The organism is Streptomyces sp. NPDC102514 (genome assembly GCF_055584525.1).
This window is the reverse complement of the sequence record NZ_JBVJLW010000030.1, coordinates 1-57,671: the sequence shown is the minus strand read 5'-3', so window position 1 is coordinate 57,671 and position 57,671 is coordinate 1. Positions and strand designations below refer to the sequence as shown.

Annotated in this window: 42 protein-coding genes and 1 pseudogene (1 of these 43 running past the window's edge); 28 read left to right on the top strand and 15 right to left on the bottom strand. The window is 71.3% G+C overall.

Annotation, left to right across the window (positions count from 1 at the left end):
* Window positions 1-1,703, top strand: the 3' portion of a protein-coding gene (locus ACZ60E_RS42895; protein ID WP_469447736.1) for a glycoside hydrolase. Its footprint begins 352 nt before the window's first position; the window shows 1,703 of its 2,055 coding nt (coding positions 353-2,055); its start codon lies off the left edge, out of view; the stop codon is at window positions 1,701-1,703.
* 40 nt (window positions 1,704-1,743) lie between these two features.
* Entirely contained in the window at window positions 1,744-3,486 is a 1,743-nt protein-coding gene (locus tag ACZ60E_RS42890; protein WP_469447733.1) for a dolichyl-phosphate-mannose--protein mannosyltransferase, read from the top strand.
* A 123-nt stretch (window positions 3,487-3,609) separates the two neighbouring features.
* Here ACZ60E_RS42890 and ACZ60E_RS42885 read toward each other — a convergent pair whose 3' ends face one another.
* The gene (locus tag ACZ60E_RS42885; protein WP_210893339.1) at window positions 3,610-3,786 is read right to left on the bottom strand and encodes a hypothetical protein; all 177 of its coding nucleotides are present in this window, start codon (window positions 3,784-3,786) and stop codon (window positions 3,610-3,612) included.
* 287 nt (window positions 3,787-4,073) lie between these two features.
* Here ACZ60E_RS42885 and ACZ60E_RS42880 point away from each other — a divergent pair, with 287 nt between their 5' ends.
* Window positions 4,074-4,508, top strand: coding sequence for an ATP-binding protein (locus ACZ60E_RS42880; protein ID WP_453790736.1), 435 nt, complete (start codon window positions 4,074-4,076; stop codon window positions 4,506-4,508).
* Window positions 4,509-4,592: 84 nt separating this feature from the next.
* Here ACZ60E_RS42880 and ACZ60E_RS42875 read toward each other — a convergent pair whose 3' ends face one another.
* Together ACZ60E_RS42875 and ACZ60E_RS42870 are read right to left on the bottom strand one after the other, a co-directional pair.
* Window positions 4,593-5,159 (bottom strand): ATP-binding protein, encoded by a 567-nt coding sequence (locus tag ACZ60E_RS42875; RefSeq protein ID WP_469447728.1) that lies wholly within the window; start codon window positions 5,157-5,159, stop codon window positions 4,593-4,595.
* A gap of 233 nt (window positions 5,160-5,392) precedes the next feature.
* Window positions 5,393-5,764: a PRC-barrel domain containing protein gene (locus ACZ60E_RS42870; protein ID WP_384808302.1), complete on the bottom strand. Its 372-nt coding sequence runs from the start codon at window positions 5,762-5,764 to the stop codon at window positions 5,393-5,395.
* Between the two features lie 275 nt (window positions 5,765-6,039).
* Here ACZ60E_RS42870 and ACZ60E_RS42865 point away from each other — a divergent pair, with 275 nt between their 5' ends.
* Entirely contained in the window at window positions 6,040-6,207 is a 168-nt protein-coding gene (locus tag ACZ60E_RS42865; RefSeq protein WP_384808304.1) for a DUF5670 family protein, read from the top strand.
* A 75-nt stretch (window positions 6,208-6,282) separates the two neighbouring features.
* Window positions 6,283-6,855, top strand: coding sequence for a Dps family protein (locus ACZ60E_RS42860; RefSeq protein WP_469447723.1), 573 nt, complete (start codon window positions 6,283-6,285; stop codon window positions 6,853-6,855).
* A gap of 99 nt (window positions 6,856-6,954) precedes the next feature.
* On the opposite strand, the gene ACZ60E_RS42855 is transcribed toward ACZ60E_RS42860, so the two are convergent.
* From ACZ60E_RS42855 to ACZ60E_RS42845, 3 genes are all read right to left on the bottom strand, one after another.
* Window positions 6,955-7,899 carry an anti-sigma factor RsbA family regulatory protein gene (locus tag ACZ60E_RS42855; protein WP_469447720.1) on the bottom strand — a complete coding sequence of 315 codons (945 nt, stop codon included), beginning with the start codon at window positions 7,897-7,899 and terminating at the stop codon, window positions 6,955-6,957.
* A gap of 331 nt (window positions 7,900-8,230) precedes the next feature.
* Entirely contained in the window at window positions 8,231-8,608 is a 378-nt protein-coding gene (locus tag ACZ60E_RS42850; protein ID WP_469447717.1) for a DUF5133 domain-containing protein, read from the bottom strand.
* Window positions 8,605-9,468 (bottom strand): SigB/SigF/SigG family RNA polymerase sigma factor, encoded by an 864-nt coding sequence (locus tag ACZ60E_RS42845; RefSeq protein WP_384816143.1) that lies wholly within the window; start codon window positions 9,466-9,468, stop codon window positions 8,605-8,607. Before ACZ60E_RS42845 ends, ACZ60E_RS42850 begins: the two co-directional genes overlap by 4 nt.
* A 493-nt stretch (window positions 9,469-9,961) precedes the next feature.
* On the opposite strand from ACZ60E_RS42845, the gene ACZ60E_RS42840 reads away from it, so the two are divergent.
* The 6 genes from ACZ60E_RS42840 to ACZ60E_RS42815 all read left to right on the top strand — a co-directional run bounded on the left by ACZ60E_RS42840 (window position 9,962) and on the right by ACZ60E_RS42815 (window position 20,951).
* Window positions 9,962-10,840 (top strand): RNA polymerase sigma factor SigF, encoded by an 879-nt coding sequence (locus ACZ60E_RS42840; RefSeq protein WP_384816132.1) that lies wholly within the window; start codon window positions 9,962-9,964, stop codon window positions 10,838-10,840.
* A gap of 510 nt (window positions 10,841-11,350) precedes the next feature.
* A complete protein-coding gene (locus ACZ60E_RS42835; RefSeq protein ID WP_384816129.1) occupies window positions 11,351-15,628 on the top strand; it encodes a HAMP domain-containing protein in 4,278 nt (1,425 codons plus the stop codon).
* A gap of 91 nt (window positions 15,629-15,719) precedes the next feature.
* Window positions 15,720-18,263, top strand: a complete 2,544-nt coding sequence (locus ACZ60E_RS42830; protein WP_469447714.1) for a SpoIIE family protein phosphatase — start codon at window positions 15,720-15,722, stop codon at window positions 18,261-18,263.
* 245 nt (window positions 18,264-18,508) lie between these two features.
* On the top strand, window positions 18,509-18,892 hold the full coding sequence (locus ACZ60E_RS42825; RefSeq protein ID WP_384816126.1) for an STAS domain-containing protein: 384 nt from the start codon (window positions 18,509-18,511) through the stop codon (window positions 18,890-18,892).
* Window positions 18,893-18,981: 89 nt separating this feature from the next.
* Window positions 18,982-19,197 (top strand): hypothetical protein, encoded by a 216-nt coding sequence (locus tag ACZ60E_RS42820; protein WP_469447712.1) that lies wholly within the window; start codon window positions 18,982-18,984, stop codon window positions 19,195-19,197.
* Window positions 19,194-20,951, top strand: a complete 1,758-nt coding sequence (locus ACZ60E_RS42815; protein ID WP_469447711.1) for a PP2C family protein-serine/threonine phosphatase — start codon at window positions 19,194-19,196, stop codon at window positions 20,949-20,951. Before ACZ60E_RS42820 ends, ACZ60E_RS42815 begins: the two co-directional genes overlap by 4 nt.
* A 6-nt stretch (window positions 20,952-20,957) precedes the next feature.
* Here ACZ60E_RS42815 and ACZ60E_RS42810 read toward each other — a convergent pair whose 3' ends face one another.
* The gene (locus tag ACZ60E_RS42810) at window positions 20,958-21,449 is read right to left on the bottom strand and encodes a MarR family winged helix-turn-helix transcriptional regulator (protein WP_384816118.1); all 492 of its coding nucleotides are present in this window, start codon (window positions 21,447-21,449) and stop codon (window positions 20,958-20,960) included.
* A gap of 218 nt (window positions 21,450-21,667) precedes the next feature.
* Window positions 21,668-22,636 carry an alpha/beta hydrolase gene (locus tag ACZ60E_RS42805; RefSeq protein WP_469447707.1) on the bottom strand — a complete coding sequence of 323 codons (969 nt, stop codon included), beginning with the start codon at window positions 22,634-22,636 and terminating at the stop codon, window positions 21,668-21,670.
* 272 nt (window positions 22,637-22,908) lie between these two features.
* Here ACZ60E_RS42805 and ACZ60E_RS42800 point away from each other — a divergent pair, with 272 nt between their 5' ends.
* Both ACZ60E_RS42800 and ACZ60E_RS42795 read left to right on the top strand, forming a co-directional pair.
* Entirely contained in the window at window positions 22,909-23,325 is a 417-nt protein-coding gene (locus ACZ60E_RS42800) for a MarR family winged helix-turn-helix transcriptional regulator (protein WP_469447741.1), read from the top strand.
* A 194-nt stretch (window positions 23,326-23,519) separates the two neighbouring features.
* Entirely contained in the window at window positions 23,520-23,993 is a 474-nt protein-coding gene (locus ACZ60E_RS42795) for a carboxymuconolactone decarboxylase family protein (protein WP_384814313.1), read from the top strand.
* Window positions 23,994-24,038: 45 nt separating this feature from the next.
* On the opposite strand, the gene ACZ60E_RS42790 is transcribed toward ACZ60E_RS42795, so the two are convergent.
* Together ACZ60E_RS42790 and ACZ60E_RS42785 are read right to left on the bottom strand one after the other, a co-directional pair.
* Window positions 24,039-25,697, bottom strand: coding sequence for an amidohydrolase (locus tag ACZ60E_RS42790; RefSeq protein ID WP_469447705.1), 1,659 nt, complete (start codon window positions 25,695-25,697; stop codon window positions 24,039-24,041).
* Window positions 25,698-25,727: 30 nt separating this feature from the next.
* Window positions 25,728-27,254 carry an APC family permease gene (locus ACZ60E_RS42785; protein ID WP_469447703.1) on the bottom strand — a complete coding sequence of 509 codons (1,527 nt, stop codon included), beginning with the start codon at window positions 27,252-27,254 and terminating at the stop codon, window positions 25,728-25,730.
* Between the two features lie 203 nt (window positions 27,255-27,457).
* Between ACZ60E_RS42785 and ACZ60E_RS42780 the strand changes: the two genes are divergently transcribed.
* From ACZ60E_RS42780 to ACZ60E_RS42760, 5 genes are all read left to right on the top strand, one after another.
* Entirely contained in the window at window positions 27,458-28,162 is a 705-nt protein-coding gene (locus ACZ60E_RS42780; RefSeq protein WP_469447701.1) for a TetR/AcrR family transcriptional regulator, read from the top strand.
* 47 nt (window positions 28,163-28,209) lie between these two features.
* The gene (locus ACZ60E_RS42775; protein ID WP_469447699.1) at window positions 28,210-29,160 is read left to right on the top strand and encodes a TauD/TfdA dioxygenase family protein; all 951 of its coding nucleotides are present in this window, start codon (window positions 28,210-28,212) and stop codon (window positions 29,158-29,160) included.
* A gap of 145 nt (window positions 29,161-29,305) precedes the next feature.
* The gene (locus tag ACZ60E_RS42770; RefSeq protein ID WP_469447697.1) at window positions 29,306-33,130 is read left to right on the top strand and encodes a S8 family serine peptidase; all 3,825 of its coding nucleotides are present in this window, start codon (window positions 29,306-29,308) and stop codon (window positions 33,128-33,130) included.
* 120 nt (window positions 33,131-33,250) lie between these two features.
* Window positions 33,251-34,255 (top strand): helix-turn-helix domain-containing protein, encoded by a 1,005-nt coding sequence (locus tag ACZ60E_RS42765; protein ID WP_453795211.1) that lies wholly within the window; start codon window positions 33,251-33,253, stop codon window positions 34,253-34,255.
* Window positions 34,256-34,551: 296 nt separating this feature from the next.
* Window positions 34,552-36,918: a M4 family metallopeptidase gene (locus tag ACZ60E_RS42760; protein WP_469447694.1), complete on the top strand. Its 2,367-nt coding sequence runs from the start codon at window positions 34,552-34,554 to the stop codon at window positions 36,916-36,918.
* Between the two features lie 473 nt (window positions 36,919-37,391).
* On the opposite strand, the gene ACZ60E_RS42755 is transcribed toward ACZ60E_RS42760, so the two are convergent.
* Window positions 37,392-38,036 (bottom strand): DUF6629 family protein, encoded by a 645-nt coding sequence (locus ACZ60E_RS42755; protein ID WP_469447692.1) that lies wholly within the window; start codon window positions 38,034-38,036, stop codon window positions 37,392-37,394.
* Between the two features lie 198 nt (window positions 38,037-38,234).
* Here ACZ60E_RS42755 and ACZ60E_RS42750 point away from each other — a divergent pair, with 198 nt between their 5' ends.
* A complete protein-coding gene (locus ACZ60E_RS42750) occupies window positions 38,235-39,983 on the top strand; it encodes an acyltransferase (RefSeq protein WP_469447690.1) in 1,749 nt (582 codons plus the stop codon).
* Here ACZ60E_RS42750 and ACZ60E_RS42745 read toward each other — a convergent pair.
* Together ACZ60E_RS42745 and ACZ60E_RS42740 are read right to left on the bottom strand one after the other, a co-directional pair.
* The gene (locus ACZ60E_RS42745) at window positions 39,953-40,867 is read right to left on the bottom strand and encodes an endonuclease/exonuclease/phosphatase family protein (RefSeq protein ID WP_469447688.1); all 915 of its coding nucleotides are present in this window, start codon (window positions 40,865-40,867) and stop codon (window positions 39,953-39,955) included. The two genes, ACZ60E_RS42750 and ACZ60E_RS42745, sit on opposite strands and share 31 nt — an antisense overlap.
* A 109-nt stretch (window positions 40,868-40,976) precedes the next feature.
* A complete protein-coding gene (locus tag ACZ60E_RS42740; RefSeq protein WP_469447685.1) occupies window positions 40,977-42,773 on the bottom strand; it encodes a glycosyltransferase family 39 protein in 1,797 nt (598 codons plus the stop codon).
* A gap of 186 nt (window positions 42,774-42,959) precedes the next feature.
* On the opposite strand from ACZ60E_RS42740, the gene ACZ60E_RS42735 reads away from it, so the two are divergent.
* Window positions 42,960-43,754 (top strand): NPP1 family protein, encoded by a 795-nt coding sequence (locus ACZ60E_RS42735; RefSeq protein ID WP_469447683.1) that lies wholly within the window; start codon window positions 42,960-42,962, stop codon window positions 43,752-43,754.
* Window positions 43,755-43,806: 52 nt separating this feature from the next.
* Here ACZ60E_RS42735 and ACZ60E_RS42730 read toward each other — a convergent pair whose 3' ends face one another.
* Window positions 43,807-44,649: an alpha/beta fold hydrolase gene (locus ACZ60E_RS42730; protein ID WP_384814284.1), complete on the bottom strand. Its 843-nt coding sequence runs from the start codon at window positions 44,647-44,649 to the stop codon at window positions 43,807-43,809.
* 361 nt (window positions 44,650-45,010) lie between these two features.
* Here ACZ60E_RS42730 and ACZ60E_RS42725 point away from each other — a divergent pair, with 361 nt between their 5' ends.
* The 5 genes and pseudogenes from ACZ60E_RS42725 (at window position 45,011) to ACZ60E_RS42705 (ending at window position 53,985) form a co-directional block, all read left to right on the top strand.
* Window positions 45,011-47,206 carry an RICIN domain-containing protein gene (locus ACZ60E_RS42725; RefSeq protein WP_469447681.1) on the top strand — a complete coding sequence of 732 codons (2,196 nt, stop codon included), beginning with the start codon at window positions 45,011-45,013 and terminating at the stop codon, window positions 47,204-47,206.
* Window positions 47,207-47,250: 44 nt separating this feature from the next.
* Window positions 47,251-48,081 (top strand): annotated as a pseudogene (locus ACZ60E_RS42720) (ThuA domain-containing protein); the annotation flags it as partial.
* A gap of 129 nt (window positions 48,082-48,210) precedes the next feature.
* Complete coding sequence (locus ACZ60E_RS42715) at window positions 48,211-50,124, top strand: AMP-dependent synthetase/ligase (RefSeq protein WP_453795218.1); 1,914 nt, start codon at window positions 48,211-48,213, stop codon at window positions 50,122-50,124.
* A gap of 61 nt (window positions 50,125-50,185) precedes the next feature.
* Window positions 50,186-50,782 (top strand): hypothetical protein, encoded by a 597-nt coding sequence (locus ACZ60E_RS42710; RefSeq protein ID WP_469447679.1) that lies wholly within the window; start codon window positions 50,186-50,188, stop codon window positions 50,780-50,782.
* Window positions 50,783-50,958: 176 nt separating this feature from the next.
* On the top strand, window positions 50,959-53,985 hold the full coding sequence (locus ACZ60E_RS42705; RefSeq protein WP_469447677.1) for a glycosyl hydrolase: 3,027 nt from the start codon (window positions 50,959-50,961) through the stop codon (window positions 53,983-53,985).
* Between the two features lie 143 nt (window positions 53,986-54,128).
* Here ACZ60E_RS42705 and ACZ60E_RS42700 read toward each other — a convergent pair whose 3' ends face one another.
* Window positions 54,129-54,641, bottom strand: a complete 513-nt coding sequence (locus ACZ60E_RS42700; RefSeq protein ID WP_469447675.1) for a pep a2 — start codon at window positions 54,639-54,641, stop codon at window positions 54,129-54,131.
* Window positions 54,642-54,950: 309 nt separating this feature from the next.
* Between ACZ60E_RS42700 and ACZ60E_RS42695 the strand changes: the two genes are divergently transcribed.
* The 3 genes from ACZ60E_RS42695 to ACZ60E_RS42685 all read left to right on the top strand — a co-directional run.
* Window positions 54,951-55,241 (top strand): DUF5133 domain-containing protein, encoded by a 291-nt coding sequence (locus ACZ60E_RS42695; RefSeq protein ID WP_385835198.1) that lies wholly within the window; start codon window positions 54,951-54,953, stop codon window positions 55,239-55,241.
* A gap of 68 nt (window positions 55,242-55,309) precedes the next feature.
* Window positions 55,310-57,358, top strand: coding sequence for an alpha-1,4-glucan--maltose-1-phosphate maltosyltransferase (locus ACZ60E_RS42690; RefSeq protein WP_469447673.1), 2,049 nt, complete (start codon window positions 55,310-55,312; stop codon window positions 57,356-57,358).
* A partial coding sequence (locus tag ACZ60E_RS42685) for an alpha-amylase family glycosyl hydrolase (protein ID WP_469447671.1) occupies window positions 57,355-57,671 on the top strand: 317 nt, incomplete at its 3' end. The genes ACZ60E_RS42690 and ACZ60E_RS42685, both read left to right, overlap by 4 nt.

Here is a 57,671-nt window from a genome sequence, read left to right as displayed (position 1 = left end):
TGGAGGGCTGGTGGCAGGCTCCGGCGGGCACCACCCGGGAGGACACCGACTGGTGGAGCGCCGACGACCCGGCCGACTGGAACAAGGATGCCGACGCCACCCAGCGCTGGTGGGTCGACCGGATCAAGGACGACATCGACCACTGGGAGACGTTCAGCAACTCCCCGCCGTGGTTCATGACGAAGAGCGGCTATGTCTCGGGCGGCTTCAACGCCGCCGAGGACCAGCTCAGGACGGAGTCGGTCGACGACTTCGCCGCCTACCTCGCGGGCGCGACCAGGCGTCTTGAGAAGGCCGAGGGCATCAAGGTCGACACGATCGACCCGTTCAACGAGCCCAACACCACCTACTGGAGCACCCGGCTGGGCGCCGACGGCGAGCCCGTCGGCGGCCGTCAGGAAGGGGCGCACATCGGCCCCGAGCTCCAGCAGAAGGTGATCGCCGCCCTGGCCCCGGCGCTGAAGAAGGCGAAGGCCAAGGCGGAGATCTCGGCGATGGACGAGACCAACCCGTCCATCTTCGCGACGAACTGGAACACCTACCCGCAGGAAGTACGGGACCTGGTCGGCCAGCTGAACGTCCACACCTACGGCACCGGCCAGCGCACCACCGTACGGGACCTCGCGAAGGCGGCCGACAAGCCGCTGTGGCAGAGCGAGGTCGAGGGCGACTGGGGCGACGGGCAGAGCTTCACGGACATGCGGCCGGGCCTGGGCCTCGCCCAGCGCATCGTCGACGATCTGCGCGAACTGGAGCCCAAGGCCTGGGTGTTCTGGCAGCCCGTCGAGGACTACGACAACATGAAGCCGGGCGGCGAGTCCGCCAAGGGCGGCAACTGGGGCAGCATCCAGCTCTCGTTCGGCTGCACCTCCGCGGACACCCTGAAGTCGTGCCCCATCTACACGAACACGAAGTTCGACACGGCCCGCAACTTCACGCACTACATCAAGCCCGGTGACCGGCTGATCAAGACGGACGACACGTCGAGCGCCGCCGCCGTCTCCAAGAAGGGCGACGGAGCGACGGTCGTCCACGTCAACAGCACCACCGAGTCCCGTACGGTCACGGTCGACCTCTCCAAGTTCGGCAAGGTCGGCCGCAACGCCACCGTCACCCCCGTGGTGACCAGCGCCGACGGCAAGCTGGAGAAGCGCAGGGCCGTCGAGGTGAGCGACCGCAGGGCCACCGTCACCGTGCCCGCCCAGTCCGTGACCTCCTTCCTGGTCAAGGGCGTCTCGGGGGTCGCAAAGGACGCCGCCGAACTGCGCAGGGGCCACTCCTACGAGCTGACCGGCGTCCAGAGCGGCAAGGCCCTCACCGTCGCCGACAACGGCACGGGCCTCGTCATCAGGAGCGCGACGGCCGACGCGCCCGGTCAGCAGTGGAAGCTGCGCCAGATCTCCGGCGACACCGGCAACCGGCAGCGGTACGTGTTCAGCAACCCGGTGGAGGGCAAGCGGCTGGCCGTCCGTGACGGCGCCCCGGTGCTGGAGGCCGACACCGGCCCGCGCGACAGGGCCACCCAGTGGATCATGTCGTCGACCGGCGACGGCACCTGGACCCTCGTCAACGCCGCCACCGGGCGGCTCCTCGAAGTCGGCGGCCAGGCCACGAACGAGGGTGCGGCCGTGACGCTGTGGACACCCAACTCCGGCGCCAACCAGCGCTGGAAAGTCACGGAGGTGGCCAACCCGGCCGCCTAGCGGCCGCGTTGTCCGTGATCCCGTTCCCTACGATGACCCGGTGACCAGTGACACCGCGTCGGAGCCGGGCTTCGCAGCCGGCTCCGACGCCGACGCGCGTACGAAGACCGTGAAGCCGGAACCCGGCGCCTGGGCGGAGCGGTTGCGCCGCTTCGGGTTCGTGGCGCTCCCGCGCACCGACACCCGGGATCTCCTCGTACCGCCGTTCCCGGAGCCGGGCACCCGCTTCGGCGAAGCCCTCGGTCTCGGCCCGGTGGCGGCGCACCGGCTCGCCAGGGCGATGGGCTGGCTGGGCCCGCTCCTGGTGGCCGCCCTCGCGGGAGCGATCCGCTTCTGGCATCTGGGCCGACCCCGGAGCCTCGTCTTCGACGAGACGTACTACGCCAAGGACGCGTGGTCGCTGCTGCGGCTCGGTTACGAGGGCACCTGGCCGGACCGCAAGGTCGCCGACCCGAAGGTCCTCGCGGACCCCCAGGTGATCCCGCTCTCCGACGCCGGGGCCTTCGTCGCGCATCCGCCGCTGGGCAAGTGGGTGATCGCCGTCGGCGAGTGGATGTTCGGCCTCGATCCGTTCGGCTGGCGCTTCATGGTGGCGCTGCTCGGCACGCTGTCGGTGCTGATGCTGTGCCGGACGGGCCGCAGGCTGTTCCGTTCGACGACGCTGGGCTGTCTGGCCGGACTGCTGATGGCCCTGGACGGCCTGCACTTCGTGATGAGCCGCATGGCGCTGCTCGACCTCGTCGTCATGTTCTTCGTACTGGCGGCGTTCGGGGCCCTGCTCATCGACCGGGACCGGGCGCGGGCCCGGCTCGCGGCGGGTCTGCCCGTCGACGGGGACGGCTTCGCGGGCCCCGACGCGGACACGGCCCAGCGGATGGGCATGGGCGTACGGCCGTGGCGTGTCGCGGCCGGGCTCCTCCTCGGCCTCGCCGCCGCATGCAAGTGGAACGGCCTCTACTTCCTGGCGTTCTTCATGGTCATGACCCTGCTGTGGGACGTCGGCGCACGCCGCGTCGCCGGGGCCTGCCGGCCGTACCTCGCCGTTCTGCGCAAGGACGCCGGCTGGTCGGTGCTCTCCGTGGTGCCGGTGGCCGTGGCCGGCTATCTCGCCACCTGGACCGGCTGGTTCCTGTCCGACGGCGGCTGGGGACGGCACTGGGCGGAGGGCCGCGGTGGCCCGTGGTCGTGGATACCGGCCTCCCTGCGCAGCCTGTGGCACTACGAGAGCCGGGTCTACGACTTCAACGTGGGGCTGAGCTCGCCGCACCCGTACGAGTCGAATCCCTGGAGCTGGCTCGTGCAGGGCCGTCCGGTGGCCTACTCCTACGAGACGGACTTCGTGCAGGACGGCTGCCGCACGGCCTCGGGCTGTTCCCAGACGGTCCTCGCGCTGGGCACCCCGCTGCTGTGGTGGTCCGCGTGTCTCGCGCTGCTGTATCTGCTCTTCCGGTGGGCCCTGCGCCGCGACTGGCGGGCGGGGGCCGTCCTGTGCGCGGTGGCCGCCGGCCATCTGCCGTGGTTCCAGTACCAGGACCGTACGATCTTCGCCTTCTACGCGGTCGTCTTCGTGCCGTATCTGTGCCTGGCGGTCGCGATGGCGGCGGGCGCCCTCGTGGGGCCGCCGGGGGCGGGCGGCAGACGGCGCACGCTGGGGACGGTCGCCGCGGGGGCCGTGGTGCTGCTGATCGTCTGGAACTTCGTCTACTTCTTCCCCCTCTACACGGGTGCGACGATCCCGTACTCCGACTGGCACTCCAGGATGTGGTTCGACACCTGGATCTGACCGGTCGAACATTCAGGCGCTCAGGCGCTCAGGCGGTCCACGACGCGCGGACCGCACGGCGACAGGAGGTCACCATGCGGTCCGTTCTCATGCTGTGTGCGAGCCTTGGCGGTGACTCGCACCTCACCGCCTGCGGCTCCTGCTCCCCCACCCGGTGCCGACCCCGGCGACGTGGAGCGCCAGCACCGTCAGACCGATGAGCATCACGTTCGTCGAGGTGAAAGTGTCATTGGTCGCGATGTCCGCGGCGTTGATCAGGAACGCGATGAAGAACAGGACTGCAGCTGCTATGCCGAGCACGGATTCTCCTCTTTCCGGTTGCGGGACGGGAGCGGCTCCCGTCCCCGACCTCCTTGTGCCCCCACCTTGCCGAAACAGACCCGGGAATCAGCGGCGTACAAGCACCCATGAGTCCGTCCGATCGTGGTACTCGCCGATCACACAGGAATCATCAGAGACCACTGCGTTCCGGTTCACCCACCATCCCCGCCGGACCCGGACGAGTAGACCCCTCGCCCTCGGGAAGCAGCAGCAGTGGAAGCACAGGATCAGCACAGCCCTGTGGGGAACGGGCTGGGGAAGGCGCAATGGCGACCGAGCCGCGTTGGGACGACAAACTGCCTTCTGAGGAGATGTACACCCGGACGACCACCTTCCCGGGCGAGCTGCCCAATGTGACGGGCGCGCGACTCGCCGCGGAGGAGTTCCTCCTTGCGCTCACGCGCGTCGCGCCACCGGCCGCACCCGAGCACTGGGACGACATCCTGCTGGTCGTCACGGAGCTGGCGGCCAATGTGGTGCAGTACGCGCCGGGCCCCTTCGAGCTGCGGCTGCGGCGTACGTTCGACGGCGTGCACGTGACCATGCGCGACACCAGCACCACACCGCCCGCGCCGCGCCCGTTCCATCCCGGCCGGGGTGACGGCGGTGTCGGGTGGCATCTGATCCACACGCTGTGCGACCAGGTGAGCGTGGTGGTGACCGACAAGGGCAAGGACATCCACGTGTTCCTGCCGTGGTGAGGACCGCCGCTCGGCATCCGTCCCAGGACGTCCTCGGACCGGAATCGTCCGGGGCCGTCGGTGTGCCGGTGCCGTCCGCGTCCGTCAGACGAGCGGGACGAGCACGCTGACGGTCTTGCCGCCGCCCGGCCGCAGATCGACGGCGATGTCACACGCCAGCCGGATGATGACCGGCCAGCCGTAACCGTTGCCGTGGTGCTGCGTCGGCAGGCTTCCCGGGCCGAACGCGGCGGCCGGGACGACGTCACTGTTGTCGTGCACGGCCAGCCGTACGCCCTGACGTGTGGGCGTCACCTCGAAACCGGCCAGCCCTCCCCCGTGCCGGACGGCGTTCGCGGCCAGCTCCGAGACGACCAGCGAGAGATCGATGAGCGCCGCCTCCGTCGCCGTGCGGTCGGCGTTGTTCCACTGTTCGAGCACCACGCTCCGGGCGTACGCGCGGGCCATCGCGGCGGTTGTGATGGGGGCCGTACTGGGGGCCGGAGCGGGAGCCGGGGCCGTCGCCGCGGTCGTGGTCACCGCCGCGGTCGTGGCCGGTGCGGTCGTGGCCGGTGCGGTCGTGGCCGGTGCGCCGGCCGGGGCCGGGGCCCATGTCATCGCTTCGGGCGGACTGGCCCCGGCCGCGATGGCGGTCGTGTCGGTTCGGTCCATATGCGTCGTGTCCCTGCACTCCGGTTCTTCGATGCCCGGTGCCGGCCCGGAGCCGTCGAGCGGCTTCACGGACCGGTCACCGTCCCCGGCATCGCCATCACCTGCGCCTCGTCGCGGGGACGAGTGGCTACGCGGTCGTGATCGGCGTCATGGCTGTCTCCTCGCTCCGCGCCCCTACGGGGTCCGCCTTCCCGCTGAATCCCCATCCATTGCAGCGGACGCGTGGCGCCGGCTCAGGTCGTGGTCGCCTGCCGTGGGGGCAGGCTCCGGTAGTAGTGGCCGACACCGGCGAGATATTCGGGGTCCAGCGTCTCGCGGTCGGTCGTGAACCGGGGCGCGGCCCTGATCTCGTCCTCGGTGCACGCCACCTTGATCTCCTGGGCCTCCGGGTCGATGGAGGTGACCAGGCCCACGGGGACCAGGACGCTTCTGCCGAACAACCAGCCGCCGGTGTCGACGATCAGATGCCGCATCCCGGATTCGTCCACCTGCCGGTCCACGTGCCCGAAGGTCCCGTCGGACGCGGCGACCGTGAACCCCGTGAGCAGCAGTCCCTCCGCGTATCCGCTGGCCGGTGTGTACGACCAGATTCTGTCGGTGGTCACGTCGCTGCTTCCTTCCCATGGTCGAGTTGCGAACGGAGCACTGCGGCCGGTGTGCGCCGGCCGCCGTCCTCCTGGGGCAGCCAATACCCTGCTGCCCCGACCCCATTCCCAGCGGTTTCCGCCCAGCGGCCGGATCGGGCCCGCACCTGCCGTCCGCCGCACGGATCCGCGAACGTCCGTGCGAAGGCCTGCACAAGGAAAAGCGTGCCGCCTTCGAAAAGAGCAGGCGTACCCCCGGGAAAGCAGGGAACCAGAAGTCCTGGAGGTTGATAACAATGGTTCCCATCATTCTTGTTCTTCTGCTCGCCCTTCTTCTTTTCGGTGCGGGTTTCGCGCTCAAGGCGCTGTGGTGGATCGCGGTCATCGTGCTGGTCGTCTGGCTGCTCGGTTTCGTCGTGCGGCCCACTTCCGGTGGCCGCCGTGGACGCTGGTACCGCTGGTAGGAGGGCCGTGAGCCTTCGGGCTCCGGCTGTCGCACCCACCACCCCGCACCATGAATTCCCAGGGAGGAATGAGGAATGACGTCGTCTCGAACAGAGCCCAAGTACACCGTCCCCGGACTCAGCGTCCAGGACGGCGGGAGGGTTATCGAACTGCTCCGGCTGCGGCTGCACGCACTCAATGACCTCTCGCTCACACTGAAGCACATTCACTGGAATGTGGTCGGCCCGCATTTCATCGCCATTCACGAAATGCTCGATCCGCAGGTCGACCGGGTCCGGGTCATGGCCGACGACACCGCCGAGCGGGTCTCGGCGCTGGGCGGGGTGCCCCTGGGGACACCCGGCGCCCTCGTCGCCGAGCGGACCTGGGACGACTACGACGTCGGGCGCGCGGACGCGATCGCCCATCTCGGCGCCCTCGACCTGGTCTACACGGGCATCGTCGAGAGCCATCGCGCGGCGCTGGCCGAGGTCGGCAAGTTCGACCCGGTGACGGAGGACCTGCTCATCGAGCAGCTGCGCTCCCTCGAACAGTTCCAGTGGTTCGTGCGCGCGCACCTCGAAAGCTCCGGTGGTGACCTCGCCACGGCGGGCGCCCGCACCGAGACCGAGGCCGCGCGCTCGGCGCACGAGGACGGGCCCCGATAGCGGGGCCGGCTGACGCGCAAGCATGCGAAGGGGCCCGGATCCGTTGCGGATCCGGGCCCCTTCGCATGCTTGCGCGTGCTTGGGATGCTTGCCCGTGCTTCAGGCGCGTGAGACGTAGCTGCGGATCGTGGTGCCGGTGTCGTCGGTGTGCAGGCGCACCAGGTCCGAGAGGTAGTGCACGAGCAGGAGGCCCCGACCGCCGATCTGGCCGGGGTGCGCGGGACGACGGCCCGCGAGCGGGTCGGCCAGCCGGCCGAAGTCCTGTACCTGGCAGACGATCTGCTCGTTCTCCGTCCACAGGCGGAGCGTCCCCGTGCCACCCGCGTGCACCACGCTGTTCGTGGTCAGCTCGGCGACGACCAGGGCCAGATCCTGCAGCCGGTCCGCGCTCATCCCCCGCTTCCGCGCCTGAGCGAGTGCGAAGTCACGGGCGGCGGGCAGCGCTTCCGCGTCGTAGCGGAAGGTCGCCGCGCCGGGCCTCGGGGACAGCGGTTCGTTGCAGCGGGCGAGCACCTTTTCGGGGTCGTACGTCTCGCTGGGCCACTCACGTCCGCCGGTGATGAGGACGGGGTGGGTGGCGTGGGCGTCGTCGAGCACGTCCTGCGGCAGGGACCGGGCGTCGTACGGGCAGAGGATGGTGACTTCCCGGCCGCTGAACGCCTCGTTGATGAGGGCCTCGTGCTGGATGCAGGCGGGGTACTCCACGGGGGTGCGGCCGGGCCAGACCGGCTCGCCGATGATACGGACGCGGACGCCCGGCCGGGCGTCGGTGAAGGCTCGCAGGACCGAGGGGATGATCCGGCCGGGGTTGCGGCCGGCCAGGGTCATGTCGACGAGGTGCACGGTTTCCGCCGCCGGGCCCAGTGCCGCCGTGATCAGTTCGAGCCGCGCGGCGGGGGCGGCCACCGCCACGGGCTCCTTGGCCGCGAGCCCTTCCCGGATGAAGGGAACCGTGCCCGCCAGGTACTCCTGGTCGTCGCGGTAGAAGAGCGCGGGGTGCCCGAAGGGCGCGCCGGTCGTCGGCTCGGTGGCCGTCGTCGTCACGTCGGCGCTCCTGTCGGGGGCAGGGCGGCCCGGTCCTTCCGGCGGCTCGGCCGCGGGGTCCGGACGGGGTGGGCGGCGAGCGCCGGGTGTGCTGCCTGCCGGACGGTTCGCGTCGGCCGGACGGTTCGCGTCGGCCGGACGGTTCGCCTCGGTCGGCCGTCGTCCGACGGTCGCATCGACGACGAGCTGTCCGTGCTGTCCCTCAGGTCCACCGGTCTCACCCCGGGGCCCACCCTACGCCGTCGCACGGACGTTCCCTCGTCACTCGGGTGTTCCCCGGGCACAGGGCGGGCCGGCCGCACCCGTGTGCGACCGGCCCGAAGAAGAGGCGCTACGCGACGGCCTCGCCCGTGTCATGGGTCTCGGTGGCCCCGGGCCCGGTGGGCCGCAGGGGCGTCGGCGCCACGGGTCCCTGCGCGGCGGCGATGTGGCTGCGCGCTTTCTTCAGCGCCAGGTTCACCTCACGGGTGCCGGTCGAGACGCAGAGGGTGTAGGCGAGGTCCTGCGCCCGCCGGTCCGCCTTCACCGCGCCGCTCCCGGCCTGCTGCGCCACGAGTGCCTCGTACTCCCCCACGAGTCTGCGCAGGGTCGCGGGATCGGGCATCAGCATCCGGTTCGCTCCCTGATCACCCGGTCTCGGGTCCACCGCGGGTTCGGGACTGCCGGGCAGGGCGCCGCGTCCGTCGCCGTGGCCGTCGTGCCGCGTCACGCGGCTCCCGTCCTGCCGTCGGCGTTCCCGCGGCCGGGGCGGGCCTGGGCGCCCAACGCCTCGTCCCGCACCCGTGCGCAGCTGCGGGTGATGAGCCGTGAGACGTGCATCTGGGAGATGCCGAGCTGGTCGGCTATGCGGTTCTGCGTCATGTCCTCGAAGAAGCGCATGTACAGGATGTTCCGCTCGCGCTCCGGCAGCCGCCGCAGTCCTTCCTTAGCGGCCTCGCGGTCGACGACCATGTCGTACGAGGAGTCGAGATCGCCCAGGGTGTCCGCGAGGCTGTAGTTGTCGTCGGCGGACGACAGTTCGGCGTCCAGGGACAGGGTGCTGAAGCTCTCCATCGCCTCCATCCCCGCGCCGACCTCGTCCTCCGTCAGCCCGGCGTGCGCCGCGATCTCGGCCGTCGTCGGCTCGGGGGCACCGGGGTTCATCGTGAGATCGCGCCGGGCGACCCGCACCTTGTTGCGCAGCTCCTGGACCCGGCGCGGCACCCTCAGTGCCCACATGCGGTCCCGGAAGTGCCGCTTCACCTCACCGGTGATGGTGGGCACCGCGTAACTCTCGAAGGCCCCGCGGGAGGGGTCGAACCGGTCGATCGCCTTCACCAGGCCGACGGCCGCGACCTGGCGCAGGTCCTCTATGTTCTCGCCCCGGTCGCGGAACCGGCCGGCGATGCGGTGGGCCATGGGCAGCCAGGCCTTCGCCAACTCGTCGCGCACCGCGTCCCGCTCGGGTCCCTCCTCCAGGGCGGCCAGCCGGGCGAAGTCGGTCGCCGAGTCAGGAGCGTCGTCGTGCGGGTGCCTCGCGGCAGCGGTCCGGGCCGAGGGACCCGACGCGGTGGTCGCCGCTGTGGACATGGACCGCGCCTCGGCAGGTACGGACTCCTCCGGGCTGTTTATCGACAAGTCGATGCTCATGCGGATTCGCTCCTGAACAGGTGGCGTGCGAGGGATTGCCGCAGGGACGATGACTTCCGGGGATGCCGGAGGGCCACCGCAGTCGGCTCAGCCGTTCCTGCGGGCGTGCCTCCGGTCCGAAGCACGAAATTCCGCTTGCCCCTGCTTGCGGGGAAAAAACACCGGGTCTCGAAATCGACGGTGCCGTGAGGGCCCGTCACCGTGCCGTGGGAAACGCCGTTCCGCACACGGGACGGCCCACGGCCCACCCGTATGTACCGTCGAAGGCCGACCCGTGCGAGAGTTCTCCGACGAGGACCGACCACGTCGGAGCGTCGACTTCTGGCCAGATCCTCGGCGGTCCTGATCTCTTTCCACATGGGGTGGCATGAGCCGCGAGAAGCAGGGCACACGGCGTATGTCATCAACAGCGACGGTGAGTGGGGTGGGCGGCATGGCAGCCGTGACGGCAGGCGGGGCAACGGCCACGGCGCAGGGGACCCGGACGACGCACGAGGCGGAACTTCCTCTCATCGAGGACCCGTCGCGCGTCAGGCCGAAGGACGCCCGGGAGCTGTCGCGGCAGTTCTTCGACCGTCTGGCCGTCCTGGAGGAAGGCACCCAGGACTACCAGTACGCCCGCAACACCCTGATCGAGATGAACCTCTCCCTCGTCCGGTACGCGGCCTCCAGGTTCCGCGGCCGGGGCGACTCGATGGAGGACATCGTCCAGGTCGGCACCATCGGGCTGATCAAGGCCATCGACCGGTTCGAGCTGTCGCGCGAGGTGGAGTTCACCTCCTTCGCCGTTCCCTACATCGTCGGCGAGATCAAGCGCTTCTTCCGTGACACCAGCTGGGCCGTCCATGTGCCGCGGCGTCTGCAGGAGGCCCGGGTCGAGCTGGCGAAGGCCACGGAGGAACTGCGGACCCGGCTGGGCCGTGCCCCCACGACCGCCGAGCTGTCCCACCTCATGTCGCTGCCCGAGGCGGAGGTCATCGAGGCCCGCAAGGCGGCGAACTGCTACAACTCCTCGTCGCTCGACGCGGCGCTGACCTCCGACAGCGGCTCGCACGGCGAGTCCGTCCTGGCGGACTTCATCGGCGAGGACGACCGGTCGCTCGAACTGGTGGAGGACCTGCACTCGCTGGCGCCGCTGGTCGCCCAGCTCGACGAGCGTGAGCGCCGCATCATCCACCTGCGGTTCGTCGAGGAGCGCACCCAGGCCGAGATCGGCGAACTGCTCGGTATCTCCCAGATGCACGTGTCGCGCCTGATCAGCCGCATCATCAAGCGGCTCCGCGCCGGGCTGCTCGACCCGTCGGTGGCCTGACGCCCCCAAGTCCACCCCTGACCGGCATCCCCCCGCCGGTGACAGAGCCCGCCGCCGCGGTTCCCACGAGCCCCCGCTCGCCGGACCGTGACGGCGGGCTCTGTCGTGCGGCCGACCGGTCGCGGGGCCACCGGGCCGGTCGCGGGGCCACCGGGTGAGCCCCGCCGATCATGAGACCCGCCCGGTCGGGAAGCCCGCCGGCCGACGCCGGCGATCCGTCGGATCAGGGTTCCCGCGTCACCCTCGCCACAGCGCCCTCACGCCTCCCGGACACCCCTCTGGCCTCGGCTTGTCCCCGCCTTGGTGCCGCCTTGTCCTCGGCTTGGCGATTTTGGCACCACACTTTGTTCACAACCTCACTTACGGGTTAGCCTGCGGCGTATTTCCTCGTCGGGCGGTCCCGTGCAACAGGATGTCCGTCGAGGATGTGGTCCGGCAGTGGGCCTGTTGTTCCGAGTCCCTTTCGCACTGGTTGCACAGGGACCCAAGAGGCATGGAACGAGGGTGCGCATGACCAGCCAGACGACCGAAACAGTCGACCGCACGCCGGGCGACCAGGAGCTGCGACAGCTGCTGGCCGGGCTCACGGCCGTACGGGACGGCGACTTCGGGACCCGTCTGCCGGACGACGGGGACGGCCTTCTGGGCGACATCGCCACCGTCTTCAACGGCATGGTCGACCAGCTGTCCGTGTTCACGTCCGAGGTCACCCGCGTCGCGCGCGAGGTCGGCACCGAAGGCACCCTCGGCGGCCAGGCGGAGGTGCCGGGCGTCTCCGGGACCTGGGCCGATCTCACCGACTCGGTCAACGCGATGTCGGGCAACCTCACCACCCAGGTGCGTGACATCGCCCAGGTGGCCACCGCGGTGGCCAAGGGCGACCTGTCGCAGAAGATCGACGTGCCGGCGCGGGGCGAGATCCTTCAGCTCAAGGAGACCGTCAACACGATGGTCGACCAGCTGTCCGCGTTCGCCGACGAGGTCACCCGCGTGGCCCGCGAGGTCGGCAGCGAGGGACGCCTCGGCGGCCAGGCCCAGGTGCCCGGCGTCGGCGGTGTCTGGCGCGACCTCACCGACTCGGTCAACCTGATGGCGGGCAACCTCACCGCGCAGGTCCGCAACGTCGCCCAGGTGACGACGGCGGTGGCCAGGGGCGACCTGTCCCAGAAGATCACCGTGGACGCCCGCGGCGAGATCCTCGAACTCAAGAACACCATCAACATCATGGTCGACCAGCTGTCCGCGTTCGCCGACGAGGTCACCCGCGTCGCCCGCGAGGTCGGCACCGAGGGACGGCTCGGCGGCCAGGCGGACGTCAAGGGCGTCAAGGGCACCTGGCGCGACCTCACCGACTCGGTGAACTTCATGGCGGGCAACCTCACCGCGCAGGTCCGCAACGTCGCCCAGGTGGCGACCGCGGTGGCCAGGGGCGACCTGTCCCAGAAGATCACCGTGGACGCCCGCGGCGAGATCCTCGCCCTGAAGGAGACCCTCAACACGATGGTGGACCAGTTGTCCGCCTTCGCCGACGAGGTCACCCGCGTCGCCCGCGAGGTGGGCACCGCGGGCAACCTGGGCGGACAGGCCACCGTCCGCGGGGTCTCGGGAACCTGGAAGGACCTCACCGACAACGTCAACGTGATGGCGTCGAACCTGACGGGCCAGGTCCGCTCGATCGCCCAGGTCGCCACGGCCGTCGCCCGCGGCGACCTCAGCCAGAAGATCACCGTCGAGGCCAAGGGCGAGGTCGCCGCCCTGGCGGACGTCATCAACACGATGGTCGACACGCTGTCCGCGTTCGCCGACGAGGTCACCCGCGTCGCCCGCGAGGTCGGCACCGAGGGACGCCTCGGCGGCCAGGCCCAGGTGCCGAACGTGGCGGGCACCTGGAAGGACCTCACCGACAACGTCAACTCGATGGCCAACAACCTCACCGGCCAGGTGCGCAACATCGCCCTGGTGACGACGGCGGTGGCCAAGGGCGACCTGTCCAAGAAGATCGACGTCGACGCCCGCGGCGAGATCCTCGAACTCAAGACCACCATCAACACGATGGTCGACCAGCTCTCCGCGTTCGCCGCGGAGGTCACACGCGTCGCCCGCGAGGTCGGCAGCGAGGGACGCCTCGGCGGCCAGGCCGAGGTGGAGGGCGTGTCCGGCACCTGGAAGCGCCTGACGGAGAACGTCAACGAACTCGCGGGCAACCTGACCCGGCAGGTCCGCGCGATCGCCGAGGTCACCAGTGCCGTCGCCGAGGGCGATCTGACCCGCTCGATCACCGTCGAGGCCTCGGGCGAGGTCGCCGAGCTCAAGGACAACATCAACTCCATGGTGGAGTCCCTGCGCGAGACCACACGGGCCAACCAGGAGCAGGACTGGCTCAAGACCAACCTGGCGCGGGCCTCCGGCCTCATGCAGGGCCACCGGGACCTGTCCGTGGTGGCCGAGCTCATCATGGACGAGCTCGCGCCCCTCGCCTCCGCCCAGTACGGCGCGTTCTACCTCGCGGAGGAGACCGGGAACGGCAGCGAACTGCGGCTCGTCGGCTCGTACGGATATCCCGACGAGGACGACCGGCCCGACCGCATCCCCTTCGGCCGCTCGCTGGTCGGCCAGGCCGCGCGCAGCCGACGCGCCATCACCGTCGACGAGCTGCCGCCGAACTACGTGTCGATCTCCTCGGGGCTCGGCCGGACGGTGCCGACCGCCCTGGTGGTGCTGCCCATCATGGTCGAGGACCAGGTGCTCGGAGTCATCGAACTGGCCTCGGTCACCCGCTTCACCCAGATCCACCTGGACTTCCTGGGACAGCTGATGGAGACCATCGGCGTCAACGTCAACACCATCGTGGCCAACGCCCGTACCGACGAACTGCTCGACGAGTCCCAGCGGCTGACCGCCGAACTGCAGGCCCGCTCCGAGGAGTTGCAGGTCCAGCAGGACGAGCTGCAGCGCTCGAACGAGGAGCTGGAGGACAAGGCCTCCCTGCTGGCCGCGCAGAACAGCGACATCGAGGCGAAGAACCTGCAGATCGAGCAGGCGCGCCAGGAGCTGGAGACCCGGGCGCAGCAGCTGTCGCTGGCCTCCAAGTACAAGTCGGAGTTCCTGGCGAACATGAGCCACGAACTGCGGACCCCGCTCAACAGCCTCCTGATCCTCGCCCAGTTGCTGGCACAGAACCCCTCCCGCAACCTCACGCCGAAGCAGGTCGAGTACGCGGGCATCATCCACTCGGCGGGCTCCGACCTGCTCCAGCTGATCAACGACATCCTCGACCTGTCGAAGGTCGAGGCCGGGAAGATGGACGTCAGCCCCGAGGTCGTGCCGCTGCGCCAGCTCCTGGAGTACGTCGAGGCGACCTTCCGGCCGATGACGACCCAGAAGAGCCTCGACTTCACCGTGCGTACCGCGCCCGGCGCACCCGCCGATCTGCTCACCGACGACTCCCGGCTGCGCCAGGTCCTGCGCAACCTGCTGTCGAACGCGGTCAAGTTCACCGAGCACGGCGGTGTCGAGCTGCGGATCGAACCGGCGGCCGACCACGAGGTGCCCACCGGGGTGTTCCGCGGCGGCACCATCGTCGCCTTCCGGGTGCAGGACACGGGGATCGGTATCCCCGAGCAGCATCTGGAGACGATCTTCGGCGCCTTCCAGCAGGCGGACGGCACCACGAGCCGCAAATACGGTGGCACCGGTCTCGGCCTGTCCATCACCCGCGAGATCGCCCATCTGCTGGGCGGCGCCGTCACCGTGGACAGCACGCCGGGCCAGGGCAGTACGTTCACGCTGTTCCTGCCCGTGGCACGCCCCGACTACGAGAACCTGGTCATCGGCGACCGCGCCCTGGAGCTGCCGCCGGGCGCGTCCGCTTCCGGGGAAGCGGCGGCCGACGCGCCGGTCCCGGGCCCGGTGACGCCGGCCAAGCGCCAGCGGCGCCGGCTGCTCGTCGTCGAGGAGCGGCAGCGCGGACTGCTGACCCTTGTCGCGGAGAGCGCGGTCTCGGACGTCACCCGCGGCCAGGACGCCGGTGACCCGCGCGGCACGGTCGACGTCATCACCGCCTCCGGAGCGCACGAGGCGGCGAGCGCGCTGGCCGCGGGCCCCTGCCACTGCGTCGTTCTCGAACTCGGCATGCCCGGCGGTGAGGCGCCCCGCTTCCTGGACGCGATGCAGGGCGACTCGGCGCTCGCGAACGTGCCGGTGCTCGTCCACAGCGGCCACCGCGCGGACCTGGCGCAGGAGCAGGAACTCCAGGCCCGCTCCGGCACCCGTGCCCTGGAGTTCCTGTCGAGTCTCGACGAACTGCGGGAGCGCATCGCCCTCCACCTCTCCGCCGAGGAGCTGGGGGACGTGCCGTCCCTGGCCCGCGCGGAGGAGCCGCAGTCCAGCTCGCCCCGGGCGATCGAGGACGCCTTCCTCGGCCGGACGGTCCTGGTGGTCGACGACGACGCGCGCAACCTCTTCGCGCTGAGCGGGATCCTCGAACTCCAGGGATTCCACGTCCTGCACGCGGACAACGGCCGCAAAGGCATCGAGACGCTGGTCAACCACCCCGACATCGCCCTCGTCCTGATGGACGTGATGATGCCGGAGATGGACGGCTACGCCGCCACGGCCGAGATCCGCAAGATGCCCCGGTACGCGGGGCTTCCCATCATCGCCGTCACGGCGAAGGCGATGCCCGGCGACCGCGAGAAGTCACTCGCTTCCGGAGCCAGTGACTACGTCACCAAGCCGGTCGACACCGAGGACCTCATCGCCTGCGTCCGCCGTTGGCTGCCTGCGTGAGCGACCGCGCCCGGCCGTGTGCGCGCACCGGCCGGGCGCAGGTCCCCGCGAACCGCCCCCATGGGCATCCCCGCCGAGGAGCAAGCGCACCATGAGCCTTCCAGAAGAACACCCTGATCCGGCCGACCAGACCGGCGACGACACCGTCGACGTCGACGCGAACGCAACCGTTGACGCGGACGAAGACGCGGACACGGACGTACGCGCGGACGTTGGCGTACGGGCGGACGTGGACGTACGGGCCGACGTGGACGTACGGCCCGACGAGCGGAGCGCCCTCACCACCAGCTACCCCGTGGGCAAGCTGGCCGCGACGGTGGAGCGGCTGCGCCGTGAGGTGCGGGCGGCCCAGGCCGAGGCCGACGGGCGCGCCCTGATCGAACTCGCCAAGGGCATCCTGGTCGAGCGGCTGGGATGCGGTCCCGCCCAGGCCGCCCGCCAGCTCGCCGAGCTGGCCGAGCAGGCGAAGGTGACCCCGCTCGAACTCGCCGTCGATGTCATCAACCAGTCCGCCCGCGACCGCCTCTCGGACGTGACCAGCGCCTTCCTGGCCGGTGCGAAGGGCAACGAGGGCCCGGCCCCGGATCTCAGGGAGAGGGTGCGCTCCGCCGCGGTACGGCTGCGGGAGGCCGAGAGCGGCGCGCTGGCGGCCCCCGACACCCAGGCCGTCGCCGACTCCCTCTTCCATCACGCGCTGACCCCGCTGGGCGCGGTGGCCGTGGCCATCTGGACCGCGGGGACCGACGGTTCGCTGACGCTCGCGGGCAGCGCCGGGTTCTCCCCCGCGGAGGCCGGCCGCTGGCGCTATGTGCCCCCCGGGGTCGTGACAGTGGCCCGTACGAGTCTCTCCGAGCGCACCGGGCAGTGGATCGGCTCCCTCGCGGAGACCGGTCTCCCCTCCATCGGCCAGCACCACTTCCCCGACGGGGGAAGAGCCGCGCTGCCCGCCGGCACCGGCGGGCGGGTCCACGGGGTCCTCGAAGTCGTCTGGCCCACTCCCCTGGAACCGCAGTCGCCCCAGGTGATCCGCCAGGTCGAGGCGCTGGCGGAACTGTGCGCCCACACCCTGGAGACGTACGCGTTCGTGCACGGCGGCCAGACCGCCAGTGAACCCCGTGTCCTGCCGGACGCCGCCGAACTGGTGGACCTGGCCGACGGGCTGCACGATCCCGCGCTGGTCCTCGTCCCGTACCTGGACGGCGGGCAGCTCGTCGACTTCCACATCCATCACGTCAACAGCCGTTTCCTGGACCCGGCCGGACGCCCGCGCGGCCTCGTCAGCGGCGCCCTGCTCCTTGAGGCCTACCCGATGGCCGCCGGGGAGAGCGAACTCTTCCAGCGGGTCGAGCGCGTCTACGCCACCGGGGAGCCGTTCCGCGCCCAGCGCATGAACCTCACGGCCCTCGTCGACCAGGTGACGCTGGCGTCCGTGGCCGACATCAGCATCAGCCGCCACGGCAACAGCGTGCTGCTCATCTGGCGCGTCGAGGACGAGACGGCACGACTGGCGAGCCTGCTCCAGCACGCCCAGCGCCTGGGCCGCATCGGCGGCTTCGAGGAGAACCTCCTCACGGGCGAGATCACCTGGAACGGCCAGCTCTTCAGCCTGTACGGCAGATCCCCGTCCAGCGGCCCCGTGCCGCTGGAGGAGCTGGCCCTGCACGCCCACCCGGACGACGCCGTCGCCATCGGCCGGTTCCTGCGCACCCTGCTCCACCACCGGCGTCCGGCGGCGGCGGCCTTCCGGCTCCAGCGTCCCGACGAGGTGACCCGCCACATCCGGGTGGTGGCGGAGCCGGTGCTCGACGCCGACGGCCGGCCGTTCGTCCTGCGCGGCGCCTATCAGGACATCTCGGCCCAGCACTGGACGGAGGTCGCGCTGGCCGCCACGCGCGACCAGCTCGCGCACTCCGAGCAGCAGGCGACCGAACGCAACCGGCTGACGCTGCAACTGCAGCACGCCATCATGCCCCCGACCCACGCACCATTGCAGGCTCCCCGGCTCGACGTGGCCGTCCGCTACCGGCCCGCCGAGACCGAACAGCTCGTGGGCGGCGACTGGTACGACGCGGTCGTCCTGCCGTCCGGTCTGGTGCTGCTGTGCGTGGGCGACGTGGCCGGGCACGGCATAGAGGCCGCGACGAGCATGGTCGTGCTGCGCAACGCCCTGCGCGGGCTCGCGGTGACCGGGGCGGGCCCCGGCCAACTGCTGACCTGGCTCAACAGCGTGGCGCACCATCTGTCGGGGTCCATCACGGCCACCGCGGTCTGCGGCATCTACGACCCGGACACCCGTACGTTGCGCTGGGCCAGGGCAGGTCATCTGCCGCCCGTACTGGTACGGGACGCCGAAGCCGTCTCCCTGCCCCTCCTCAAGGGCCTGCTGCTGGGCGCCGTGCCCGATGTCGCGTACGGCGAGGACGAGGTGCAACTGGCGGTCGACGACACGCTGCTGATGTACACGGACGGCCTGATCGAGCGGCGGGACCGCACGATGGAGGAGTCCATGACACAGCTGCTCACCACGGTCCGTACGGCGCCGTGCACGCTCGACCAGCAGCTGGACCGGCTCCTCACGTACAGCAGATCGGACACCGACGACGACACCTGCATCGTGGGCATCCGCGTCTCCTAGGGCGTGTCCGCGACGTCGCTCCGCCGACCATGAACGAAAAGGTCCGCATGCGGGGGCGAAGCCGGGGTAGATGCGCGGGCATGTGCGACGAGAGACACAGACCCGCTGGTGAGGCCACTGCCTGCGCGTGCCGCAAGGAAACGCCGACGAGAGTTTGATCACGTCGCGCGTGCCGTCGCCGACGGCATCGAATGCGCGTACGGGGGTAGCCGCCCCAGACCGTCATGACTTTGTGGGAGGTACTTGTGTCCATAGCCCAGAACCCGTTGTCCGTAGAGGTCTCCCTGCCTCGCGAGGACGTCGTGCTGCTCACGGTCGAGGGACATCTGGACATCGACACCGCGACGGGACTCCAGCACCATCTGGCGAACCAGTTCCAGCACGGTCGTCGTTACTTCCTGCTGGACCTCTCGGCCGTTCCCTTCATGGACTCGTCCGGTATGAACATCATCATCAGGGCGTACCAGCAGACGCGGGAGCTCGATGGGAGCGTGCACATCATCGCGCCGACGCCGCCCGTGCGACGCATCCTCGACCTCACCGGTGTGAGCATCACCGTGCCCGTGTCCGACAGCGTCGAGGACTCGCTCGCCCTCGTGGACAAGCAGCAGCACAGCGACTCCGCCTGAGTTCCACCCGTGCTCCGCCCTCGGGGGACGGCGGGGCACCGTCATGTACGACAGTTGTTGTCCGACAACCTTTGACCAAGGCAAGGAATGTGAGCAGTGCTGGGCCGGGCGCCCGCCGTATCCGCGCGAGGAGCCACGAACCGCCGAGCCGACGGGCCTCGCCCCCGGACGCGGACCTCACGTCCTTCCACCCTGCCGTGCCCGCCGCCATGACGGCGGGCGACATGTGCAGCCCCGCCCGGCCCGTAGGGGACGACATCGACGTCTCCGCACCGGCCCCCACTCCGTCGGACCGCACACCATGATTCGTACCTGGCACATCACCACCGTCCCCGACGCCGCCCGGGCCCGTGTCGACGCGGCACGCCTGGCCGCCGCGCACGGGGTGTCCGACGTGGAGCGGACCCGGCTGACGGCCTCACTCGGCGCAGAGCTGCGGCAGTGCCTCACGCGGGGCGGCACCTGGCGACTGGAGCTAGAGGCGGTCACGGAACCGTCCGGCGACGGTCTGCTGCGGGCCGTCGTCACCTCGTGCGACGACACGGACGACGAAGGACGGCCGCCGTGGGACATGACGGTCCCCCGCGCCGAGGGCGGGCCCACGACGGACCCCGGGCCCGTGGCGGACGAGCACGGGACGCTGGCCGAGGCGCTGCTGGGCGCCGACGAGGACACGGCCCTGGTGCTGGAGAGACTCGGCGAGCAGGAGGACCTGGTCACCTTCCACCGGGAGGAACTGGATCAGACCAACCAGGGCGTACTGGCCCTGCACGCCGAGCTGGACGCGGCCGGCCGGGCCCAGCGCGACCTCCTGGTCGCCGAGCGCAAGGCGCGCAGTGAGGCGGAGACCGCGCGCCGAAGACTGACGTTCCTGGCCGACGCCAGCGCGGTGCTGACGGCCTCGCTCAACCACGACGAGGTGATCCGCCGGCTGGAGAGCCTGCTGGTTCCGGAGTACGCCGGCAGTGTCGACGTATGGCTCTTCGACGGGGACGAGGAGGACCGGGTGAACGCGCCGCGTCCGGCCGCCGCCGTGGTCGCGGCCCGCACCGGGCGCCCGCAGTACGCCGCCGACCATCCGGGCGACCTGCCCGGTGTCGACGACCATCCCGCCTCGGCGCCGCTTCCCGCGGCGCCCCTGCTGTGCATCCCGCTGGGGACGCGGCGGACCCCGCAGGGCGTCCTGATCCTCACGCCGCCGGCCGCGCGGTGGGACGCCGACGACGTCGTCATGCTGATCGAACTCACCCGCCGGGCCGGCGTCGCGATCGACAACGCCCGGCGCTTCGAGCACAACCGGGACATCGCGGAGACCCTGCAGCGGGCCCTGCTCACGGACCTGCCCACCACCCCGGGACTGCATCTGGCCGCGCGCTACCTGCCGGCCACCCACGGTCTGAACATCGGCGGCGACTGGTACGACGCCTTCCGCCAGCCCGACGGCAGCCTCATCACCGTCATCGGCGACGTGACCGGGCACGGGCTGCACGCGGCCGTCATGATGAGCCAGCTGCGCACCGCACTGCGCGCGTACGCCGTCGACGGCGGCACGCCGGGCCAGCTCCTCACCAAGCTGCACATCTTCCTGCACCACCTGCAGCCCGATCTGTACGCCACCGCCGTCATCGCCCGCTTCCACCCCGACGACCCGACGCTCACCTGGGCCGCCGCAGGCCATCCGCCGCCCGTGCTGCGCACCCCCGACGGGCAGGTCCACACGCTCGACGCCAAGCCGGGCGCGATGCTCGGCATCCCGCTGCAGCAGGTGATCAAGGACCACACCGTGACGCTGACGCCGGGTTCGACCCTGGCGCTCTACACGGACGGTCTGGTCGAGCGCCGCGCCCAGGGCATCGACCCGGGCATCGAGCGGCTCGCCGCGGCGCTCGGCACCTTCCGTTCCGCGGACCTCGACGCCGACCTGGACGCCTCGGCGGACAGTCTGCTGCGTCCGCTGCTGGCCGATTCCGAACGGGACGACGACGTGTGTCTGCTGCTGTGCCATCTGCACAGCCGGGCGGCCGAACTGGCGAGGACCCCCACCAGGCTGGCGTTCTGAACCGTCTCAGCCGAGCTGTGGCGGCTGCGGGCGTACGAGCGTGTGGGCCCGGTGGAAAGCGTGCAGGCCCTGCTGCAGCGAGGCCCGCTCCCCCGGGGTCATCACCGCGAACACTCCGGTGAGACTCAGGGAGCGGTGCTCGGTGACGTCGGCCAGGAGCCGCCGCCCCTGCGAGGTGATCACGAGCTGCACCTCACGGCGGCTGTGCGGCTGGACGGTCCGGCGCAGCAGCCCGGCGGCTTCGAGGCGGCCGCACAGCCGGCTCGCGGTGGGCAGCGCGATGCCCAGGTGCTCGGCCAGGGCGGTGAGATTGAGTTCCGGCAGTCTTCGTACCGTCTGCAGCGCGAGCAGTTGCCGGGTGGGCAGACGGGGCGGGGCGTCGGCCGCCGCCCCGAACCACAGCGTCACCAGACTCTCCACCGCGTCGAGGACGTGATCGGCGAGCGTGTCCGGCGGGTGGCCGGCGCGCTGTGGGCGATCCGGCACGGGAGTGGTCACACGCACTTCTCTTTCAGTTCGGTCGTCGGGGTCGGCTCCGGCCAGGACAGTGGTCGTGTACGTCGGCCCTACCCGAACTGACCGACCGTACACAGCCCGCGCTCCCCCGATGCCCGTCCGGCCGGGACGCCCCGTGACCGCGAACAGCCCGGTCCTCCCCCTCCCGCGTGCGTGGTTCGGGAGGAGGAGGACCGGGCTGTCTCCGGTGGCCGTCGCGGTCAGCCGGTGGCCAGGGCGCCCTTGAGCACGGCGATCGCCTGGCTGATGGCGGCCTCGGCGGCGTGGGTCTCGCGCAGGGCGTTGAGCATCACGAAGTCGTGGATGATGCCCTGGTGGCGGACGGCGGTGACGGGCACGCCGGCCTCGCGCAGCTTGTTGGCGTAGGCCTCGCCCTCGTCGCGCAGGACGTCGGCCTCGCCGGTGATGACGAGGGCCGGCGGCAGTCCGGTGAGCTGCTCGGTGGTGGCGCGCAGCGGGGACGCGGTGATCTCGGCGCGCTGCTTCTCGTCGGTCGTGTACTGGTCCCAGAACCACTGCATGCCGTCGCGGCGCAGGAAGTAGCCCTCGGCGAACTGGTGGTAGGAGCCGGTGTCGAAGGAGGCGTCGGTGACCGGGTAGAACAGCACCTGCTGGACGAGGGCGACGTCGCCGCGCTCCTTGGCCATGAGCGTCAGGGCGGCGGCCATGTTGCCGCCGACGGAGTCGCCCACCACCGCGATGCGGGAGGCGTCGAGCCCGTGGTCGGCGCCGGTCGTGGCGACCCACCGGGCGACGGTCCAGTTCTGCTCGATGGCGACCGGGTAGCGGGCCTCGGGCGAGAGGTCGTACTCGGGGAAGACGACCGCGGCGTTGGCTCCGACGGCCAGTTCGCGCACCAGGCGGTCATGGGTGTGGGCGTTGCCGAAGACCCAGCCGGCGCCGTGGATGTAGACGATGACCGGGAGGGTGCCGGTCGCTCCCGCGGGGCGGACGATCCGGGTGCGGACCTCACCGGTGGGGCCGCCGGGGACGGTGATCCACTCTTCGTCGATCGCCGGCTCGGCGATCTCGCCGGACTGGACCTCGTCGACGGCCTTGCGGCCTTCGGCCGGGCCGAGGTCGAAGAGGTAGGGCGGGTTGGCGGTGGCCTCGGCGAACGCCGCGGCGGCGGGCTCCAGGACGGGGCGGACACCGGTTGTGTCGGTCATGACGATCTCCTCGGATCTGGTGGCGTGAGCACGCTCCTCGCGGGCTTCGCCGGGAGCGGGGGCACTTCCAGAACAGTAGCCCACGCTTTAGTCGTGCACAACTCGTTAGGGCGCGATACGATCGGGGAGACTCGATGGCACACTCGGCGATAGGGTGTGGATCACCGAGGCAGATCGAGGTAGATCCCCGAGTACGGAGGTACGCCGTGAGCACCGCCGGAGCCGAATCGACGCAGGGGGCCGCGCCCGTATCGCCGCAGGGGGGCTCGCTCCTGCTGGAGGACCAGCTCTGCTTCGCCCTGTACGCGGCCTCCCGGGCGGTCACCGCCCGCTACCGCCCCCTGCTGGACGAGCTGGGACTGACCTATCCGCAGTACCTGGTGATGCTCGCGCTGTGGGAGCAGGACTCGATCTCCGTACGCGACCTGGGCACGGCGCTCCAGCTGGAGTCCAGCACCCTGTCGCCACTCCTCAAGCGCCTGGAGGCGAACGGGCTGCTGCGGCGCGAACGCCGGGCGGAGGACGAGCGCTCGGTCGCCCTGCACCTCACCGAGGCCGGAATGCGCCTCCAGGACAAGGCGAACACGGTCCCCCTGGCGATGGGCGACGCAATGGCCCTGACCCCGGAACAGGACGCCACAGCAAAACACCTGCTCCGCCTGCTGACGACAAACGTCAGCACCACTTAGGGGGCGGGCAGGGGCGCAGCCCCGCCTGCCGGGGGCGCGGGGAACTGCGCGACCAGCCCCCACCGAACCCGCAGCCAAGGGGGCAGGGGGCGCAGCCCCGAGACGCGCGTCACATTCCCCACCCCCATGTCACACCCCGCACCCCCGCTGCCGTCATGACTGTGCAACTCCCTACAACGCCAGAGGAGCACATCATGGAAGCCCGTCTGAACCTCATGGGCAGCCCGGCCGCGGCCACGTTCGTCAAGCACCTCTCCGCCGCGGGCAAGGTCGTCTCCGACTCGGGACTGCCGACCCTGACGCAGGAGCTGGTGAAGATCCGCGCGAGCCAGATCAACGGCTGCGGCTTCTGCACCGACATGCACACCAAGGAGGCCACCGCGGCCGGCGAGACCGCGACCCGGCTCAACCTCATTGCGGCCTGGCGCGAGGCCAAGGTCTTCACCGAGGCCGAGCGCGCCGCGCTGGAACTGGCCGAGCAGGGCACCCGTATCGCCGACGCGGCCGGCGGGGTCACGGACGAGGCCTGGGAGAACGCCGCCAAGCACTACGACGAGCAGCAGCTCGGCGGCCTGGTGTTCCTGATCTCCCTCATCAACGCCTTCAACCGGGCCAACGTCATCGTCCAGCAGCCCGCCGGGGACTACCGCGTCGGCCAGTTCGGCTAGCCGGCAGGCACCACCGCGCCGGCCGCACGCCGGTCACGCACGGGCTCACGCGTCGGCCGCCGCGTACACCCGGCGGCCGTCGACGAAGGTCTGCAGGACGCGGGTGGCGGCGATCTCCTCGGGGCGCCCGGCGAAGGGGTCGCGGTCCAGGACCACCACATCGGCCAGCGCGCCCACGCCGATACGGCCGGTGCTGTCGTCGAGGTGGTTGGCGTGGGCGCTGCCCGCGGTGTACGCGGCGAGGGCGGCGCCCAGGTCGAGCCGCTGGCCGGGGAGGAAGGGCGGGGTGCCCTCGGGCGCGTCGGGGGCGATCCGGTTGACGGCGACATGGATGGCGGCGAGGGGGTCGGGGCTGCTGACCGGCCAGTCGCTGCCCGCGGCGAGGGTCGCCCCGGCCCGCAGGAGATCCCCGAACGGGTACTGCCACGCGGCCCGTTCGGGGCCGAGGAACGGGATGGTGAGGTCGTCCATCTGCGGTTCGTGCGCGGCCCACAGCGCCTGCAGGTTGGCACTCGCCCCGAGCGCCCGGAAGCGCGGTACGTCCTCGGGGTGCACGACCTGGAGGTGTGCGAGGTGGTGGCGGGTGTCGCGCCGGCCGTTGGCCGTGCGGGCCGCCTCCACGGCGTCCAGCGCTTCCCGTACGGCCCGGTCGCCGAGCGCGTGGAAGTGCACCTGGAAGTCGAGCGCGTCGAGTTCGGTGACGTACTTCTTCAGCTCGGCCGGCTCGACGAAGCTGATGCCGGAGTTGTCGGAGGCGCACCCGCAGCGGGTCAGGTACGGGCCGAGCAGCGCGGCGGTGTGGTTCTCCGCGATGCCGTCCTGCATGACCTTGACGCTGGTGGCGCGGAACCGCCCGCGGCTCGACTCCGCCCGGCGGGCGACGAGTTCGGGAATCTGCTCGGCGCCCCTGGCCCGGTCCCACCACAGCGCCCCGACGACCCGTGCGGTGAGCAGACCGCGGTCGGCCGCCGTGTGATAGGCGGGCGTCGGATCGGTCATGTTCGCGTACGTGCCGACGATGGCGTCCTGCCAGGCCGTGACACCGTACGAGTGCAGCACGGCCTGCGCCCGGAGCAGCGCGGCGAGTTGGTCGTCGGGCGTGGGGGCGGGCAGCAGGCGGCCCACGAGGTGTGCCGCGCCTTCCTGGAGCATGCCGGTGGGGTTGCCGTCGGCGTCCCGCTCGATGCGTCCGTCGGCCGGGTCGGGGGTGCGGGCGTCGATCCCGGCCCGTCGCAGGGCGAGGGAGTTGACCCACACACCGTGGTGGTCGCGGTTGGGCAGGAACACCGGCCGGTCGGGAACGACCGAGTCGAGCAGCGCGGCGGTGGGCGTACCGCCGGGGAAGGCCTCCATGGACCAGCCGCCGCCGGTGATCCACTCGGTGTCGGGGTGGTCGTCGGCGTAGGCCTTCACCCGTCGCAGGTACTCCCGCGGGTCGACGGTGTCGTTGAGGTGGCACAAGCCCAGTTCGGTGCCCGCGCCCAGGGGGTGGACGTGGGCGTCCTGGAAGCCGGGCAGCAGCAGTCGTCCGGCGAGGTCGACGACCTCGGTGCCGGGTCCGATCAGGTCATGGACCTCGTGGTGGCCTACGGCGACGATCCGTCCGCCGCGCACGGCCACGGCGGTGGCCCGGCTGCGTGCCGCGTCGACGGTGTGCACGGGCCCGCCGGTGAGGACGAGGTCGGCGGCCTGGGGGTGGGACATGGGTTCAGCGCTCCGGTGGGGTGAAGGGGCTCAGACGGCTGTGTGGTCCATCGGAAGGGAGAGGGCATCGGCATCCGTGCCGCGTCCGGTGGTGAAGTACGGGGAGCGGCGGACGTACTTGGCGACGGCCGCCATGACGAGGCCGCTCAGCACGATGGTGACGGGCAGGGAGAGCATGAACCAGCCGTTGTCGGGGCTGAGTTCGATGTGGTCGCTCATGGTCAGGTAGGAGTAGGCGAGGTAGCCGCCGAGGCCGAGCAGGATCAGCCCGGAGGCGGCCGGGACGCCGACGGCGAGCAGGGCCTCGCGCGGGCCGGCGCGGCGGGCGGCGCGGAAGCGGACGGCGCAGGCGAGCGCGGTGAGGCCGTAGTAGAGGGCGACGACCAGGCCGATGGCGTTGACCGCGGCGAGCAGCATGTCGCTCAGCTTGGGGATGGCCATGGCGAGCAGGGCGATGGCGGTCGCGATCGACATGACGACCACGGTTCCGGCGGCGGGGGTGCCGTACTTGGGGTGGATGCGGGTCCACAGCGGGCCCATCGTGCGGTCGCGGCCCATGGCGAGGAGGCCGCGGGCGGTGGGGATGACGGAGGACTGGACGGAGGCGACGGCGGAGAACATCAGGGCGAGCAGCGGCAGGCTGGCCCAGGGTTCGGCGGCGAGCTTGGCGCCGAGGTACGGGAGGGCCTGCGGGCCGTTGGCGATGAGTTCGGGCAGGCTCATCTCCCGCTGGAAGGCGACCGAGGCGAAGATGAAGAGCCCGAGCATGGCGAACAGGGCGATGAAGCCGCCGCGCGCCGAGTCGCCGGGGCTGCGGGTCTCCTCGGTGACGCTGAAGGCCGCGTCCCAGCCCCAGAAGAAGAACACCGCGAGGACCATGCCCTGGGCGAAGGCCGTGCCGCTGGATATCTCGAAGGGGTTGAACCACGACCAGGAGAAGTCCTGGTGGCCGGTGACCAGGGCCCAGGTGCAGAAGACCAGCAGGACGGCGTACTCGAAGACCAGCAGGCCGAACTGGAGCCGGGTCGCGGCCCGCACCCCGGTGATCGCGAGGACGGTGACTCCGGCGAGGACCACCAGTCCGACGACCGTGCTCGCGGCGGTGGACGTCGGGTCGAGGGCGATCCCGGCGAGGGAGTCCAGGCCCGCCTTGTTGGCGAAGATCAGCACGACCGAGCCGGTCACCGCGCTGGTGTAGCCGAGGAAGATGACCGAGCCGACGAGCGTCACCCAGCCGGCCAGGAAGCCGGGCCAGGGGCCCAGCGACTGGCCGACCCAGGTGTAGCCGTTGCCGCAGTTGGGCTCCGAGCGGTTGAGGCGGGCGAAGGCGGTGGCGATGCCGAGAACGGGCAGGAAGGCCAGCAGCAGGAGGGCCGGGGCCTGGAGCCCGACGATCGTGCCGATGGCGCCCATGCCGATGGCAATGCTGGTGGTGGCCGCGGTGCTGGAGGCGGCGATGGCGACACCGTCGAGGACACCGAGGGAGCGGCGCAGTTCCGTCGGCGGACGGTCCGGGGCCGGGTGGCCCGGGGTGGTCCGGCCTGGGGTGAGAGACATCAGGGCTCCTCACGGGGAGGGAGAGGGACGGGGAGGAAGAGCCGTGTGGGGGTGCGATGGATGGAACAGCGTCCGCACACTTTGCGTCAATGCCGTTGACATAAGGCGGCGGCCGGTCGTTCACTGAAGCCGCGGCGTTCCCTCGGCAGGTACAGCGGTGGCGCCCGTACCGCGGTCTCCCGGCGCGAGAGGAATCACCCGTCATGCCCACCCGCGCCCCACAGGAACGCCGGCGGCGCCGCCCCACCGCGGCGGGTGTCCTGCTCTCCAAGGAACTGATCACCGAGACCGCGCTGCGTCTCATCGGCGAACACGGTCCGGAGGCGCTGAGCGTGCGCCGCCTGGGGGCGGCCCTGGGCTGCGATCCGAGCGCGCTCTACCGCTACTTCCGCAACACCGACGATCTGCTGCTGGCCGTCTCCGACCGGATCATCGGGGATGCCATGACGGGGTTCGTGCCGGGCCCCGACTGGGTGGCCTCGCTGCGCGAGATGGCGCTGCGGGTGCGCGACGGGTACCTCGCCCATCCGCGGGCCGCCGCCATGGCCTCGTACCGCATCACGCGTCGGGAGAACGAGTTCCGTGCCGTGGAGACCGGCGTGGGTCTGCTGCTGTCCGCCGGTTTCCCGCCCGCCCATGCCGTGCGGCTCTATCTGGCCTTCATCGACACGGTCCTCGGCCACGCGGCTCTGGACGCCGCGTGCCAGGCACTCCCCCGGGAGCGGCGCGAGGCCGACGAGGAGGCGTGGACGTCGGCCTACCGGTCGGTCGACCCGGAGTCCTATCCGGCGCTGGGCGAGGTGCGGGACGAGTTGTACGCCATGGCCGGGAGCTCTTTCGAACTGGCGGTGGACCTGCTGCTCGACTCCCTGGCGGCGCGGGCCGCTGCCCTTCCCCCGCGGACATGACAGGGTCACCCGCACGATCAGGGTCGTCCGCACGGAACGGAGCAGGTATGACGACGGACAGAGGTACGCGGATCGAGGTCCGGCCGGCCGCCGGCCACATCGGCGCCGAGATCATCGGCGTCGATCTGGCGGAGGACCTGGACGACACGGTGGTCGCCGCGATCCGGGCGGCGATGCTGCGCTGGAAGGTGGTGTTCTTCCGCGGGCAGCACCTGGACCACGCGTCGCACGTGGCGTTCGCCCGCCGGTTCGGCGAACCGGTCCGGCTGCGCAGGCGCGGCAGCGCGTCACCCGCCGACGTCCCGGAGATCGAGACGACGGCCGACCGGCTCGAACTCGGCGGGCGGTACGGCATGGAGCACGACGAGTGGCTGCGCAGGCGCCGCCACTCGCTGCTGCGCGGCTGGCACTGCGACCACGGCGCCCGCGTCGATCCACCGGCGGCGACGATCCTGCGCGCCGAGACCGTGCCCCCGTACGGCGGCGACACCACCTGGTCGAATCTGGCCGCCGCCTACGCCGGTCTCTCGGCCCCGCTGCGCGGCTTCCTCGACGGGCTGCGTGCCGAGCACCGCCTCGGGGTCGGCTATCAGACCCGGCCCGGCGAGGACGCGTACGCACGCCATCTGCTGGACCGGCAGATCGCCTCCGAGCATCCGCTGGTGCGGGTGCATCCCGAGACGGGCGAGCGTGTGCTGTTCGTCAACGGCTACTACGTGGAGCAGATCCTCGGCCTCTCCCGGATGGAGAGCGCTCCCCTGCTGGAGATGCTGGTGGGGCAGGCGACACGGCCCGAGTACACCGTGCGGTTCCGCTGGGAGCCGGGAAGCGTGGCCTTCTGGGACAACCGGGCCACCATCCACCTGGCCCCGAGCGACACCACACAGGTCGACCATCCGCGGGTCATGCACCGGGTGATGCTCGCGGGCGAGGTCCCCGTCGGGGTGGACGGCACGCCCTCGACGCCCGTCGTGGGGAGCGAACCGGGGGTCTGGTGACGGGCCTCCGGGACGGTCGCCCGGGTGTCGTGCTTGCGACATGTCCCACCTGTGCCACCGGAATCGAGTGACATGACATTCCGTGCCACCGGATTCTGTCCAGCGCATGAACTTCTCTGTGCGTACGACGGAAGGCACGGCACTGATGAGACGGATTCGCCTGGTGGCGGCGATATCGACAGGACTCGCCCTGGCTGCCGGCGCGGTGGCGCCGGTGGCCGCTCGCAGCGGTACGGGCCCCACAGCGACGGCGGCGGCCGACATTCCCGCGCCGAAGAGCCTCGGCACCGTACGCCTCATCACCGGTGACCGGGTGACCGTGGGCGCCGACTCCGAGGGACGGCGGACCGCCTCGGTCACGCCCGGACCCGGGCGGCGGCACCTCCTCTTCCGGATCTACGAGCAGGACGGACGGCTGACGGTCCTGCCGTCCGACGCCGGGAAGCTGGTCTCGGCGGGACGCCTGGACCGGGGGCTGTTCGACGTGGGCGCGCTCCTCGCCCAGCGGTACGACGAGGCGCACAGCGACGCGCTTCCGCTGATCGTGGCGGGCGCGGAGGGCGCGGCCGGGTCGGCCGTCCGGCGGCTGACCTCGCTCGCCGAGGACGGGTCGCCGGTCCGCCGCCTGGACAGCATCGGGGCGCGGTCGGTGCGGGTCGCCGAGGACGACCTCGGCCGGTTCTGGAAGCAACTGGCCGCGGACGAGGGCACGGTGAGCGCGGCACGGGCCGCGGACGCCCCCCGGGTGTGGCTCGACGGCCGGGTGAACGCCACGCTGGACCGCAGCGTCCCGCAGATCGGCGCGCCCGCCGTGTGGCAGGCCGGTCAGCGGGGCGAGTCCGTCAAGGTCGCCGTCCTGGACACCGGCGCGGACCGGTCCCACCCGGATCTCGCCGGACGGATCTCCGAGGCCAAGGACTTCTCCGGCAGTTCCGGTACCGGGGACGCCTTCGGGCACGGCACGCATGTCGCGTCCATCGTCGGCGGCAGCGGAGCAGCGTCCGCCGGCGGCAAGGGCGGCAAGGGTGTCGCGCCGGGCGCCGACCTCCTCGTCGGCAAGGTGCTCGGCGACGACGGCTACGGCAGCGAGTCCCAGGTGATCGCCGGCATGGAGTGGGCGGCGGCCTCGGGTGCCAAGGTCGTCAACATGAGCCTGGGCTCGGACAGTCCGAGCGACGGCACGGACCCGATGAGCCTCGCACTGAACGAACTCACCGAGCGCACCGGCACGTTGTTCGTCGTCGCGGCGGGCAACAGCGGTGAGCAGGGCATGAGCACCATCGGCTCGCCGGGCGCCGCGGACGCGGCGCTCACCGTCGGCGCGGTCGACCGGGCCGGTGCCCTCGCCCCGTTCTCCAGCCGCGGCCCGCGCTCCGGTGACGACGCGGTCAAGCCCGATGTGACGGCTCCCGGCGTCGGTATCGTGGCGGCCCGCGCGGCCGGCACGACCATGGGCGACCCGGTCGACGCACAGCACGTGGCGGCCTCCGGTACGTCGATGGCGGCCCCGCACGTGGCGGGCGCCGCCGCGCTGCTCGCCCAGCGGCATCCCGGCTGGAGCGCGGCGCAGTTGAAGGACGCGCTGGTCAGCACGGCCCGCACGGCCGCGGGTCAGGAGGTCACCGAGCAGGGCGGCGGGCTCATCGACGTGGCCGCGGCGGCGCTGGGTCCGGTCACCGCCACGGGGACCGTGGCCCTGGGCCCGTTCCGGACCGGTGGCGGCGAGACCCGTACGACGAAACTCAAGTACACCAACACCTCGGGTGCCGCTGTGACGCTGGCGCTCGGCGTCCGGCTGGCCACCGCGGGCGGCCGTACGCCGGCGGAAGGGGCGGTGAAGCTGGGCTCCGGTTCGGTGCGCGTGCCCGCGGGTGCCACCGCCGAGGTTCCGCTGACGGTCGATCCGGCCCGGGTCGAACGGGGCGACTACTACGGGTACGTGACCGCGGCCTCCGCCGACGGGAAGGTCACCGTGCACACCACGGTGAGCCTGGCCGTGCAGGGGCCGGTCCACCGGCTCAGCGTCAGGACCGTCGACCTCAAGGGCAGGCAGATCCAGGCGCTGCCGACGATCTGGGGCAGCGACGGCTTCGTGGGCTACACCGACCCGGGCAGCGGCACGGAGCCGGCCGTCGCCGAAGTCGAGGAGGGCACCTACCAGTTGGACCACTCGTCCCTGGACACGGTCGCCGACGGACAGGAACTGCGGCACGTGGTCCTGCCCGAGGTGAAGGTCACCAAGGACATGTCCGTCACGCTCGACGAGCGCAGGACGACCCTGGTCGACATCCGTACGCCCCGGCCGGCCGAGCAGCGCGGCATCCTCAGCTACCAGACGTACCGGAAGATCGACGGGCACAGCCTGCTCCAGGGCACGATGTACTTCGACCTCGGCAAGCGGCTGTACGTGAGTCCCACGTCCGCGGTCACCGACGGCACCTTCGAGTTCGCCTCGCGCTGGCAGCTCGTCGCACCGCTCCTCGACATGGCGGTGTCGGGCGGCAAGGGCGCCGGGGAGACGCCGGACGCCTACTACATGCCCTCCTCGCCGCTCTTCGACGAGAAGGCGACCGCCGGGAAGGGAGCGCACCTGACCGCGGTCGCCGCGGGTGACGCCGCCGCGCCGGTCTTCGCGGGGGCTCGCGGGAAGCTCGCGGTCCTCACCAACGAACAGAACGTCAATGAGAGGGAGTTGGCGGAGAAGGCGGCAGCGGCGGGAGTGCGCGGCATCGTGCTGGTCCACTTCAGCGACATCGCGTGGACCCGCTGGCATCCGGAGGGCGACCGCTGGGGCGTACCGACCGTCCGGATCGGCGCGAAGGCGGGAGCCGCCCTGCTGAAGCGGATCGGCAAGGGGCGGACGACGGTGAACTTCACCGGCACGGCCCGCAGCCCGTACCTGTACGACGTCATGCAGGTGTCGTCGCAGCGCGTCCCCGACAAGGTGGTGCACACCGTGTCCGAGCGCAACAGCGCGGTGGTGAAGGCCAGGTACGCCGACAACGGCGGCGCGCGGTGGGCAGCCGAGCAGCGCTTCGCACGGCGGCCGTACCAGGACACCGCCTGGCTGCAGTACACGCGTTATGTGCCGACCGGCTTCGACCGGACCGAGTACGTGAGTTCCGGTGACACGCAGTGGAAGCACTACGTGCACCACGAGACCACGTTCGACGTGGACACCCCGCTGGTCGTCGGCATGACGGACGCCGCGCGCACCTACCGGGCGGGCGAGCGGACGAGCGACACCTGGCAGGGGGCCGTCGTCCGCCCGTCGATCCCGCGCGGCACCACGGCTCCGTCCGTGCGCTCGGGTGACGTACTGAGCCTGCGGATACCGGAGTTCACCGACTCGCAGGCAGGTCACCGGTCGCGGCTGCTCGATGGGGGCGGCGGCATCGGGACCTCGGGCGGGGCGAAGGCGGCGCAGGGCGACTCGGCCGCCGCCGTGCTGTATCGCGACGGCCGGCGGGTCGCGGAGGCCGACGGCGGGTACGCGGACTTCGAGGTCCCGTCCGGTACGGCCGGCTACCGGCTGGACCTCACGACCTCGCGGGTGTCCGGCGAGTGGGCGTGCGGGACCGGCACCGAGACGTCCTGGGCGTTCCGCTCGGGCAGCACGGGCGCGGCGACGGTCCTGCCGCTGCTCCAGCTCGACTACGACGTTCCGGTGGACGCGTACAACGCCGTCCGCTCCGGCCGTACGCACTCGGTCGGGCTGTCGGTCCGCGCCCAGGACGGGATCGCCGTACCGCGCGGGGTGAGCGTCCAGGTCGAGGCGTCGTACGACGACGGCGCGAGCTGGAGCCGGGCGACGGTGAAGGACCGTGGGCACAACACGTTCGAGGCCGCCGTCAAGAAGCCCTCGCGGGTACGCGGTGACGCGTACGTGACACTGAGAGTGACGGCTCGCGACGCGGCGGGCGACTCCGTGCGGCAGACGGTGCAGCGCGCCTACCTGCACCGCGGATAGCCGCTCGCACGTGTCAGGGGGTGGGCGGGGCGAACACCGCCCCGCTCACCCTCACCGCCTGTAACACCCGTGGAGTACGGTGTCCGATCAGTGAAGCCGGTCGGTCTCGGGGAGGGCGCCATGACGCTGGAGGCTGCAGGGGTGTCGGACGCCGAGGAGTCCGTCTACCGGCATCTGGTGACGGCCGGTCAGGCGTCGGCGGGTGACGTCGCCGCGCGCACCGGACTGAGCCCGGCGGAGGCCGAGGCGGTGCTCGACGCGCTGGCGGTCAAGGGCATGGCGAGCCACACCGACGTACTGCCCCGGCACTTCAGGGCCACTCCCCCGGACGTGGCGCTGATACCCCGGCTGAAGCGGAACGCCGACGCGCTCGATCTCGCCCGCGCGGAGGCCACGAGCCTGCTGCAGGTGTACCGCGACACGATGCGACGGCGGGACGCGGGCGAACTGATCGAGGTCATCACGGGGGCCGAGGCGCTGCGCCAGCACCTGCGGCAGATCCAGGCGAGCGCCCAGGACGAGATGCTGTGGTTCTGCAAGGCCCAGTACGTGGCGATGCCCTCGGGCAGCAACAGTTCGGAGTTCGAGGCGCTGGCGCGCGGCGTGCGCTACCGGGTGCTGTACGAGAAGGCGTTCTTCGACGACGCGGGAGCCGTTGACAACGTTGTTGCGGGGGTGCGCGCCGGGGAGACCGCCCGTGCGGTGCCGCATCTGCCGCTGCGGCTCGCGGTCGCGGACCGGGCCATCGCGGTCTGCCCGCTGGTCCCCGGCGGACCTCAGGGCAACCCGGACGAGCCCACCGCCGCACTCGTACGGGACAGCAATCTCCTCGCCGCTCTCGTCGCCCTGTTCGAGCGCTACTGGGAGGACGCCGTTCCGCTGGACGTCGACGACTCGGGCACGGTCGCCGGGACGGACGGGGTCGGCGGTCCCGATCCGCTGTCGACGGTCGACCGGCGGCTACTCGCCCTGCTGGTGGCCGGGGTCACCGACAAGGCGGTGGCCACCCAACTGGGCTTGAGCCGCCGCACGGTGCAGCGTCACATCCAGCGCATGATGGAACTGGCCGGCGCGGCGACCCGGATGCAACTGGCCTGGCAGGCCGCACGGCGGGGCTGGCTGTGACGGACGTCCGCCGGAGCGGCACGTAGGGCGAGAAGTGGCCAAAGTGGCTGATGAAAGCCGTGTTGCCGACACGTAAAGGCCCATGTGATCCACTGCGCGCGCCGACGCCCAAGACCGACGCCAGCCGACCGTATTCCGGACAATGATCTCCGCAGTGGTGACAGTGACCCTTCCCGCTGAAACGATCCAGTGACCGCACGGTCGTCTCCCACCCCCTTCTCCCGCCGGGCAACCCTGCCCTCGGCGGCGGATCTGACGCGCCGTCATCAGACGGCCGGACACCAGGAGTTGCAGCAGTGACGGACAACCTCCGTACGACCGGGACGGCCACCCCGTCCCCCGGTCCCGCGCCATCCCGCCGTCGCACCCTCACGCGCTCGCGCACGACGGCGATCGCGGTCATCGCGCTGGGCGCGCTCCTCGGCTCGGCACTCCCCGCCTGGAGCGCCAGCCCGGGGGCCGCCCGCGCCTCCCGCGCCGACAAGGCTCCCCGACAGATCGAGGCGGAGCCCAGACCCGGCGCCGGAACGGTCGAACTCTCCCCCGCGCAGCGCAGGAAGCTGCTCACCGCGGCGGCCGACTCCCGTACGGCCACGGCGCGTTCACTGAAGCTGGGTGAGCGGGAGAAGCTGATACCGAAGGACGTCGTCAAGGACGCCGACGGAACCGTGCACACCCGCTACGAGCGTACGTTCGCCGGGCTGCCCGTCCTCGGCGGCGACCTGGTGGTCCACGAGCGCGGCACGGCCCGCAGCGTCTCCAGGTCGTCGCCGGCGACGATCTCGGTACCGACGACCAAGGCCTCCGTACCTGCCGCGAAGGCCCAGAAGTCGGCGCTGGCGGCTGCCGAGTCGGAGAAGACCGACGAGGCGGCGGCCGAGGGAGCGCCGCGGCTCGTCGTCTGGGCGGGCGAGAGCGCCGCCGAACCCGTGCTCGCCTGGGAGAGCGTCGTCAACGGCGTCCAGGAGGACGGGACTCCGAGCAGTCTGCGGGTGGTGACCGACGCCGGGAGCGGTGCGCGGCTCGGGAGCTTCGAGCAGGTGCACGCCGGTGAGGGGGTGAGCCAGTACAGCGGGACCGTGCAGGTGGGGTCCGTGCGCGACGGCGACCTCTACCGGCTCACCGATCCCCAGCGCGGCGGCCACACGACGTACGACATCAGCGCGGGCGGCAACGGCACACCACTGGCCGATGACAACGATGTCTGGGGCGACGGGACACCCGCCGACCGGCAGACGGCCGCCGTGGATGCCGCCTACGGGGCGCAGAAGACCTGGGACTTCTACCACGACCGGTTCGGCCGCAACGGCATAGCCGACGACGGCGTGGGTGCCCGCTCCCGGGTTCACTACGGCAAGGGGTACGCCAACGCCTTCTGGGACGACCTCTGCTTCTGCATGACGTACGGCGACGGCCTGGACGACGCCCGGCCGCTCACCGAACTCGACATCGCCGCCCACGAGATGACCCACGGCGTCACGTCCGCGACCGCGGACCTCGTCTACTCCGGTGAGTCGGGCGGCCTCAACGAGGCCACCAGCGACATCATGGGCACCGCCGTGGAGTTCTTCGCCGACAGCACCACGGACGTGCCGGACTACCGGATCGGTGAACTGGCCGACGTACGCGGCACCGGAAAGCCCCTGCGGTACATGGACCAGCCCTCCAAGGACGCCTCCGCGAAGGGCACCTCGCAGGACCACTGGACCGCGCAGACCCGCAAGCTCGACCCGCACTTCAGCTCCGGCGTGGGCAACCACTTCTTCTACCTGCTCGCCGAGGGCAGCGGCGAGAAGACCGTCGAGGGCCTCACCTACGACAGCCCCACCTACGACGGACTGCCGGTCGCGGGCCTGGGCCTGCACAACGCCACCAACGTCTGGTACCGGGCCCTGACCCGCTACATGACCAGCACCACCGACTACGCGGGAGCCCGCACCGCCACGCTGCAGGCGGCGGCCGACCTGTTCGGCACGACGAGCGACGCGTACGAGGCCGTCGGGAACGCCTGGGCCGCCGTCAACGTCGGCCCGCGGTACGTCAACCACATCGCCGCGGCGACACCCTCCACCAGGGACTCCGCGGTGGGCCAGCCGGTCAGCCGTGCGTTCGACGCGACGAGCACCCGGCCCGGCGCGCTGACCTACTCCGCCACCGGCCTGCCGGACGGCCTGTCCATCGACCGTGTCACCGGGCTCGTCTCCGGCACCCCGACGGCGGCCGGCGCCTTCGCCGCCGCCGTCGCGATCAGGAACTCCGCCGCGGAGACCCGCACCCTGTCCTTCACCTGGACGGTCCTGGCCTCCGGCGGCGACCACTTCGTCAACCCCGACCGCTTCGACATCCCCAACTGGCGGACCGTCGAGTCGCCGATCGTCGTCACCGGCCGCGAGGGCAACGCTTCCAGCGACCTCAAGGTCACCGTCGACCTGGTGCACGACTTCATCGGCGGTCAGGTCGTCCACCTGATCGGTGAGGACGGCACGGCACTGCTGGTGAAGGACTTCGTCTGGGACACCGGTTCCGAACTGCACGCGACGTTCACGGTCGACGCGTCGGCACTGCCGGCCGACGGCACGTGGAGACTGCGCGTCACGGACAACACGCCGGGCATCTTCACCGTGGACCCGGGCTACCTGGACAGCTGGAGCATCACGTTCTGAGCCCCGCTCCCCGGGACGTCGTGACCCGGTGACCGCGTTCCGGGGCATGGCCTGCGCTCATGCCCCGGGGCACGGTCGCGGGCCGTCTGCCCGGGGCACGGCCAGAGGTGCGGGCGCGCGCGTCGGCGTCACGCGGGGTGGTCACACCTCGCCGTCGACGGCCGCCGCGTCCGCCGCGTCCGCCGCGAGGAGCGGGTCGAGTGTCGACTGCGGCCCCGGTGGGGGTTGCTCGCGCCGTTCCCCGCGCCCCTGACGGGGCCCCGCCCGCTGCATGAATCCGCGGGCCGGTGGGGGTTGCTCGCGCCGTTCCCCGCGCCCCTGACGGGGCCCCGCCCGCTGCATGAATCCGCGGGCCGGTGGGGGTTGCTCGCGCCGTTCCTCGCGCCCCTTGAGGGGGAAAAGCAGGGGCGCAGCCCCGTTTTCAGGGGCGCGGGGAACTGCGCGGTCGGCCCCCACCGGGGCCGCACCCGGCGTCATCTGTCCACGGACACCCGGGGAAGCCCAGGTGTCACGGACCGCCCGCGCACCCACCCGTACAGCACCAGCGAGCACACCGCCGCGAACGCGCACCACGTCGAGATGAACTCCGTCTTCCACAGCGCCCAGCAGGTCGCCGCGCCCACGGTCACCAGGATGCCCAGGACGCGCAGATGCCGGTCGCCGGAGAGGAGCAGCGAGCCGATCGTGGCCAGCAGATAGCCCGCCACGAGCAGCTCCGAGGCGGGCAGGGAGACGGCGTAGCCGACGGTGTGGCCGCGGATCTCCGCCGTCACCCCGTGCGTGGCGAGGCAGTACGAGAGCACGGCCGCGGTGACGAGTCCCGCGACGAGCGGGATCATCAGCCGCCGCCGCGCGTTCGGCGGCGCCACGCACAGCACGGCCACCGGCACCCATACCGCAAGCAGTGGCAGGGCGATCGCCGCCCAGGCCACGGTGGCGGGGCCCGAACCGCCGCCGGAGCGCCAGACCAGGGACTCGACGATCTGATGGCCGCCCAGGATCAGGGGCAGCGCGGCCATCGGCAGATCGGCCACCCGGCGGGTCCGTGCCACGCAGGCCACTCCGACGGCGGTGATGCCGCAGCCCGCCACGAGGTCGGCCGTCGCACTGAAGCACATCGCGCCACCAGGGGTTCGTGTCGAATTCGTGGGGTCCGTCTCACCGGATTCGGGCTTGCCATGCTCACGCTACGGTCCGGGCCGCCGGACGCCGCACCGGACAGGGCCGTTCGGGCTCATGGCCGGCACCGGAGCATCCGAGCACGTGGGAAGTGGAGACATTGCCGGAGCAGTAAGCGCTCCTAATGATCAGGTGTGATGGATTCGGAAAGCGCCCTCGACGACTCCTACTTCGACCACTGCCCCTGGGACTTCGGCACTCGCGCCTCCGCCGCGCAGCGGGACGCCCAGACCGCCCACCAGAAGCGGCTGACGGACGCCGGTGCGCGCATCGGCCCGCACTGTTTCGTCTCACCCGTCGCCGGCGTCTTCACCGACACCCTGCGGCTCGGCGAGAACTCGTACATCGCCGGGCACGCCTACGTCACCGGCGAGGTCACCACCGGCTCCGACTGCACGGTCAACCCGTACGCGACCGTGCGGGGCCGGATCGCGCTGGGGGACGGGGTGCGGATCGGCGCGCACAGTTCGCTGCTCGGCTTCAACCACGGGTTCGGGCCCGACCGCCCCGTGCACCGGCAGCCCCTCACCAGCAAGGGCATCACCGTCGGCGACGACGTGTGGATCGGGTCGAACGTCGTCGTCCTGGACGGGGTGACCATCGGCGACCACTGTGTGGTGGGCGCGGGAGCGGTGGTGACGAAGGATCTGCCGCCCTGGTCGGTCGCCGCGGGCAATCCGGCCCGCCGGCTGCGCGACCGGCGTGAGTCCGGCCCCGCCCGGCGCGGGACGGCGGAGGGCGGTGGCGGCGTCGGGGACCAGGTCGCCCGGTTCGCCGACCGGGCCCGCTCGCAGGCCGCCGGCCTCCTCGCACGCGCCTGGGACGCCGACGCGGGCCGGTACCGCGACCGGCCGGGCGTGCCGCTGACCGTCCGGGCCCACTGCGACGCGGTGGAGATCGCCGATCTGCTGCTCGGCTCGCCTCCGCCGCAGCTGTCCGCCGCGGAGCACACGGAGCGGCTGCGCGCGCTGCAGGACCCGGCCGAGGGAATGGTGCCCGAACTCTCCGACGACGGCGGCCCCGGCGTGCTGCCCGCCCGCGCGGCGGACGGCTGGATCGACGACGGCGCGGCCGAGTACCACGTACTGTCCGTGGGGTACGCGCTGGAGCTGCTGGGCTCCCGCTTCGCCCACCCGGTCCGCCCCGTGGAGCGTATGACGGCGGGCCGGCTGGTCGCCCGCCTGGATTCGCTGCCGTGGCGGACGCGGGCGTGGTCGGCCGGTGCCTGGGTCGACTGCTGGGCCACCGGCGCGCACCACAACCTCGGGCTCGGCGCCGCGGCGGGCGAACCCGGCACCTTGGAGGCGCTGTTCGGCTGGCTGGGCACCCGGGTGGATCCGTGGACCGGGATGTGGGGCGGGGCGGCCCCGCCGGCCGAGGGCCGGCTGCAGCTCGTCAACGGCCACTACCGGCTCACGCGCGGCTCGTTCGCCCAGTTCGGACTCCAACTGCCTTACCCGGCGCGGGTGGTGGACACCGTGCTCGACCACGGCGGGGATCCGCGCTGGTTCGCCGCGGGCCGCCGGAACGCGTGCAACGTGCTGGACGTGGCCCACCCGCTGTGGCTCGCCGGCCGGCAGAGCGGCCACCGGGCCGCCGAGGCGCGGGCGTGGGCCGGGGAGCAGCTGGCGCACGCGCTGGGAGAGTGGCGGGACGGGACGGGCTTCGGTTTCGGCCCGCCGGGCGAGGGCGGTTCGGGACCCGGCCGGGAGCCCGGTCTCCAGGGCACCGAGATGTGGCTGGCCATCGTGTGGCTGCTGGCCGACCTGGTGGGGGTGGCGGACCGGCTGGGGTACCGGCCGCGTGGCGTGCACCGCCCCGGGGCCGCCCGCTCACCCGCGCCGGGGCTGCCGGGTCATCCGGTCCTCGTCGACAACACGCTGTAGTAGAAGCTGTGGTCCGAGTTGACCGTCCGCCGCGTGCCGGTGCAGTGCCAGCGCCCTGACGCGCCCCGGCCCCAGGTGAACAGGTAGTCGATCTTGCGGCCGTCGTCGTAGGTCGGCCGGAGGTACGAGGGCCCGGTCTCACGGAGGCCGCTCGCCTCTCTCGCGTCGCCGCTGTACAGGACGTCGAGTTCCGGCGCGTCGGGCGGTGCGTTCAGGTCGCCCGCCAGGACGACCGGGCCGGCGGCGCCGAGCCGGTGGATACCGTCGGGCTTCCACTCGTCGTGGATGAACTCGGTCTGCGCCCGCCGTTCCCCGTCCTTCGCGCCGCCGACGGTCAGGTGCGTGCTGCACGCAGTGACCGGTGGCCCCGCCGGGTGTGGCCGGCCCGCGGCACGGACGACCGCGCAGACGATGCCCCGCTCGCCGCCTCTGCCATCCGAGTTGGGCAGCAGTGCCGGGGGCAGGACCTTGGCGGCCGAGTGGAACAGGAGGGTGTTCCCGTACGGCTGGCCGTCGGCGCATTGCGTACCGGTGTCGACGAAGGCGCTGCGCAGGCCCAACTCCTTTGCGAAGCGTTCCCCTTGGGTCTTGCAGACTTCCTGGAGGCCGATGAACAGCCACCGGTCGGTGTCACCGAGGGTGAGGTCCCGGATGGCGTCGGCCTCGTCCCAGATCCAGTCGCCGGCGTCGCCCCGGTGGCCGATGTTCCCGTAGATGTTGAACGTGCCGACGTAGAGGTCCCGGGTGGTGTCGGGTGCGGAGGCCGCCGCCTCCGGTGCGGCGCCGCTTCTCGCGGGCAGTGCCACCAGTACGCACAGGAGGGCCGTCACGATCGCCCTGGCCGCGCCGCGTCTCCTCCCGGGACCCGCACGACGCGTCGTCATGACGCGACCGTACCCTCGCCCCGCCCGAACCGGTCGGGCGCGAGCGGCAGTTGTGACTGAACAGTCCTCCTGTGACGGTCCGCCGCGTGACAGTCCGTGACGGCCGGGGTCAGCGGCGCCGGAACACGGTGATCGAGTGCCCGACCTCGTCGACCGGCGTACTGGTGTCGAGCAGCGCGGCCAGCCGCCCGTCCGCCTTCGCCACCGCGGAGTCGGACACCACCAGCAGTCCGTGCACCTCGCCGAGGGGGGCCCGGAGCGGGTCGGAGGCGTTGATCCCGTAGTACGAGGGCACACCCGCGCCCTTGTAGACCAGCCACACGCGCTCACCGGGACGGTGCCGGTCGAGGTGGTCCGCGAGGCGGCCCAGGTCCTGGCCCCAGTCGACGTTCGAGTCGTGCAGCCGCAGATGGGTTTTCGAGGGTCCGCCGAACGCCTCGTTGGAGTACGGCAGGTAGTACGGGTAGGTGCGCAGTGAGCTGACGGCCACGAAGCAGACCAGCACCGCCGTCGCCCAGTGGGCCGGTCGCCACCGCGAGAGCGTCACTCCGGCGGCGGCGACCGCCAGGAGCATCGGCATGAACACCGCGTAGCGCACGCCGAGATCCCGGGCGCCGTGCATGGAGATGGCGAGGAGTACGGCGGCGGGGACGAGCACGTAGGGAACGGCCGGGCGCAGTGCGCGTACGGCGAGCATCGCGACCGAGCCGGCGGTCCACAGGGCGAGCATGCCGAGCGGGGTCTTCACCAGGAGCGCGGCCGGCAGGTAGTACCAGAGCGAGCCCTCGTAGAGCCGCCCGAACAGGAAGCCCTGCCAGATGTCGTACTCGAAGCCGAACTGGATGCGCATGCCATCGCGGTAGGCCTCGGGGAACGGCAGCCAGGCCGCGATCCGGCCGCGTGTTCCGCGGATGTCCGGCACGTTCTCGGGGGCCGCCCAGCGCATCCGCGGGTCGACGACGAGATAGGTGGCCCAGACGACGGCGACCGCGATCAGTGCCATGCCGACGGCCGCCGCCGCGCCGTACGCGAGGAGCCTGATCCGGGCGCGGGCGTCGAGTGCCGGGAGCGGCGGACGTGCGTCGGGTTCGGGGGTCCGGGGTGTCGTGCCGGGTTCCGGGGTCCGGTGGGCGTGCCGGAACGACAGGAAGCCCAGCAGCATCAGCACCGGGATCACCGGCAGCACGCTCATCTTGGTGGCCGCCGCCGCACCCAGGGCCATCCCGGCGAGCGGGAGGCACAGGAGCGGTCGCCGCCGGGCACGCCACAGCAGCCACAGGGCCGTGAGCAGGAACCCGGTCGCGGGCACGTCGAGCGTGGCCAGTGAGCCGTTGGCGATGACGTCCGGGGAGAACGCGTACAGGGCCAGGGCCACGAGGCCGCCGGGCGGGCCGGTGAGGTCGCGGGCGAAGACGAGGACGACAAGGCCGAACAGCAGCGTCAGGACGATCACCGGAAGGCGTGCGTACAGCATCAGGCGGGCGGGGTCGTTGCCCGACTCGTACAGGACGTGCCGTCCGAGTGCCGTCTGGCTTCCGACGAAGTCCGGGTCGAGGTGCGCGTCGGTGAACACCAGGCCGGACGCGATGATCAGCTTGCCCAGGGGCGGGTGTTCGGGGTTGTAGCGGAAGCTGCGTTCCTTGAGGTACACCTCGGCCGAGGCCACGTACACGGGTTCGTCGATGGTGGGGGTCTGCTCGACGGCGGTGGTGACCATCGCGACGGCCATCTGGGCGAGGAGCGCGACGACGGCCAGCACGTACGGCCATCGCCGGTGCCGCGCGAGCCCGACATACCACCGCAACCCACCGGAGCAGCCGGGTCGTTCGCCCTCGGCCGCCGGTCCGGGCGGACAGGGGGCGGTGTGCCCGTCACCCGCCGGGCGGGTGACCTGCGGCGCGCTCATGCGGCACAGCTTTCCATCAACCCTCCACGTGTGTGACGTTCTTGGGCCGGTTGAGCGACAAGTGTTGGGCGCTCCGTAACCGTTGTTACCTCTGGGGCCTCTTGGCACGCGAGTGAAAATCCGCGACTCTGAACTGCACATGTCACAAAGGGCGTTGGCCTGCACGGGCCGATGAGGAGGACACCTGTGAACGGCAGACCGGCATCGAAGTTCCTCGGATCCCGGCGTCTGGGCCGGAAGTCGCTCGGCGTACTCGCGGGCGCCGCGGCTCTGGTCCTCGTATTCCCGGCCACCGCCCTGGCGGCGCCGCCCCCCGCGCTGCCCGCCAACGCGGACGCGCTGGACTCGACGTTCCAGCCCACCTACGACTACGACACCGACGGCTGCTACGCCACGTCGGCCATCGGCCCCGACGCGACGGTCAACGGCGGGCTCAACCCGAGCGGCGCCCTGAACGGCCAGTGCCGTGACGCGTCCGACCTGGACAGCGTCAACACGTACTCGCGCTCCAAGTGCAACAACGGCTGGTGCGCGATCGTCTACGGGTCCTACTTCGAGAAGGACCAGGCGGTGGCCGGCAGCGGGCTCGGCGGGCACCGGCACGACTGGGAGCACGTCGTGGTCTGGGTGCAGAACAACGAGGCGCAGTACGTCTCGACGTCCAACCACGGCTCGTTCACGGTCCACAACCGCTCGGCGATCCGCTGGGACGGGACGCACGCCAAGGTCGTCTATCACAAGGACGGGATCAGCACGCACTGCTTCCGCGCCGCGACCGCGGGCGACGAGCCGCCGGAGAACCACAAGGGGACCTGGCAGCGGCCCCCGCTGGTCGGCTGGAACGGCTACCCGGGCAGTCTGCGCGACACGCTGACCTCGTACAACTTCGGGAGTGCGACGCTCGGCATCAAGGACAGCACGTTCAACTCTCACCTCTCGTCGGCGAAGCCGTCGGGGATCGCGTTCGACCCCAACGCGTGATCGGCGTCAGGACCTGAGCAGCGCAGGCACCTGAGCAGGTTCTGATCGCACGTCAGGTACGAGGTGCTGTCCGGCCGTCGGGACGGTCGGGCAGCACCTCGGCGGCGAAGGCGGCGACGTCCTGGACGAGCCGTTCGGGCTCCTCCCAGTACAGGGCATGCCCCGCGCCCTCGTACACGACGAGCCTGGCGTCGAAGAGCGTGTCGAGGATCCGCTGCTGGTCGGAGCGCGGCAGGATGCCGTCGGCGTCGCCCCAGAGCACGAGCGCGGGGACGAGGATTCCCTTCAGGGTGGCCGCCAGGTCCGTCTCCAGCAGGCCGCGCAGGGTCTCCTGCCACACCCGCGCGGGCACTTTCAGATTCTCCTCGGCGATCGTCGCGAGGAGTCCGCGCCCGAGCGGGCGGGCCGTGAGACCGGCGAGCAGTTCGTCGACGAAGGCACGCGGCACGGGGTCGGCCAGGTTCTTGACCTGCTCCCCCAGCGCGACGGCGGCCGGCTTGTCGGCGAGGACGGCCGGGACGCCCGCCAGGACCAGACCCGCCACCCGGTCGGGATGGCTGCCCGCGACCAGCCGCGCGGCCACACCGCCGCTCGACGCGCCGACCAGGACGGCCCGCCGGATGCCCGCCGCGTCGAGGAATTCCACCAGGTCCCCCGCGAAGTCCTCCGGGCCGTAGCCGTCGGGGGGCCGTTCGGCGTCGCCGTGGCCGCGCTGGGTGGGGGCGTACCCGTGCAGGGCGGCGGGGAGCTGTCTGAGCAGCGGCTCGAACGCCCACCAGGAGTCCGCGAGGCCGTGCACGAAGACGACGGGCGCGCCCTCCGGATACCCCGCCTCCGCGTACGGGAGGACGAGTCCGCTCCTCAGCTGGGCGGCCTTCACCGCGATCGTGCTCACGGCGGCCCTCCTGACGTCGGTCGGCCCCCTCGCACACCGACCGGGGGGCGGCGCGACGATCCCCTTCATCGTAGTGACGGGTACCGCGGACCGCCCCTCCAGAGATCTCGTCGCCTTCAATTCCTTGCGGAGTCCGGGCGATTGTCGGCCGTCTTTGCTTCACATCTTGACGCGCTTGGTTCAGACCTTTAGGTTCACCGATCGCCGAGATTCCACGAATGCGCTCATCGTTCATGTCTGTGAACACATTCATGTACGTCGTCTTCTCACCCCCCACCCCCCACGCACAGGAGAATCCGTGTTCGGATCGACAGGATCACCGGTCGGATCGCCGAGATCACCAGGCCGCCGGATACCCCGGATGTCCCGGATACCCACCCTGCTCACCACTCTCGCCCTGGTGGCGTCGGCGGCGGGCGCCGTGGCGGCGGCCCCGCCCGCGCCGCGGGCCGAGCAGGCCGCCGCGGCCCTCCCCACCGGCTGGGCCACCGTCGTCAACGCGGGCAGCGGCAAGTGCGTCGACGCCCGGGGCGCCGGAACGGCCGACGGCACCGCCGTCCAGCAGTACGCGTGCAACAGCAGCCAGGCCCAGCAGTGGCAACTGCGCGACACCTCCGACGGACGGGTGCGGGTCGACAACCGCGCCGACGCCACCAAGACCTGGGACGTGGCCGACGTCTCGGTCGCCGACGGCGCGGCCGTGCAGCTGTGGACGTACGGCGGCGGGACGAACCAGCAGTGGCAGCCCGTCGCGGACGCCGGCGGGACGACCTATCACTTCGTGAACCGGAACAGCGGCAAGTGCCTCGACGTGCCGAGCGCGTCGACCGCCGACGGCGTCCAGCTCCAGCAGTGGACCTGCAACGGCTCCGCGGCCCAGTCCTTCCGCGTCGACCCCGTGGACGCCCAACAGCCGCCCGGCACACCGGACCTGGGCCCGAACGTCACCGTGTTCGACCCGTCCACCCCGGCCGCCACCATCCAGAGCAGCCTGAACGCGGCCTTCGCCCAGCAGGAGACCAACCAGTTCGGCACGGCCCGCAAGGCCTTCCTCTTCAAGCCGGGCACCTACGACGCGGACGCCAACGTCGGCTTCTACACCCAGGTCGCGGGTCTGGGCCTCTCCCCCGACGACGTCAACATCCGGGGCGCGGTGCACGCCGAGGCCGACTGGTTCCAGGGCAACGCCACCCAGAACTTCTGGCGTTCGGCGGAGAACCTGTCCGTGACACCGGCCTCCGGCACCGACCGCTGGGCCGTCTCGCAGGCGGCCCCGTACCGCCGGATGCATCTGCGCGGCAACCTCCAGCTCGACGACGGCGGCTGGTCGAGCGGCGGCTTCATGGCCGACACGAAGATCGACGGGCAGGTCAGGTCGGGCTCGCAGCAGCAGTGGCTGTCGCGGAACACCGAGTGGTCGAGCTGGACGGGCTCGAACTGGAACATGGTCTTCGTCGGCGCGCAGAACGCCCCCGCGAACACCTTCCCCAGTCCCCCGTACACCACGGTCGACCGCACACCCGTCTCCCGCGAGAAGCCCTTCCTGTACGTCGACGCGGCCGGCGCGTACAAGGTGTTCGTCCCCGCCGTGCGCACCGACTCGCGCGGCACGACCTGGGCGGGCGGCACCCCGGCGGGCACCTCGCTGCCCCTGTCGGACTTCTTCGTCGTGAAGCCCGGCGCTACCGCGGCGCAGCTCAACGACGCCCTCGCACAGGGCAAGAACCTGCTCGTCACCCCGGGCGTCTACCACCTGAACCAGACCCTGAAGGTGACCCGCCCCGACACCGTCGTCCTGGGCCTCGGCCTCGCCACGTTCATACCGGACAACGGCGTGACCGCGATGACGGTCGCGGACGTCGACGGCATCAAGCTCGCCGGAATCCTCTTCGACGCGGGGACCACCAACTCGGCGCAGCTCCTGGAGATGGGCCCGGGCGGCTCGTCCGCCGACCACGGCGCCGACCCCAGCTCCCTGCACGACGTGTTCTTCCGGGTCGGCGGCGCGGCCGTCGGCAAGGCCACCACCAGTCTCACGGTCAACAGCGACGACGTCATCGGCGACCATCTGTGGATCTGGCGCGCCGACCACGGCAACGGCGTCGGCTGGAACACCAACACCGCCGACACCGGGCTCGTGGTAAACGGCGACGACGTCACCATGTACGGCCTGTTCGTCGAGCACTACCAGAAGCACCAGACCATCTGGAACGGCAACGGCGGGCGCACGTACTTCTACCAGAACGAGATGCCCTACGACCCGCCCAACCAGGCGGCCTGGATGAACGGCTCCACGCAGGGCTACGCCGCCTACAAGGTCGCGGGCTCCGTGACCAGCCACCAGGTGTACGGCTTCGGCAGCTACTGCTACTTCAACGTGAACCCGGCCGTCACCGCCGAACACGCCATCGAGGCACCGAACGCGGCGAACGTGCGCTTCCGCAGCATGGTGACGGTCTCGCTCGGCGGCACCGGCACGATCCGCCACGTCGTCAACGACCGCGGCGGGCCGTCCAACTCCGCGACCAACGTCGCCAACCTCGTCAGCCACCCGTGACGGCTCACATCCACAACGAGTCGACGTACAGGAAGGGGCACATCATGAACGGCATCAGAACGTCCGGGCCGGTGCGCATCGCCCTGCAGGTGCTCGTCCTGCTGGCGACCCTGCTGGGACTGGCGGCGCCGCCCGCCCACGCGGCCCCGAAGGCGGCACCCTTCAAGGTGCTCGCCCTCTACAGCGGTACGTGGGACGCCGCGCACATCAGCTTCACCCGCGAGGCCAACCAGTGGTTCCCCGCCCGCGCCGCCGAGAACGGGTTCACCTACACGGCGAGCACCAACTGGAACCTGCTGTCCAACAGGGGCGTCGACGCGTACCAGGTCGTCCTCTTCCTCGACGATCTGCCGCAGAGCGCGGCCCAGCGGTCCGGGTTCGAGCGGTACATGCGCGCGGGCGGCGGCTGGCTCGGCTTCCACGTCTCCGCCTTCACGACCGAGGCGCAGCAATGGCCCTGGTACCACCAGCAGTTCCTCGGCAGCGGCAATTTCAAGTCGAACACCTGGGGGCCGACGTCGGCCACTCTGCGGGTGGAGGACCGCACCCATCCCTCCACCGGCAACCTGCCCGCCACCTTCGCGTCGTCCGTCAACGAGTGGTACAGCTGGTCGAACGACCTACGGCGCAATCCGGACATCAGGATCCTGGCCTCCATCGACCAGAGCAGCTTCCCGGTGGGCACTGATCCGAACCAGACCTGGTACAGCGGTTACTACCCGGTTCTGTGGACCAACACGAAGTACCGGATGCTCTACGCGAACGTCGGTCACAACGCGATGGACTACGCGACGAACACCCCGTTGTCGTCGACCTTCGCCAGTGCCTCCCAGAACCGTTTTCTGCTCGACGGACTGAAGTGGCTCGGTGGCGCAGCGCAACGAGATCAGGACAGGTCGATCGTCCGTTCGTGACCCAACTCCCGCCGTCGTGGGCTAGATTTCGAACGCCCTCGATTCCGGACTCCATCGGAGGGGCGCTCTGAGGAGATTCTGGAGCGGCACATGCACCCCTTGGAAGTATCCAGACAGACCTCGCCCCTGATGCAGGGCGGGCTCGCGGACAGTCTCTTCGAGACAGCCGAACGCGATCCCTTCCTGCCGCAACTGGCACGCCGCTCCGACACCTCTCCCGCAGCCTGGTCGCAGGTCACCGCGATCGAGCTGCGGGACCAGGTGCTGGACGTGGCACGGGGCTTCATCGCGGCCGGGATCTTCCCGGGCCACCGTGTGGCCGTCATGGCACGCACCCGCTACGAGTGGACGGTGCTCAGCTACGCCCTGTGGACGGTGGGCGCCGAGATCGTCCCGATCTATCCGACCTCCTCGCACGAGCAGGTCGCGTGGATCCTCCGGGACGCGGGCTGCGTCGCCGTGGTGGTGGAGGACGAGCAGGGCATCATGACGGTCGGCTCGGTGTGCGCCACACTGCCGGCCCTGCGGCACGTCTGGCAGCTCGACGCCGGGGCGCTGGCGGACCTGGCCGAGGCGGGCCTGGGGGTGCCGGTCACCACCGTCGAGTCGATGCGCAGGATCGTGCTGCCGGACTCGACGGCCGTCATCGCCTACACCTCGGGCACGACGGGACACCCCAAGGGCTGCGCGCTGAGCCACAGCAGCCTGGCGAGCCCCTGCGACACCCTGCTGGCCGGGTGGGGACACACCGCAGCGCCGCCCGGGCAGCAGCCCGCCGTCCTGGCCTTCCTGCCCTTCTCCCACGTGTACGGCCTCATGATCCAGGGGCTGTGCATGCGCGGCGGCATCCTGATGGGCCACGAGCCCGACCTGCGGGCGGAGACCCTGGCCGAGGCCCTGCTGTCGTTCCGGCCCACCTATCTCTACGCCGTCCCGTACGTCTTCGAGAAGCTGTACAAGAATTTCCTCCGCACTGCCGAAGCGGCGGGCAAGGGCGCCCTGTTCGAGCGTGCCGTGCGGACCGCGCAGGACTTCGCCGCGGCGTCCGAGCGGCAGCGGCTGGGCACGGGCCCCGGACCCGGCCTCGATCTGCGGCTGCAGCACGCCGTCTACGACAAGACGGTGTTCCGCAAGCTGCGCGCGGCCCTGGGCGGCAGGGTGTGCGGGGCCGTCTCGGGCGGCTCCCCCCTCAACCGTGAACTGGCCCTGTTCTACTCGGGGATCGGGATCTTCGTCCATGACGGGTACGGGCTCACGGAGACGAGCGGCGGCATCACGGCCCAGCCCGTCGGCCGCGAGAAGTTCGGCACCGTGGGACAGCCGCTGCCCGACACGGAGATCCATGTGGCCGACGACGGGGAGATCCTCGTCCGGGGGCCCTCGGTGTTCCAGGGCTATGTCAACGACGAGGAGGGCAACCGGGCCGCGCTCCACAACGGCTGGCTGGCCACCGGGGACATCGGGCAGCTCGACAACGAGGGCTATCTGAGCATCACCGGCCGCAAGAAGGACATCGTCATCACGAGCGGCGGCAAGAGTGTCGCCCCCGCGGCCCTGGAGGAGCGCCTGCGGGTCCATCCGCTGGTCCACCAGGCGGTCGTCGTGGGTGACAACCGGCCCTGTGTGGGGGCCCTGATCACCCTCGATCCCGAGTACCTCGCCCACTGGCGCTCGGTGCACGCGGTGCCGGGCGACGTCCACGACCGCGAGCTGCGCGAGGAGCACGCCCTGCGGGAGGAGATCAACCGCGCCGTCGGCGCGGCCAACTCCACCGTGTCGCGCTCGGAGTCCATCCGGGTGTATCGGGTGCTGCCCGAGGCGTTCGACCTGGCCAACGGGCTGCTCACGCCGTCGATGAAGCTGCGCAGGGACGCCATCGCGGAGCGGTACGCGGCCGAGATCGAGGCGATGTACCAGTCGTCGTCGCGCACGCCCCGGGCGCTGCCGCCCGCACCCACCACCGATCCCTTCAGCTGGGACGAGACGGACAACGTCTTCGGGTGATCCGGCGCCGCCAGGTCGTGATCCCATGGACCCTGCCCGCACGGCGAGCCCGGGGAGACACATGCGACGCGTACAGGGTGCCCGCTGCTCGGCCCGGGCGGCGACGGCGGCAGCAGTCGCACTGCTGACGTGCACCGCTGCCTGCGGGGGCACGGATCCGGGAAGCGGGGGCGAGGGCACGGGGGACACCGGCAGCGCCTCCCCCGCCCCGTCGCACGCCCGCTTCGTCGAGGACGTCCCCTGGGCCGACGGCGGGCGCCTGGGCATGTACTACGCGGCCGGGCGCGGCCTCATGGAGCAGCACCAGGACACCGCGGGCGGACCGTGGAGCAAGCCCCGGCTGGTGTACGCGACCGAGGGCGACGCCTGCCGGAGCATCACGCTCAAGACCTTCCGCGACACGGTCACGGCGATCGCGAACTGGGGCGTGTACTGCGCGGACGGCGAACCGCCGACGGAGTCGGTCGCCGCGGTCGGTACGCGGGACCCGGCGGCCTGGCACACCAGGGCGACCAAGGACTTCGACGGCTGGGAGAAGGCCGCGCCCGTGGCCGGCACCGGGGACCTGCTGTTCACGCGCTCGTCCACCGAGTGGCTGACGCGGCTGCGCTGGAGCCCGACGGACGGCTTCGGCGAGGTGCGGAACATCCGCCGGTAGCAAGCTTCCGGCGGGTTGTCCGGCCCGGCCGCGCAGAAATTTGTGTCGTGCACGCTTCTTGACGCCTCTTGATCGAGCGACTTACTTTCGCAGCGTCGTAGCGATTAAAACGATTCAACTCTCCCTGGCCCCTCAGGGGTCTTCTTTGTGCTGCCCTCCAAGAGTGGACAAGAACCATGAACGACCACACCGCAGTTCCCCGGACGGGGCTCCCGCGCCGTACCGTCCTCGCCGCCGCGGCGGCCACGGCGGCCACGGCGGCCGCCGCCGGCGTCATCGACTGGGCGGCGCCCGGCAGCGCCTCGGCTTCCGTCGCCTCCTCGGGAGCCGCCGGCACCTCCTCCCTGCGTTTCGCCGAGCCGGGCCGCGCGGTGCGCCCGAAGTTCCGCTGGTGGTGGCCCGACGGCCTGGTGCAGCCGGACGAGATCAGACGGGAGATCGACCAGATCGCCGACGCGGGCTTCGGCGGCGCCGAGATAGCCGCCGTCCACCACAGCATCAGCGACACCTCCTCGCTGGACACGGCCCGGCACGGCTGGGGGACCGCCGCGTGGGTCGCGGGGGTCGAGGCCGCGCTGAGCCAGGCCGCCCGGCGCGGTCTGACCGTGGACCTCACCGTCGGGCCCAGCTGGCCCGCCGCCGTTCCCGGCATCACCCCCGACAGCGACGCGGCCGTCAAGGAACTGGCCCACGGAGCGGCCACCCTGGCCCCGGGCGCCGCGTTCTCGGGCCCCGTCCCGAAGCCCGTGCACGAGGCCGCGTCGGGGGTGACCGCGCAGCGGCTGCTCCTGGTGCAGGCGGCCCGGGTGAACACCGCGAACTCCACCCGCAAGGAGACCGGCCTCGACCTGGGCTCGGTGCGCGACCTCACCTCCACCGTCGCCGACGGCGCCCTGAACTGGAGCGCGCCCGACGACGGCACCTGGGTCGTGATCTCGTACTGGGTGCGCGGCTCCGGCCAGACCCCGGAAGCGGGACCGCACACCGACCCGCCCGCCTACGTCGTCGACCACTTCAGCGCGGCCGGCACGCGCGCGGTGACCGACTTCTGGGAGAAGCACATCCTCACGAAGTCCGTCCGCCGCCTGCTGAAGGTGTCCGGCGGGGCGCTCTTCGAGGACTCCATCGAGCTGGAGACCGACGGACTCCAGTGGACACCGGCCCTGCCCGACGCGTTCCGCGACCACACCGGCCGCTCCCTGCTGCCGCTGCTGCCCGCCCTGGTCCTGGACAACAGCAACCAGGTGTACGCCTTCGAGGCCGCCGTCACCCGCCAGATCAGGCACGACTTCTGGGAGACGGTCTCCACCCTCTTCAACAGGCACCACGTCACGGCGCTGCGCACCTGGGCCCACTCGCTCGGCCTCCAACTGCGGTCCCAGCCCTACGGGTTGCAGACCGACGCCATCGCCTCGGCCAGCATTCTCGACATCCCCGAGGGCGAGTCGCTGGGCTTCAAGAACCTCGACGACTACCGCTGCCTGGCCGGTGGCCGTGATATGGCCGGGAACACGGTGCTCTCGTGCGAGGCCGGCGCCTACGCGGGCGGCGCGTACAGCACCACCTGGCAGAAGTTCCTGCGCACCATGGGCGGCGCCTACGCCGCCGGAGTCAACCAGACGGTCGTCCACGGCTTCTCCTACGCCGAGTTCCCCGGCGTCAACTGGCCGGGATACGCGGCCTTCACCCCGTACAAGGGGGTGGCCGGATACGGCGAGTCCTGGGGTCCCCGGCATCCCACCTGGAAGCACGTCCCGGACGTATCCGGCTACCTCGGCCGGGTCCACCAGGTGCTGCAGACCGGCAGGGCCAAGGCGGACGTGGCGGTGTTCCGGCAGACCGGCTACACGGCCACCGGCATCGGCGCGTCCTGGTTCACCGCCACGGGCATCACGCTGGGCTGGAGCCACCAGTTCCTCAGCGGCCCGCTCCTCGACCTGCCGTCCGCCGTCGTACGCAAGGGACGCCTCGCACCGGACGGCCCCGCGTACAAGGCCCTGTTCGTCGAGGGCGACTTCTTCTACGGGTCCACGGTGACGCTCGCCCTGCGGGACGCGCGCGCCCTGCTGCGGTTCAGCCGCGCCGGGCTTCCGATCGTGCTGCTCGGCGCCTGGGACACGGTGGTGCCGCCCGGCGTCCCGGACACCGGCGAGAGCGACGAACTGCGTTCCGTGGTAGGGGAGTTGCTGGCCCGGCCGCTGGTCCGCACGGTCACCGACAAGACCCTCGTCGGCGACGCGCTCACCGCGCTCGGGGTGCGGCCCGACGTCACGTACGCGAACGCCTCGACGCTTCTCAACGCCCACCGGGTGGCCGACGGGGTCGACTACTACTACCTGTGCAACGGCAAGCACGCCGAGACGGTCAAGCCGGCGGTCGCCGCGATCGACCACGAGGTCACCCTGCACCGCACCACGGCCAAGGGGGTGCCGTACCTGCTGGACCCGTGGACCGGGAAGGCGGAGCGCGTCGCCCGCTACACGGAGGACGGCGACGCGGTGACCGTGCGGGTCACGCTCCAGCCCGCGGAAATCCTGATCGTGGCGATCGGCAGGCCGGGGCTCTTCGGTGACCGCAACGGCTCCCGCCCGTACGCCGTCGACAGTGAGGCCGAGGAGGTGCGTTTCACCGACGCCGGTCTCACCGTGCGTGCCACGACCGCGGGTACGTACCGGACCTCGCTCTCCAAGGGACGGGCCGTCAGCGCCACGCTGAAGGACATCCCGGAGCCGAGGGAACTGACGTCGTGGAACCTGCGTGTCCAGGACTGGCGGCCGGGTGCCTCGGCCACCAGGACGACCGTCGTCGAGCACGAGGTGACGCTGGACGCGCTGGTGCCCTGGTCGCAGATCCCCGAGCTGGCGGATGTCTCGGGCATCGGCCGCTACCGCACCACCTTCACCCTCGGCCGCGGTTGGACCGGCGGACACGGCGCGCGTCTGGAGCTGGGGGCGGTCACGGACACCTGCCGGGTGACGGTCAACGGCCACCGGCTGGACCCGGTCGATCAGATCCACCCCGTGGTGGACCTCGGTGACCTGCTGGAACGCGGCACGAACACCATCGAGGTAGAGGTGGCCACCCCCCTCGCCAACCGCCTGCGCATCAGCGACCCCGCGGTGTACGGCGGTCTGACCCGGGCGGCGTACGGCCTGCTGGGCCCGGTCCGGCTGGTCCCGTACGGGGAGGCCCGGATCGCCTGATCGGGTCCGGTGCCGACCGGGCGCCGTGCCTACGGCGTCCGGTCGGCCGGGTCCTGCGGACGGCTAACCGTTCGGCCCGCGACCGCCCGGGTGGTCGCGGGCCGAACGGTCGTCGTCACGCGGCCGTCGTCACTCCGTCGCCGTCACTCCGTCGCCGCGCCCACCAGCGGCCCTTCGGGCGCCGGCACCGCCAGTTCCGGTACCGGCAGTTCGCGGGGCGCGCGCCGGGATTCGCGCAGGCTGGGCGCGGGTGCGGCCGGGACCAGCGGGGAGCGTTCCATGGCACGGGCCCGGCGGGAGAACCAGACGATCCGTCCGCCACTGCCCGTGGCACAGCACCCCCAGCCGTCGCTCAGCGCGGCGACGTGCGCCAGCCAGCCCCGCGTCGCGGCCTCCGGGTGGGACTTCCCGTCGATGTCCGCGATCGCGGTGATGAGGTGCTGGCCGTTCCACCACATCTCCAGCGTGGTGTTCTTGTCCGTCGCGTGCGCGTCGATCGTCCGCAGCAGCAGCTCCGCGCAGTGACAGACGGGCTCGACGAGGTTCTCCAGGTTCCAGTACCGGAGGTGGGCGGCCAGAATGCGTCTGACCTGATCGACCCGCTCCGGACTGACCTCCACGTCGAGGTGGTAGTAGCAGGGGACTACGGTCTTCATCGTCGTTGGCTCCTCACCGGCAACCGGCGAAGCTCTCCCTCCTCCTCGCCCCGGTGGGCCGAGCCCTGAATGCAGAGCGTGAGCAGTGATCGCTTCTGAGTCATTCCCACAGTGCGAGCGGTACTCCATTCGTGCAACCCGAGCGACGACCCAATGTCGTTGAAGCGACAACAGGACGTTGTGTGTCCGCACGTGCACCATGAGTGAAGGTGTCGGCCGCCGCAGTCGGTCGGCGCCTCCGCGTGCACGGCCATCACGCACATCCGGGCGAACCGTGCGCATCCGAGGGAATGGAAGGTGACCAGTGCGATGCTGCTGCCTGCCAAGGACGAGGTCGCCAGGCTGCTGGAGCTGTACCGGGCCTGGGAACGCATGATGCTCGCGGCCCCCGCCGACCACGGCGCGCGAGGCAATTTCGAGGACACGGGCTACACGCTCTGCGTTCTCATGGGCAAACGCTGCGCACGTGAGGCGGTACACGCGGCCGAGCGCTATCTGTCGGCCACTTCGGCGCGGCGCCGCGAACGGGCCGGTCACAGCCCGCCGATCGGCGCGCTTCCGGGGCGTTCCGACCAGCTCGTGGTGAGCCCCGCGACCTAGGAAAGAACCCACCGACCCGTGGGTGACCACGGACCTGGACCAGGACATCGACGACGGAGATGAATCACATGACCGAGAACCCGGCCGGCGGCCACGTCCCCCCGATCGGCCGCACGACCGTCGTTCAGATCGGCCGCGTCCCCGTCGTCGACGTCCGTCCGTCCGTCGACCGCGGCAACCGCCCCGCGAAGGCGGTGGTGGGCGAGACCTTCCAGGTCAGCGCCACCCTGTTCGGCGAGGGCCATGACGTGGTCGGCGCGAACGTCGTGCTGTGCGGCCCCGACGGGCGCACCGGCGCGTGGACTCCGCTGCGGGAACTGGCCCCCGGTACGGACCGCTGGGGTGCCGACGTCACGCCCACGGCGGTGGGCGAGTGGACCTACTGGGTGGAGGCGTGGTCGGACCCGGTCTCCGCCTGGCGCAGGTCGGCGCGCATAAAGATCCCGGCCGGCATCGACGTGGGCCTGGTCCTGGAGGAGGGCGCCGAGGTCTACGAGCGGGCCGCCTCCGGGGTGCCGCGCGACGCCGGGCGGGCGGCAGTCCTGGCCGCCGCGGACGCCCTTCGCGACGATGCCCGGCCGCCGTCCGCCCGTCTCGCCGCCGCCCTGACCCCGGACGTGGACACGGCACTCGCCGGGCACCCCCTGCGGGAGCGGATCACACGGTCGGCCCCGCTCCCCCTGTTGGTGGAACGGGAACGGGCGCTGTTCGGCTCCTGGTACGAGTTCTTCCCGCGCTCGGAAGGCGCGGTGGTCGAGCCCGGGAAACCGCCGGTCAGCGGCACGTTCAGGACCGCGGCCCGGCGGCTGCCCGCGATCGCCGGCATGGGTTTCGACGTCGTCTATCTGCCGCCGATCCACCCCATCGGCACGACCTTCCGCAAGGGCCCCAACAACAACCTCTCGGCGAATCGCCAGGATGTCGGCGTCCCGTGGGCGATCGGCTCGCCGGAGGGCGGGCACGACGCCATTCACCCCGACCTCGGCACGATCGACGACTTCGACGCTTTCGTACGCGCCGCGACCGCCCTTCAGCTCGAAGTCGCCCTGGACTTCGCGCTCCAGTGCTCCCCCGACCACCCGTGGGTGGAGAAGCACCCGGAGTGGTTCCAGCACCGGGCGGACGGCACGATCGCCTATGCGGAGAACCCGCCGAAGAAATACCAGGACATCTATCCGATCGCCTTCGACGAGGACATGCCGGGCCTGGTCGAGGAGACCCTCGGCATTCTGCGGTTCTGGATGAGCCACGGCGTACGGATCTTCCGCGTGGACAATCCGCATACGAAGCCGGTCATGTTCTGGGAAGAGGTGATCGGGGAGATCAATCGCACCGATCCCGATGTGATCTTCCTGGCCGAGGCGTTCACCCGCCCGGCGATGATGCACACGCTCGGCGCGATCGGTTTCCAGCAGTCCTACACCTATTTCACCTGGCGCAACACCAAAGAGGAACTGACCGAATACGTCACCGAACTCTCCGGTGACGCGGCCGCTTACATGAGGCCCAATTTCTTCGTCAACACCCCTGACATCCTCCCGGAGTTCCTGCAGCACGGCGGCCGGCCCGCTTTCGAGATCCGGGCCGTGCTGGCGGCGACGCTCTCGCCCACCTGGGGGATGTACGCGGGATACGAGCTGTGCGAGAACACCGCGGCGCGAGCCGGTACCGAGGACTATCTCGACTCGGAGAAATACCAGCTGCGACCGCGGGACTGGGAATCCGCCGAGCGGGCGGGCACGTCCCTCGCACCGCTCATCGGTTCGCTGAACAGGATCCGGCGGGAGCACCCCGCGCTGCGCCGGCTCCGGAACGTCCACTTCCACCAGGCCGACAACGACGCCGTGATCGCGTACAGCAAGCGCGAGGGCACGGACACGGTTCTGGTGGTCGTGAACCTCGACCCCCACCACACCCAGGAAGCCACGGTCTCGTTGGACATGCCACGACTCGGCCTCGACTGGCACGCGTCACTGCCGGTCCGCGACGAGCTCTCCGGCGAGATCTACCCCTGGGGCAGGACCAACTACGTACGCCTGACGCCCGGCCACCGGGCCGCGCACGTACTGACCGTCCTGCGACCGTCCTCACCGCCCACCGGAGGGTCACCCACATGATCGTCAACGAACCCGTACCGGACACGTTCGAGGACACCCCCGCCAAGGACCGGGACCCCGAATGGTTCAAACGCGCCGTCTTCTACGAAGTCCTCGTCCGCTCCTTCCAGGACAGCAACGGCGACGGCATCGGCGACCTCAAAGGCCTCACCGCCAAACTCGACTACCTCCAATGGCTCGGCGTCGACTGCCTGTGGCTGCCCCCCTTCTTCCAGTCACCCCTGCGCGACGGCGGCTACGACGTCTCCGACTACACCGCCGTCCTCCCCGAATTCGGCGACCTCGCCGACTTCGTGGAATTCGTCGACGCCGC

Excerpts from the sequence above, each read along its gene's own strand:
- ACZ60E_RS42880 (WP_453790736.1), top strand. The coding sequence starts at position 4,074 with ATGGCGACCGAGCCGCGTTGGGACGACAAACTGCCTTCTGAGGAGATG.
- ACZ60E_RS42875 (WP_469447728.1), bottom strand. The coding sequence starts at position 5,159 with ATGGACCGAACCGACACGACCGCCATCGCGGCCGGGGCCAGTCCGCCC.
- ACZ60E_RS42865 (WP_384808304.1), top strand. The coding sequence starts at position 6,040 with ATGGTTCCCATCATTCTTGTTCTTCTGCTCGCCCTTCTTCTTTTCGGT.
- ACZ60E_RS42860 (WP_469447723.1), top strand. The coding sequence starts at position 6,283 with ATGACGTCGTCTCGAACAGAGCCCAAGTACACCGTCCCCGGACTCAGC.
- ACZ60E_RS42845 (WP_384816143.1), bottom strand. The coding sequence starts at position 9,468 with ATGTCCACAGCGGCGACCACCGCGTCGGGTCCCTCGGCCCGGACCGCT.
- ACZ60E_RS42840 (WP_384816132.1), top strand. The coding sequence starts at position 9,962 with ATGGCAGCCGTGACGGCAGGCGGGGCAACGGCCACGGCGCAGGGGACC.
- ACZ60E_RS42835 (WP_384816129.1), top strand. The coding sequence starts at position 11,351 with ATGACCAGCCAGACGACCGAAACAGTCGACCGCACGCCGGGCGACCAG.
- ACZ60E_RS42830 (WP_469447714.1), top strand. The coding sequence starts at position 15,720 with ATGAGCCTTCCAGAAGAACACCCTGATCCGGCCGACCAGACCGGCGAC.
- ACZ60E_RS42815 (WP_469447711.1), top strand. The coding sequence starts at position 19,194 with ATGATTCGTACCTGGCACATCACCACCGTCCCCGACGCCGCCCGGGCC.
- ACZ60E_RS42805 (WP_469447707.1), bottom strand. The coding sequence starts at position 22,636 with ATGACCGACACAACCGGTGTCCGCCCCGTCCTGGAGCCCGCCGCCGCG.
- ACZ60E_RS42795 (WP_384814313.1), top strand. The coding sequence starts at position 23,520 with ATGGAAGCCCGTCTGAACCTCATGGGCAGCCCGGCCGCGGCCACGTTC.
- ACZ60E_RS42790 (WP_469447705.1), bottom strand. The coding sequence starts at position 25,697 with ATGTCCCACCCCCAGGCCGCCGACCTCGTCCTCACCGGCGGGCCCGTG.
- ACZ60E_RS42785 (WP_469447703.1), bottom strand. The coding sequence starts at position 27,254 with ATGTCTCTCACCCCAGGCCGGACCACCCCGGGCCACCCGGCCCCGGAC.
- ACZ60E_RS42780 (WP_469447701.1), top strand. The coding sequence starts at position 27,458 with ATGCCCACCCGCGCCCCACAGGAACGCCGGCGGCGCCGCCCCACCGCG.
- ACZ60E_RS42775 (WP_469447699.1), top strand. The coding sequence starts at position 28,210 with ATGACGACGGACAGAGGTACGCGGATCGAGGTCCGGCCGGCCGCCGGC.
- ACZ60E_RS42770 (WP_469447697.1), top strand. The coding sequence starts at position 29,306 with ATGAGACGGATTCGCCTGGTGGCGGCGATATCGACAGGACTCGCCCTG.
- ACZ60E_RS42765 (WP_453795211.1), top strand. The coding sequence starts at position 33,251 with ATGACGCTGGAGGCTGCAGGGGTGTCGGACGCCGAGGAGTCCGTCTAC.
- ACZ60E_RS42755 (WP_469447692.1), bottom strand. The coding sequence starts at position 38,036 with ATGTGCTTCAGTGCGACGGCCGACCTCGTGGCGGGCTGCGGCATCACC.
- ACZ60E_RS42750 (WP_469447690.1), top strand. The coding sequence starts at position 38,235 with ATGGATTCGGAAAGCGCCCTCGACGACTCCTACTTCGACCACTGCCCC.
- ACZ60E_RS42745 (WP_469447688.1), bottom strand. The coding sequence starts at position 40,867 with ATGACGACGCGTCGTGCGGGTCCCGGGAGGAGACGCGGCGCGGCCAGG.
- ACZ60E_RS42740 (WP_469447685.1), bottom strand. The coding sequence starts at position 42,773 with ATGAGCGCGCCGCAGGTCACCCGCCCGGCGGGTGACGGGCACACCGCC.
- ACZ60E_RS42725 (WP_469447681.1), top strand. The coding sequence starts at position 45,011 with ATGTCCCGGATACCCACCCTGCTCACCACTCTCGCCCTGGTGGCGTCG.
- ACZ60E_RS42715 (WP_453795218.1), top strand. The coding sequence starts at position 48,211 with ATGCACCCCTTGGAAGTATCCAGACAGACCTCGCCCCTGATGCAGGGC.
- ACZ60E_RS42710 (WP_469447679.1), top strand. The coding sequence starts at position 50,186 with ATGCGACGCGTACAGGGTGCCCGCTGCTCGGCCCGGGCGGCGACGGCG.
- ACZ60E_RS42705 (WP_469447677.1), top strand. The coding sequence starts at position 50,959 with ATGAACGACCACACCGCAGTTCCCCGGACGGGGCTCCCGCGCCGTACC.
- ACZ60E_RS42700 (WP_469447675.1), bottom strand. The coding sequence starts at position 54,641 with ATGAAGACCGTAGTCCCCTGCTACTACCACCTCGACGTGGAGGTCAGT.
- ACZ60E_RS42695 (WP_385835198.1), top strand. The coding sequence starts at position 54,951 with ATGCTGCTGCCTGCCAAGGACGAGGTCGCCAGGCTGCTGGAGCTGTAC.
- ACZ60E_RS42690 (WP_469447673.1), top strand. The coding sequence starts at position 55,310 with ATGACCGAGAACCCGGCCGGCGGCCACGTCCCCCCGATCGGCCGCACG.